This window comes from Blastococcus sp. CCUG 61487 (genome assembly GCF_005222955.1).
Classification (GTDB): domain Bacteria; phylum Actinomycetota; class Actinomycetes; order Mycobacteriales; family Geodermatophilaceae; genus Blastococcus.
Genome location: NZ_LWUA01000006.1, coordinates 1 through 54,469 on the forward strand (window position 1 = coordinate 1; position 54,469 = coordinate 54,469).

The 54,469-nt window shown below is 73.6% G+C and carries 61 protein-coding genes, 1 tRNA gene and 1 pseudogene (1 of these 63 cut by a window edge); 31 read left to right on the top strand and 32 right to left on the bottom strand.

Annotated features, from left to right (window positions below):
* The 5 genes and pseudogenes from A6V29_RS00420 to A6V29_RS21155 form a co-directional block, all read right to left on the bottom strand.
* A partial coding sequence (locus tag A6V29_RS00420; protein WP_170977627.1) for a cbb3-type cytochrome c oxidase subunit I occupies positions 1-471 on the bottom strand: 471 nt, incomplete at its 3' end.
* 115 nt (positions 472-586) lie between these two features.
* A pseudogene (locus A6V29_RS00425) lies at positions 587-1,411 on the bottom strand (putative RNA methyltransferase); the annotation flags it as partial.
* A 14-nt stretch (positions 1,412-1,425) separates the two neighbouring features.
* Entirely contained in the window at positions 1,426-1,935 is a 510-nt protein-coding gene (locus A6V29_RS00430) for a metallophosphoesterase family protein (RefSeq protein WP_212718882.1), read from the bottom strand.
* Between the two features lie 64 nt (positions 1,936-1,999).
* Positions 2,000-2,959: a cytochrome c oxidase assembly protein gene (locus A6V29_RS00435; RefSeq protein WP_137158449.1), complete on the bottom strand. Its 960-nt coding sequence runs from the start codon at positions 2,957-2,959 to the stop codon at positions 2,000-2,002.
* A 166-nt stretch (positions 2,960-3,125) separates the two neighbouring features.
* Positions 3,126-4,445 carry a M23 family metallopeptidase gene (locus A6V29_RS21155; protein ID WP_212718885.1) on the bottom strand — a complete coding sequence of 440 codons (1,320 nt, stop codon included), beginning with the start codon at positions 4,443-4,445 and terminating at the stop codon, positions 3,126-3,128.
* Between the two features lie 174 nt (positions 4,446-4,619).
* Between A6V29_RS21155 and A6V29_RS00445 the strand changes: the two genes are divergently transcribed.
* On the top strand, positions 4,620-5,801 hold the full coding sequence (locus tag A6V29_RS00445; RefSeq protein ID WP_137158450.1) for a zinc-dependent alcohol dehydrogenase: 1,182 nt from the start codon (positions 4,620-4,622) through the stop codon (positions 5,799-5,801).
* A 45-nt stretch (positions 5,802-5,846) separates the two neighbouring features.
* On the opposite strand, the gene A6V29_RS00450 is transcribed toward A6V29_RS00445, so the two are convergent.
* The 4 genes from A6V29_RS00450 to A6V29_RS21850 form a co-directional block, all read right to left on the bottom strand.
* Positions 5,847-7,214: a D-arabinono-1,4-lactone oxidase gene (locus tag A6V29_RS00450; RefSeq protein WP_249932894.1), complete on the bottom strand. Its 1,368-nt coding sequence runs from the start codon at positions 7,212-7,214 to the stop codon at positions 5,847-5,849.
* A gap of 14 nt (positions 7,215-7,228) precedes the next feature.
* Entirely contained in the window at positions 7,229-8,860 is a 1,632-nt protein-coding gene (locus tag A6V29_RS00455; RefSeq protein ID WP_137158451.1) for an ABC-F family ATP-binding cassette domain-containing protein, read from the bottom strand.
* A gap of 173 nt (positions 8,861-9,033) precedes the next feature.
* On the bottom strand, positions 9,034-9,291 hold the full coding sequence (locus tag A6V29_RS00460; RefSeq protein ID WP_137158452.1) for a three-helix bundle dimerization domain-containing protein: 258 nt from the start codon (positions 9,289-9,291) through the stop codon (positions 9,034-9,036).
* A gap of 186 nt (positions 9,292-9,477) precedes the next feature.
* The gene (locus A6V29_RS21850) at positions 9,478-9,600 is read right to left on the bottom strand and encodes a hypothetical protein (RefSeq protein ID WP_283956330.1); all 123 of its coding nucleotides are present in this window, start codon (positions 9,598-9,600) and stop codon (positions 9,478-9,480) included.
* Positions 9,601-9,682: 82 nt separating this feature from the next.
* On the opposite strand from A6V29_RS21850, the gene A6V29_RS00465 reads away from it, so the two are divergent.
* Together A6V29_RS00465 and A6V29_RS00470 are read left to right on the top strand one after the other, a co-directional pair.
* On the top strand, positions 9,683-10,747 hold the full coding sequence (locus A6V29_RS00465; RefSeq protein ID WP_137158453.1) for a winged helix DNA-binding domain-containing protein: 1,065 nt from the start codon (positions 9,683-9,685) through the stop codon (positions 10,745-10,747).
* Positions 10,748-10,810: 63 nt separating this feature from the next.
* Positions 10,811-12,352 carry an FUSC family protein gene (locus A6V29_RS00470; RefSeq protein WP_170977628.1) on the top strand — a complete coding sequence of 514 codons (1,542 nt, stop codon included), beginning with the start codon at positions 10,811-10,813 and terminating at the stop codon, positions 12,350-12,352.
* Between the two features lie 6 nt (positions 12,353-12,358).
* On the opposite strand, the gene A6V29_RS00475 is transcribed toward A6V29_RS00470, so the two are convergent.
* From A6V29_RS00475 to A6V29_RS20525, 3 genes are read right to left on the bottom strand one after another with little or no spacing between them, the layout of a single operon-like run.
* Positions 12,359-12,808, bottom strand: a complete 450-nt coding sequence (locus tag A6V29_RS00475; RefSeq protein ID WP_137158455.1) for a nitroreductase family deazaflavin-dependent oxidoreductase — start codon at positions 12,806-12,808, stop codon at positions 12,359-12,361.
* 9 nt (positions 12,809-12,817) lie between these two features.
* On the bottom strand, positions 12,818-14,071 hold the full coding sequence (locus A6V29_RS00480) for a glutathionylspermidine synthase family protein (protein WP_170977629.1): 1,254 nt from the start codon (positions 14,069-14,071) through the stop codon (positions 12,818-12,820).
* A gap of 10 nt (positions 14,072-14,081) precedes the next feature.
* Complete coding sequence (locus A6V29_RS20525; protein ID WP_170977630.1) at positions 14,082-14,477, bottom strand: hypothetical protein; 396 nt, start codon at positions 14,475-14,477, stop codon at positions 14,082-14,084.
* Between the two features lie 150 nt (positions 14,478-14,627).
* On the opposite strand from A6V29_RS20525, the gene A6V29_RS00490 reads away from it, so the two are divergent.
* The 10 genes from A6V29_RS00490 to A6V29_RS00530 all read left to right on the top strand — a co-directional run bounded on the left by A6V29_RS00490 (position 14,628) and on the right by A6V29_RS00530 (position 22,490).
* A complete protein-coding gene (locus A6V29_RS00490; RefSeq protein ID WP_249932895.1) occupies positions 14,628-15,410 on the top strand; it encodes an enoyl-CoA hydratase/isomerase family protein in 783 nt (260 codons plus the stop codon).
* 252 nt (positions 15,411-15,662) lie between these two features.
* Entirely contained in the window at positions 15,663-16,460 is a 798-nt protein-coding gene (locus A6V29_RS00495; protein WP_137158457.1) for a hypothetical protein, read from the top strand.
* A 3-nt stretch (positions 16,461-16,463) separates the two neighbouring features.
* Positions 16,464-16,991, top strand: a complete 528-nt coding sequence (locus A6V29_RS00500; protein ID WP_137158458.1) for a phage holin family protein — start codon at positions 16,464-16,466, stop codon at positions 16,989-16,991.
* Positions 16,992-17,030: 39 nt separating this feature from the next.
* Positions 17,031-17,696, top strand: coding sequence for a DUF3618 domain-containing protein (locus A6V29_RS00505; protein ID WP_137158459.1), 666 nt, complete (start codon positions 17,031-17,033; stop codon positions 17,694-17,696).
* A gap of 194 nt (positions 17,697-17,890) precedes the next feature.
* Positions 17,891-18,325, top strand: a complete 435-nt coding sequence (locus tag A6V29_RS00510; RefSeq protein WP_212718888.1) for a response regulator — start codon at positions 17,891-17,893, stop codon at positions 18,323-18,325.
* Positions 18,322-19,926, top strand: coding sequence for a sensor histidine kinase (locus A6V29_RS00515; protein ID WP_137158460.1), 1,605 nt, complete (start codon positions 18,322-18,324; stop codon positions 19,924-19,926). The genes A6V29_RS00510 and A6V29_RS00515 overlap by 4 nt, the downstream gene beginning before the upstream one ends.
* A 204-nt stretch (positions 19,927-20,130) precedes the next feature.
* Entirely contained in the window at positions 20,131-20,745 is a 615-nt protein-coding gene (locus tag A6V29_RS00520) for a TasA family protein (RefSeq protein ID WP_137158461.1), read from the top strand.
* 28 nt (positions 20,746-20,773) lie between these two features.
* Complete coding sequence (locus tag A6V29_RS00525; RefSeq protein WP_212718891.1) at positions 20,774-21,403, top strand: signal peptidase I; 630 nt, start codon at positions 20,774-20,776, stop codon at positions 21,401-21,403.
* On the top strand, positions 21,400-21,825 hold the full coding sequence (locus A6V29_RS20530) for a hypothetical protein (protein WP_170977631.1): 426 nt from the start codon (positions 21,400-21,402) through the stop codon (positions 21,823-21,825). The genes A6V29_RS00525 and A6V29_RS20530 overlap by 4 nt, the downstream gene beginning before the upstream one ends.
* Complete coding sequence (locus A6V29_RS00530) at positions 21,807-22,490, top strand: response regulator (RefSeq protein ID WP_170977632.1); 684 nt, start codon at positions 21,807-21,809, stop codon at positions 22,488-22,490. The genes A6V29_RS20530 and A6V29_RS00530 overlap by 19 nt, the downstream gene beginning before the upstream one ends.
* An 88-nt stretch (positions 22,491-22,578) precedes the next feature.
* Here A6V29_RS00530 and A6V29_RS00535 read toward each other — a convergent pair whose 3' ends face one another.
* Positions 22,579-23,283 (bottom strand): response regulator, encoded by a 705-nt coding sequence (locus A6V29_RS00535; RefSeq protein WP_137158463.1) that lies wholly within the window; start codon positions 23,281-23,283, stop codon positions 22,579-22,581.
* A gap of 146 nt (positions 23,284-23,429) precedes the next feature.
* The gene (locus tag A6V29_RS00540) at positions 23,430-24,212 is read right to left on the bottom strand and encodes an isocitrate lyase/PEP mutase family protein (protein ID WP_137158464.1); all 783 of its coding nucleotides are present in this window, start codon (positions 24,210-24,212) and stop codon (positions 23,430-23,432) included.
* 115 nt (positions 24,213-24,327) lie between these two features.
* On the opposite strand from A6V29_RS00540, the gene A6V29_RS00545 reads away from it, so the two are divergent.
* Together A6V29_RS00545 and bfr are read left to right on the top strand one after the other, a co-directional pair.
* Positions 24,328-24,534, top strand: a complete 207-nt coding sequence (locus A6V29_RS00545; RefSeq protein ID WP_040337129.1) for a (2Fe-2S)-binding protein — start codon at positions 24,328-24,330, stop codon at positions 24,532-24,534.
* Positions 24,521-25,003 carry a bacterioferritin gene (gene bfr, locus A6V29_RS00550; RefSeq protein ID WP_137158465.1) on the top strand — a complete coding sequence of 161 codons (483 nt, stop codon included), beginning with the start codon at positions 24,521-24,523 and terminating at the stop codon, positions 25,001-25,003. Before A6V29_RS00545 ends, bfr begins: the two co-directional genes overlap by 14 nt.
* Before the next feature lie 61 nt (positions 25,004-25,064).
* Here bfr and A6V29_RS00555 read toward each other — a convergent pair whose 3' ends face one another.
* On the bottom strand, positions 25,065-26,021 hold the full coding sequence (locus A6V29_RS00555) for an ABC transporter substrate-binding protein (protein ID WP_137158466.1): 957 nt from the start codon (positions 26,019-26,021) through the stop codon (positions 25,065-25,067).
* Positions 26,022-26,157: 136 nt separating this feature from the next.
* On the opposite strand from A6V29_RS00555, the gene A6V29_RS00560 reads away from it, so the two are divergent.
* Both A6V29_RS00560 and A6V29_RS00565 read left to right on the top strand, forming a co-directional pair.
* Entirely contained in the window at positions 26,158-27,090 is a 933-nt protein-coding gene (locus tag A6V29_RS00560; RefSeq protein ID WP_137158467.1) for a siderophore-interacting protein, read from the top strand.
* A gap of 44 nt (positions 27,091-27,134) precedes the next feature.
* Positions 27,135-27,353: a hypothetical protein gene (locus A6V29_RS00565; protein WP_137158468.1), complete on the top strand. Its 219-nt coding sequence runs from the start codon at positions 27,135-27,137 to the stop codon at positions 27,351-27,353.
* Here A6V29_RS00565 and A6V29_RS00570 read toward each other — a convergent pair.
* A complete protein-coding gene (locus A6V29_RS00570; protein WP_137158469.1) occupies positions 27,331-28,098 on the bottom strand; it encodes a MerR family transcriptional regulator in 768 nt (255 codons plus the stop codon). The genes A6V29_RS00565 and A6V29_RS00570 overlap by 23 nt on opposite strands.
* 90 nt (positions 28,099-28,188) lie before the next feature.
* Between A6V29_RS00570 and A6V29_RS00575 the strand changes: the two genes are divergently transcribed.
* The 4 genes from A6V29_RS00575 (at position 28,189) to A6V29_RS00590 (ending at position 32,321) form a co-directional block, all read left to right on the top strand.
* Complete coding sequence (locus A6V29_RS00575; protein ID WP_212718893.1) at positions 28,189-30,102, top strand: hypothetical protein; 1,914 nt, start codon at positions 28,189-28,191, stop codon at positions 30,100-30,102.
* Positions 30,099-30,551 carry a cupredoxin domain-containing protein gene (locus A6V29_RS00580; RefSeq protein WP_137158470.1) on the top strand — a complete coding sequence of 151 codons (453 nt, stop codon included), beginning with the start codon at positions 30,099-30,101 and terminating at the stop codon, positions 30,549-30,551. Before A6V29_RS00575 ends, A6V29_RS00580 begins: the two co-directional genes overlap by 4 nt.
* Positions 30,548-31,852 carry a hypothetical protein gene (locus tag A6V29_RS00585; RefSeq protein ID WP_137158471.1) on the top strand — a complete coding sequence of 435 codons (1,305 nt, stop codon included), beginning with the start codon at positions 30,548-30,550 and terminating at the stop codon, positions 31,850-31,852. The genes A6V29_RS00580 and A6V29_RS00585 overlap by 4 nt, the downstream gene beginning before the upstream one ends.
* Before the next feature lie 115 nt (positions 31,853-31,967).
* A complete protein-coding gene (locus A6V29_RS00590) occupies positions 31,968-32,321 on the top strand; it encodes a flagellar FlbD family protein (RefSeq protein ID WP_137158472.1) in 354 nt (117 codons plus the stop codon).
* 6 nt (positions 32,322-32,327) lie between these two features.
* On the opposite strand, the gene A6V29_RS00595 is transcribed toward A6V29_RS00590, so the two are convergent.
* Genes A6V29_RS00595 through A6V29_RS00605 form a run of 3 tightly spaced genes read right to left on the bottom strand, consistent with a single transcriptional unit; the run spans position 32,328 to position 34,735 of the window.
* A complete protein-coding gene (locus tag A6V29_RS00595; RefSeq protein WP_137158473.1) occupies positions 32,328-32,858 on the bottom strand; it encodes a gluconokinase in 531 nt (176 codons plus the stop codon).
* A gap of 46 nt (positions 32,859-32,904) precedes the next feature.
* The gene (locus A6V29_RS00600) at positions 32,905-33,654 is read right to left on the bottom strand and encodes an alpha/beta hydrolase (protein ID WP_137158474.1); all 750 of its coding nucleotides are present in this window, start codon (positions 33,652-33,654) and stop codon (positions 32,905-32,907) included.
* 4 nt (positions 33,655-33,658) lie between these two features.
* On the bottom strand, positions 33,659-34,735 hold the full coding sequence (locus A6V29_RS00605; protein WP_137158475.1) for a zinc-dependent alcohol dehydrogenase: 1,077 nt from the start codon (positions 34,733-34,735) through the stop codon (positions 33,659-33,661).
* A gap of 92 nt (positions 34,736-34,827) precedes the next feature.
* On the opposite strand from A6V29_RS00605, the gene A6V29_RS00610 reads away from it, so the two are divergent.
* Together A6V29_RS00610 and A6V29_RS00615 are read left to right on the top strand one after the other, a co-directional pair.
* Positions 34,828-35,385, top strand: coding sequence for a carboxymuconolactone decarboxylase family protein (locus A6V29_RS00610; RefSeq protein ID WP_137158476.1), 558 nt, complete (start codon positions 34,828-34,830; stop codon positions 35,383-35,385).
* Between the two features lie 6 nt (positions 35,386-35,391).
* Positions 35,392-36,066 (top strand): TetR/AcrR family transcriptional regulator, encoded by a 675-nt coding sequence (locus A6V29_RS00615; RefSeq protein ID WP_137158477.1) that lies wholly within the window; start codon positions 35,392-35,394, stop codon positions 36,064-36,066.
* Between the two features lie 19 nt (positions 36,067-36,085).
* On the opposite strand, the gene A6V29_RS00620 is transcribed toward A6V29_RS00615, so the two are convergent.
* The 7 genes from A6V29_RS00620 to A6V29_RS00650 all read right to left on the bottom strand — a co-directional run bounded on the left by A6V29_RS00620 (position 36,086) and on the right by A6V29_RS00650 (position 40,170).
* Complete coding sequence (locus A6V29_RS00620) at positions 36,086-36,745, bottom strand: enoyl-CoA hydratase-related protein (RefSeq protein WP_137158478.1); 660 nt, start codon at positions 36,743-36,745, stop codon at positions 36,086-36,088.
* Between the two features lie 45 nt (positions 36,746-36,790).
* Positions 36,791-37,537 (bottom strand): class I SAM-dependent DNA methyltransferase, encoded by a 747-nt coding sequence (locus A6V29_RS00625; protein ID WP_137158479.1) that lies wholly within the window; start codon positions 37,535-37,537, stop codon positions 36,791-36,793.
* A gap of 59 nt (positions 37,538-37,596) precedes the next feature.
* Entirely contained in the window at positions 37,597-38,211 is a 615-nt protein-coding gene (locus A6V29_RS00630; protein WP_137158480.1) for a hypothetical protein, read from the bottom strand.
* 123 nt (positions 38,212-38,334) lie between these two features.
* Positions 38,335-38,407 (bottom strand) — tRNA-Ala (locus A6V29_RS00635).
* A gap of 92 nt (positions 38,408-38,499) precedes the next feature.
* Positions 38,500-38,910: a VOC family protein gene (locus A6V29_RS00640; protein ID WP_137158481.1), complete on the bottom strand. Its 411-nt coding sequence runs from the start codon at positions 38,908-38,910 to the stop codon at positions 38,500-38,502.
* A gap of 20 nt (positions 38,911-38,930) precedes the next feature.
* A complete protein-coding gene (locus A6V29_RS00645; protein ID WP_137158482.1) occupies positions 38,931-39,344 on the bottom strand; it encodes a helix-turn-helix domain-containing protein in 414 nt (137 codons plus the stop codon).
* 52 nt (positions 39,345-39,396) lie between these two features.
* Positions 39,397-40,170 carry a M23 family metallopeptidase gene (locus A6V29_RS00650; RefSeq protein ID WP_249932896.1) on the bottom strand — a complete coding sequence of 258 codons (774 nt, stop codon included), beginning with the start codon at positions 40,168-40,170 and terminating at the stop codon, positions 39,397-39,399.
* Positions 40,171-40,623: 453 nt separating this feature from the next.
* Here A6V29_RS00650 and A6V29_RS00655 point away from each other — a divergent pair, with 453 nt between their 5' ends.
* The 4 genes from A6V29_RS00655 to A6V29_RS00670 all read left to right on the top strand — a co-directional run bounded on the left by A6V29_RS00655 (position 40,624) and on the right by A6V29_RS00670 (position 44,886).
* Positions 40,624-42,159 (top strand): mannitol dehydrogenase family protein, encoded by a 1,536-nt coding sequence (locus A6V29_RS00655; protein WP_137158484.1) that lies wholly within the window; start codon positions 40,624-40,626, stop codon positions 42,157-42,159.
* A 33-nt stretch (positions 42,160-42,192) separates the two neighbouring features.
* Entirely contained in the window at positions 42,193-42,957 is a 765-nt protein-coding gene (locus tag A6V29_RS00660; RefSeq protein WP_137158485.1) for an HAD family hydrolase, read from the top strand.
* Positions 42,954-44,081: a CDP-glycerol glycerophosphotransferase family protein gene (locus tag A6V29_RS00665; RefSeq protein ID WP_137158486.1), complete on the top strand. Its 1,128-nt coding sequence runs from the start codon at positions 42,954-42,956 to the stop codon at positions 44,079-44,081. The genes A6V29_RS00660 and A6V29_RS00665 overlap by 4 nt, the downstream gene beginning before the upstream one ends.
* 88 nt (positions 44,082-44,169) lie before the next feature.
* A complete protein-coding gene (locus A6V29_RS00670) occupies positions 44,170-44,886 on the top strand; it encodes a phosphocholine cytidylyltransferase family protein (protein ID WP_249932897.1) in 717 nt (238 codons plus the stop codon).
* A 57-nt stretch (positions 44,887-44,943) separates the two neighbouring features.
* On the opposite strand, the gene A6V29_RS00675 is transcribed toward A6V29_RS00670, so the two are convergent.
* From A6V29_RS00675 to A6V29_RS00690, 4 genes are read right to left on the bottom strand one after another with little or no spacing between them, the layout of a single operon-like run.
* Positions 44,944-45,651 carry an SCO family protein gene (locus tag A6V29_RS00675; RefSeq protein WP_137158504.1) on the bottom strand — a complete coding sequence of 236 codons (708 nt, stop codon included), beginning with the start codon at positions 45,649-45,651 and terminating at the stop codon, positions 44,944-44,946.
* 5 nt (positions 45,652-45,656) lie between these two features.
* Positions 45,657-46,379, bottom strand: a complete 723-nt coding sequence (locus A6V29_RS00680; RefSeq protein WP_137158487.1) for a YcnI family protein — start codon at positions 46,377-46,379, stop codon at positions 45,657-45,659.
* Positions 46,380-46,411: 32 nt separating this feature from the next.
* On the bottom strand, positions 46,412-48,208 hold the full coding sequence (locus tag A6V29_RS00685; protein WP_249932898.1) for a copper resistance CopC family protein: 1,797 nt from the start codon (positions 48,206-48,208) through the stop codon (positions 46,412-46,414).
* On the bottom strand, positions 48,205-48,846 hold the full coding sequence (locus tag A6V29_RS00690; protein WP_137158488.1) for a zf-HC2 domain-containing protein: 642 nt from the start codon (positions 48,844-48,846) through the stop codon (positions 48,205-48,207). The genes A6V29_RS00685 and A6V29_RS00690 overlap by 4 nt, the downstream gene beginning before the upstream one ends.
* 113 nt (positions 48,847-48,959) lie before the next feature.
* Between A6V29_RS00690 and A6V29_RS00695 the strand changes: the two genes are divergently transcribed.
* The 4 genes from A6V29_RS00695 (at position 48,960) to A6V29_RS00710 (ending at position 52,409) form a co-directional block, all read left to right on the top strand.
* Positions 48,960-49,520 (top strand): sigma-70 family RNA polymerase sigma factor, encoded by a 561-nt coding sequence (locus tag A6V29_RS00695; RefSeq protein ID WP_137158489.1) that lies wholly within the window; start codon positions 48,960-48,962, stop codon positions 49,518-49,520.
* Between the two features lie 93 nt (positions 49,521-49,613).
* Positions 49,614-50,231, top strand: a complete 618-nt coding sequence (locus A6V29_RS00700; RefSeq protein WP_137158490.1) for a DUF47 domain-containing protein — start codon at positions 49,614-49,616, stop codon at positions 50,229-50,231.
* A 5-nt stretch (positions 50,232-50,236) separates the two neighbouring features.
* Complete coding sequence (locus A6V29_RS00705) at positions 50,237-51,238, top strand: inorganic phosphate transporter (protein ID WP_137158491.1); 1,002 nt, start codon at positions 50,237-50,239, stop codon at positions 51,236-51,238.
* Positions 51,239-51,488: 250 nt separating this feature from the next.
* On the top strand, positions 51,489-52,409 hold the full coding sequence (locus tag A6V29_RS00710; protein WP_137158492.1) for a sulfite exporter TauE/SafE family protein: 921 nt from the start codon (positions 51,489-51,491) through the stop codon (positions 52,407-52,409).
* A 90-nt stretch (positions 52,410-52,499) separates the two neighbouring features.
* Here the strand turns inward: A6V29_RS00710 and A6V29_RS00715 are convergent, their stop codons facing one another.
* The gene (locus tag A6V29_RS00715; protein ID WP_137158493.1) at positions 52,500-52,997 is read right to left on the bottom strand and encodes a DUF5994 family protein; all 498 of its coding nucleotides are present in this window, start codon (positions 52,995-52,997) and stop codon (positions 52,500-52,502) included.
* 224 nt (positions 52,998-53,221) lie between these two features.
* A protein-coding gene (gene typA, locus A6V29_RS00720) for a translational GTPase TypA (RefSeq protein WP_137158494.1) crosses the window boundary here: on the bottom strand, positions 53,222-54,469 show its 3' portion. Its footprint extends 642 nt past the window's final position; 1,248 of the gene's 1,890 nt are visible here — the last part of the coding sequence; the start codon falls outside the window, past its right edge; the stop codon is at positions 53,222-53,224.

Consider the following 54,469-nt stretch of genomic DNA (forward strand, 5'->3'; position numbering starts at 1 on the left):
CTCGATGTTCGACAACGGCGCATACGCCGTCCAGCCGAAGTCCGGCGCCCCACCCGGGGTCAGCAGGCTGGACACCACGATCAGCGACCCGAACAGGAACAACCAGAACGACAACGCGTTCAGCCGCGGGAACGCCACATCCGGCGCCCCGATCTGGATCGGCATGATCAGGTTGCCGAACGCGAAGAACAACGGCGTCGCGAACATCAGCAGCATCAACGTGCCGTGCATCGTGAACAGCTGGTTGTACTGCTCCGGCGACAAGAACTGCAGCCCCGGCCGCCCCAGCTCCGCCCGGATCAGCATGGCCATCAGGCCACCCAGGATGAAGAAGCCGAACGAGGCCGTCATGTACATCAGGCCGATGGTCTTGTGGTCCGTGGTCCGCAGCAGGTTCGACAGCCGCGAACCCTTCTCGACCACGTGCGCCGGGCTCGGCCGACTCACGATGGGCGCGGGTGCAATCGTCACGCCCCGCAGCTTAGACAAGCCCTCCGCCGTCCCGGCCGCGGGCGTGGCCGGGCGCGCCGCGCACCGGTTCCCGAGCCGCTCGGACGTCATCGGGACCTCGGCCGGGACGGCCGTAGACGGCGACCTCGACAGCGACGGTGACCTCGACCGGGTCGGGCAGCACGGCCAGCCGGCCGGCCAGCTGCTCGCCGGACAGGTGCCGTGCGTGCGGTCCCATGCCCACCAGCGTGCCGACCGCCGCCCGGTCCAGCCGTAGCCGCTCGCGGTGGGCCGTGGTCGAGAGCCTCCGCAGGTGCGGCTCGAGGGAGGCGGCCAGCCGGGCCGACTTGTCGGGGTCCACGCGGAGCAGGCCGAGCGGGCCGACGAGCTCGCCGAGGTGGTCGGGCGCCGGGGTCACCACGACCAGCCGCCCGTCCGGCCGGAGCACCCGCGCGATCTCGGCCCCGTTGCGGGGCGCGAACACGACCAGCACCCGGTCGACGGCCTCGTCCCGCACCGGCAGCCGGGCCCAGGTGTCGGCGACGACCGCCATCGCGCGGGGATGCGCCCGTGCCGCCCGCCGGGCCGCGTACGTCGAGGAGTCGAGGACCACCCCGGCGGCGGCGGGCACGCGCGCGAGCACCGCCGCGAGGTGGTGCCCCGTGCCGCCTCCGAGATCGAGCAGCACCTCCGGCTGCCGCCCCTCCCCCGCGGTCACCGCGTCGCCGAGCGCCGCGGTGACCCCGGCGTAGTGGCCCGCGGCCAGGAAGGAGGCGCGGTCGGCCACCATCTCCGCCGAGTCCCCGGACGGCGGCCGGTGGCCCGGCGGCAGCAAGGTCACGTGCCCCTGTCGGGCACGGTCGTACGCGTGCCCGGCGGGGCAGCGGAGCACGTCGCCGTCGACGGCGAGCGCCGCCGTGCACACGGGACAGGCCAGCGCGGCGACGGCGGCGCCGGGCAGGGGTGGACGGCTCCTCACGAGCGGGGCGGCACCGGGTGGAAGGCGACGTCGCGGAGCCGTCCCGCGTCGGCCACCGCCGTGACGAACGTGCCGTGCGGCTGCCGCCGGCGGTCGGTCGGCGAACCGGGGTTGAGCAGCCGCAGCCCGGTGTCGGCGGTGGTGTCCCAGGGGATGTGGCTGTGCCCGAAGACCAGCACGTCGGCGTCGGGGAACCGTTGCGCGCAGCGCGCCTCCCGGCCCTTGGCGTCACCCGTCTCGTGGACGACGGCGACGCGGATCCCCTCGAGCTCGACGCGCGCCACCTCGGGCAGCCGCTCGCGGAGGACGCCGTGGTCGTTGTTGCCGTGCACGCCCACCAGCCGCCGGCAGCGCCGCTCGAACTGGTCCAGCAGGGCCACGTCCACCCAGTCCCCCGCGTGCAGCACGACGTCCACGGCCTCGATCTCGCGCCACACCCCGGGCGGGAGGTCGCGCGCACGCTTGGGGACGTGCGTGTCGGAGACGAGCACGAGCGAGAGCGGCACGGGTCCCATGGTCGCACCGGCCGTCGTGCCCCGGCGCCGAGCAGGGACGACGGGTGCGGCCGGCTCAGCGGTGCTGCTCGGCCAGGGCGCGCAGGCGGGCGTTGTAGGCGTTGAGCTCGGCGTCGCCGTCCCGCTCGGCTGCCCGGTCGAGGGCACGCGCGCGGCGCTCGTCGGAGCCCATCCAGGCGATCAGGACGACGAGCAGCACGATCACCGTGGGGAGCTCGCCGAAGGACCACGCGATGCCGCCGGCCACCGTCTGGTCACCCACCGGGTCGATCCTCCACTCGGCGGGCGGGTTGGCGAAGCTGTCCACGAGCAGCGTGCTGGCGATCATCACCGCCACGCCGAAGAAGGCGTGGAACGGCACCGGTATGACCAGCTCGAGGATGCGCATCGGATGGCTGTGGGTGTGCGGCCACGGGTCCTGGGCGATGATCGGCCCGAAGAAGAGCACCCCGGTGACGACGAAGTGCGCCAGCATGAACTGGTGCCCCGGCGCGGTGCTCATCAACGCGTCGAAGATCGGCGTGAAGTAGATGCCGTAGAGGCTGGCGATGAACAGCGGCACGGTGAACGCCGGTGCGGCGAGAAACCTGCCGACGCGGCTGTGCAGGAGGTTCAGCAGCAGCGCACGGGGTGCTCCTGCCGCACCCTGACCGCGCGGCAGGGTGCGCAACGCGAGCGTGACCGGCGCCGCCAGCAGCAGGAAGATCGGCGTGATCATCGCCAGGACCATGTGCTGGACCATGTGCAGGCTGAACAGGACCATGCTGTAGCCGTTCAGCCAGGTGCCGGTCACGGCGAAGATCGACAGCGTCCCGACGATCCAGGAGGCGGTCCGCCACCACGGCCAGCGGACGCCGGTCCGGCGGAGCCGGACGACCGCGAGCAGGTAGACGACCAGCCCGATCAGGCTGAGGACGGCGAGCACCGACCAGGCATCCAGGTGCACCTGGAACATCCGGCCCCACGTGGGCGGCTCGTCGGGTACCCACATGCCCGAGTGCTGCCCGTGGTCCACCGCTGCCTCCTGATCCGCGCCGTCGTGCCGGCTCCACTGTCCCACCCGGCGCGGCCACGGCAGCCACGGGCGGCGGCGGTGTGACGCAGGACGCGCGACGCCCCCGTACCGGGCGAGCGGTACAGGGGCGTCGGACGAGTCGGGTCCCAGCGGCCGGCGGCCGGCGTCAGATGTTGACGCCGCGCTCCCGGAGCCAGGGCAGGGGATCGACCTTCGTGCCGTGCATGCCGCCCTTGTGCACCTCGAAGTGCAGGTGCGGGCCGGTCGACTGACCCCGGTTGCCCAGCAGCGCGATGGTGTCGCCCGCACGGACGACCTGGCCGGCCCGGACGAGGATCTCGTCCATGTGCCCGTAGACGGTGACGTCGCCGTTGTCGTGCTGGATGTACACCGCGAGGCCGTAGCCGCTGGCCGGACCGGCCTCGAGGACGACGCCGTCCATGACCGCGTACTCGGGCGTGCGCATGGGGGCGGCGAGGTCGATGCCGGAGTGCATCGTGCCCCAGCGCGGGCCGAAGCCGCTGGTGAGCCGGGCGCCGTTCACCGGAGCGACCGCCTTGGGCCGGGCCGCCTCGATCGCCGCGACGAGCGCCACGTGGTCGGCGGTCGCCTGCGTGTGGGCGGCGGCCACCTGCTCGGCGTCACGCTGGTACCGGCTGGCCACCAGCTCCGGCAGGACCCGGGTCGACTCCGACAGCGCCTCCGCCGGCTGGGCCTCGATGCCGAGCTGCTCGGCGACGCTGATCGAACGGCTCGCCGACGACGCCTCCGCGACATCCGTCGGGGCGGTGTCGACGAGGACACCCATGCTCATGGCACCGATCAGCCCCGCGGCCAGGTAGAACGCGGGCCGCCGGCGTTCGGAGGGGAGCCGCCGGAGCAGGCGGGAGCGGTACCCGGCAGCCGACACCGGAGCGACCTCGGCCGACAGCTCGTCGGAGGCGGTCTCGGTCTCCGCGACGACGTCGTCGGCGGGGGCCTCGCCCGCGATCTCCTCGGCGGGAGCAGCCGGACGCGGGTGCGGCGTGGGGCGCGGTCGAGCGGGCGCCGTGGCCGCGACCTCCGCGACGACGGCGGCGGCCTCGACGACGACCGCCTCGGCCGCGACTGCCGCGGGCTCGGCGGTGCTCTTCGCCGCCGGCTTGGCGGTGCTCTTCGCCGCCGGCTTGGCGGTGCTCTTCGCCGCCGGCCTGGCGGTGGCGGCCTTGGCGGCCGAGGTGGCCCGCGCCGCGGCGGTGCGCGCCTTGCCGGCGGCCTTGCCGGCCGCGGTCGTGGCCTTGGCGGCCAGCGCGCCGGCCGTGGAGGCGGTCCCGGTGCGCGACGCCGTCCCCTGGCGCTGCGACGGAACCGTGGAGGCGTTCGTCCCGGCGACCGCGCCCGTGCGGCGACGCGAGGTTCCGCGAGCCGGGGCCGGGGTAGGAGTGGCCGCCGAGACGGCGTCTCCCTGACCCGCGTCGACGAGCCGAGCGTGGTGGAGCGAGCTCATGCACCTGGACTTCCGTAGGGGACATTGCCGTGCCCCCGGGGAAGAGGAGCGGGGCCCATGTAAACACGCCGTGATGTGTTCGTGATCTGCGTCGCGGGGTATCCACCTGCAGTTTTGTGGCGTCCGGCGCCCGTCTCACGACCGATTTCCAGTCCTATCGAGGGAGAGAACCGCATGCGCGCAGTGACCTGGCACGGTCGAGGCGAGGTCCGGGTGGAGACGGTCCCGGACCCGGTCATCCAGGAGCCCACCGATGTCATCGTCGAGATCACCTCGAGCGGCATCTGCGGCTCCGACCTCCACCTGATCGAGATCATGGCGCCGTTCATGACGGTCGGGGACGTCATGGGCCACGAACCGATGGGCATCGTCCGCGAGGTGGGGTCCGAGGTCACCGCCGTCAAGGCGGGCGACCGGGTCGTCGTCCCGTTCAACATCTCCTGCAACACCTGCTGGATGTGCACCCAGGGACTGAACTCCCAGTGCGAGACCACGCAGAACCGCGAGCAGGGCTTCGGCGCCTCGCTCTTCGGCTACACCAAGCTCTACGGCCAGGTGCCGGGCGGGCAGGCCGAGTACCTCCGCGTCCCGTTCGGGAACACCCTGCCGATCAAGGTGCCCGATGCCCCGCTCGACGACCGCTTCGTCTACCTGTCCGACGTCCTGCCCACCGCGTGGCAGGCGGTGCAGTACGCCGGCATCCCGCAGGGCGGCAGCGTCCTGGTCCTGGGCCTCGGCCCGATCGGCGACATGGCCACCCGGATCGCCAAGCACCTCGGCGCCGGCCAGGTGATCGCATCCGACGTCGTCCCCGAGCGGCTGGCCCGGGCGCGACGCAACGGCATCACGGTCATCGACAGCACCAAGCAGGCCGACGTCGTCGCCCAGGTCCGGGACCTGACCGACGGTCGCGGGCCGGACGCCGTCATCGACGCCGTCGGCATGGAGGCCCACGGGTCGCCGGTGGCCACCGCCCTGCAGAAGGCGACCGCGGTCATCCCGGACGCGGTCATGGAGAAGGTCATGCAGGTGGCCGGCATCGACCGGTTGGCCGCGCTGAACACCGCCATCGAGGCGGTCCGTCGCGGCGGCACGATCTCGCTGTCCGGCGTCTACGGCGGAGCGACCGACCCGCTGCCCCTCATGCGCATGTTCGACAAGCAGATCCAGCTCCGCATGGGCCAGGCCAACGTGTGGCGCTGGGTGCCCGACATCCTCCCGCTGCTGCTCGAGGGCGATCCGCTGGGCGTGGACGAGTTCGCCACCCACCGCGTGCCGCTGGAGCAGGCGCCCGAGGCGTACGCGAACTTCCGCGAGAAGAAGGACGGCGCCGTCAAGGTGCTCCTCCAGCCGTGAGCTCGCTCCGGGGGTGGGTACGACGCCCGCCCCCGGGGTCCGGGCTCACCCGGCGGGCACCGGGCCGAGCACCGTGTCGAGGTGGGCGTTGCCGAACACACCGGTGGGGTCCAGCCGGGCCCGCAGGGCGGTGAACTCGTCGAACCGCGGATAGCGGGTCCTGAGCGCCGCGGCGTCCAGACCGTGCAGCTTGCCCCAGTGCGGGCGCCCACCGACGCTGCCGGCCATCGACTCCAGGGCGGCGAACCAGGCCCCGGGGTCGGTGCGCGCCGGCACGTGCGCGGCGATGTAGGCGGTGTCGCGGCCCGATGCCGTGGACAGCGTGATGTCGTCGGCGGCGGCGACCCGCACCTCGACGGGGAAGGCAGCGCGGAACTCGCCCGCCTTCGCGATGCGATGCAGCTCGGTGAGGATGGCGGGGGCCTCGGCCCGCGGGACGGCGTACTCCATCTCCAGGAAGCGCACCCGTCGCCGGCTCACGAAGACGCGGTGCGAGGTGTCGGTCCACGTGCGCGCGCCCAGCCCGCCCGAGGCGACGGCGGCGAGGCGCGGGATCGCCGTCGGCCGGCGTCGTCCGGCAGCGACGATCCCGGCGAAGACGGCGTTGGACAGCACCTCGTCGTCCCAGACGGCGCGCCAGCGCGGCAGCGGCGCCAGCCCTGCCTCCAGCGGCACACGGGTGTTGCGCTTGGTCAGGCACCGGCTGGTGTGCGGGAACCAGTAGAACTCGACGTGGTCGGTGGACTCCATGAACTCGTCGAAGCCCTCGAGCAGCTCGGGCAGCCGCGCCGGGCCCTCCTCCGCGCGCAGCCCGAAGGCGGGCACCGCCTGCAGGGTGACGGTGTCGAGCACACCGAGGGCGCCCAGCCCGATGCGGGCCGCGGCGAAGACCTCCGGGTTCTCGGTGGCCGAGCAGTGCAGCAGCGACCCGTCGGCCAGCACCAGCCGGAGCGCCCGCAGCTGGGTGGCCAGCCCGCCGAACCGGGCGCCCGTCCCGTGCGTGCCGGTGGACAGCGCACCGGAGACCGTCTGCCGGTCGATGTCCCCGAGGTTGGTCAGCGCCCACCCGCGCCGGGCGAGCTCGGCGTTGAGCCGGTGCAGCGGCATCCCCGCCTGCACCGTCACCAGCCCGGCGTCGTCGACACCGAGGAGTCCGGCATGCCGGTCGAGACGGAGCTGCACCCCCTCGGGCCGGCCGATGGCGGTGAAGGAGTGCCCGCTACCGATCGGGCGCACGCGGCGTCCCTGCCCGGCGGCCGCCGTGATCACCGAGGCGATCTCGTCGCTGCCCCCCGGCCGCGCCACCTCCACTCCGGTGGCCCGCTGGTTGCCCGCCCAGTTGCGCCAGCTGCCCGTGCCCGAATCCGTCATCGTCGTCCCGTCCTCCCGCTCGGCCCCGCCCGAGTTGATCATCGACGAGAAGAGGCTCAGCGGGTGCGCTGGACGCGCGCCTCGTCGAACACCGGCTCGGCGGACTCGTAGACCCGGCCGTCGGCACCGAAGACGACGAACCTGTCGAAGGACCGCGCGAACCAGCGGTCGTGCGTCACCGCGAGGACGGTGCCCTCGAACGCGGCCAACGCCTCCTCCAACGCCTCCGCGGAGAGGACGTCGAGGTTGTCGGTCGGCTCGTCGAGCAGCAGCAGCGTCGCTCCGGACAGCTCCAGCAGCAGGATCTGGAACCGCGCCTGCTGCCCCCCGGACATCGTGCGGAACGGCTGGTCGGCCGCACCGGTGAGCCCGTAACGCCGCAGCGCCGCCATCGCCCGGCCCCTGTCCACGCCGGCCCGGCCTGGCTCGCCGTGCCACAGCAGGTCCACCGGGGTCCGGTCCTGCCACTCCGGGTGGGCGTGGGTCTGGGCGAAGAAGCCGGGGACGACGCGAGCGCCCAGCCGCCACCCACCCGCGTGCGCGACCGGTTGCCCCGCGAGCAGCCGCAGGAAGTGCGACTTCCCCGCACCGTTCGCGCCCAGGACGGCGACCCGGTCGCCGTAGAAGACCTCCAGGTCGAAGGGGTGCATGAGGCCGGTCAGCTCCAGCTGCTCGGCCGTGATCGCCCGGACACCGGTGCGCCCGCCCCGCAGGCGCATCGCGACCTTCTGCTCCGGCGGCCGGTCCGGGGGCGGGCCGGCCGCCTCGAACCTGGCCAGCCGCGTCTGCATGGCGTGGTACCTGCTGGCCATGTCCGGTGAGTTCGCCGCCTGCTGCTGCAGCGTGCGCACCAGGTCGACGAGCCGCTGGTGCTCCTCGTCCCAGCGCCGCCGCACCTCGGCCAGCCGTTCGTGCCGGGCGGCCCGCGCATCGTGGTAAGCGGCGAAGCCGCCGCCGTGCACCCATGCCGTCCCGCCCTCGACGGTGACGACGCGGTCGGCCACCCGCGCCAGCAGCTCGCGGTCGTGGCTGACGAACAGCACGGTCTTCCGCGTCTCCAGCAGCCGGTCCTCGAGCCACCGCTTGCCCGGGACGTCGAGGAAGTTGTCCGGCTCGTCGAGCAGCAGCACCTGGTCGGGCCCGCGCAGGAGCGCCTCGAGGGCCAGCCGCTTCTGCTCCCCGCCGGACAGCGTGGACAGCTCCCGGTACTTGCAGCGCTCGTACGGGACGCCGAGGGCGGCGACGGTGACGGTGTCCCAGGTGACCTCGGCGTCGTACCCGCCGGCGTCGCCCCACTGGGCCAGGGCGTCGGCGTAGGCCATCTGCGCCCGCTCGTCGTCGGTCTCCATGAGCGTCAGCTCGGCGCTCTCCAGCCCGTCCCACGCGGCGCGGACCGCCGGCGGCGCGAGGTCGACCAGGAAGCGCTGGACCGTGGTGTCGTCGCGGACCGAGCCGATGAACTGCCGCATGACGCCGAGCCCGCCGGTCCGCGAGATGGTCCCGGCCTCCGGCACGAGGTCACCGGCGATCAGTCGCAGCAGCGTCGTCTTCCCGGCGCCGTTCTCGCCGACGAGCGCTGCGCGCGCGCCCTCGCCGACCCGGAACGAGACGTCGTCGAGCAGCACGCGCCCGTCGGAGAGCGTGTGCCGCAGCGCGCTGACGTCGACAGCACCCGGACCCGTAGCCACGCGGCCATCTTCCTGCAGCCGGCAACCCGGTTACCCGCTGCTCCACGTCGACCGACCGGAGTTGATCATCGTCTGCGTGCGCGGGACACGACGCGACATGCCGTGGGACCTGGCACGCGGACGATGATCAACTGGGAGCCGGGCAACCGGCAACCGGGAGTCGGGAGCGGGCGTCAGCTGACGTGCACGCCCAGCCGGTAGCGGGCCAGCCGCTCGACGAGCTCGGGCAGCGCACCGACCGGCGAGCCGCCGAGGTCGCGCCGAGCCGCCCGGACCACCGTGCGCACGCACTGGGTGTCGATCCGGCCGGCGTACTCACCGTGCAGCCGCGCGACGGCCTGCTCGATCGCGGGATCGGCGAGCTGATCGCCCGCCCCGGCAGCGCGCTCGGGAGAGGGATCGGGGCTGCTCGGCGACACGATCAGGGTCATGGACTGTCCTTCGCTGCGGACTGCGACGGCTCGGCCGCGTGGGAGCGGCGCGATCACCGTGCCGGTTCGCCGGTCCGACCCACCAGGGACGAAGGTCATGCCCCGCCGTCCGCCAGGCGGACACGTCGGCAGCAGATGACGGCAGGTGACCGTGTCGTCACCTGGCCCGGGGTGTCGGACCCTGGGTCAGCCGAGCCCGATGGCCAGCAGGGTGGCGGCGACCGACAGCACCATCGCCAGCACGATCACGGAGGCCACGAGCCGACGACGTCGCTCCGACTCCGGCCCACCGGCTCCACCCATGCCCATCACAGGCGGGACCGTACCGCTCGGGTGATCGGCCGGGCTGTCGGCACCTCGATCCGTCGTACCTGTCTGCCACCGTGCATCCATGACGACGCCACCATCGGAGGTGGGGCTGCTGCGGCTGGTGGCCCAGGGGCTCGCCGGGCCGAAGGCCACGACGGCGGTGGACGCCGTCCGCCGGCTCACCGCCGCGCAGGGCCAGGACTACCCGGGTGCGCTCACCTCGATCGCGCTGCGTACCGAGAGCAGATCCCGCGACGAGGTCGTCGCCGCGCTCGACCGCGGCGAGGTGGTCCGTTCGTGGCCGATGCGCGGCACGCTGCACCTCACGGCCGCCGAGGACCTGCCGTGGATGCTCGACCTGCTCGGTGAGCGGGCCCTCGCGGGCGCAGCCCCGCGGCGGGCAGCTCTCGGCCTCACCGACGACGACGTCGCCCGAGCGAACGCCACCGTCGTCGACGCGCTGGCCGGAGGACGACGACTCACCCGCGCCGAGCTGCTCGCGGCGATCGAGGCGGCCGGGGTGGCCATCACGGGTCAGCGCGGCTACCACCTGCTCTGGTACGCGGCGCAGACCGGGCACACCTGCCTGGGCCCGACGGCCGACGGCGAGCAGCTGTTCGTGCTCCTCGCCGAGTGGGTTCCCACGCCGCGGCGGCCGGCGCGGGAGGAGGCGCTGGCCGAGCTCGCCGTCCGCTTCTTCACCGGCCACGGTCCGGCGACGGTGCACGACCTCGCCCGCTGGGCGGGGCTCACCGTGCGCGACGCCCGCGCCGGCCTGGCTGCGGCCCGCCCGCAGCTCGACTCGCTGACGATCGAGGCCACCGAGCACTTCCTCGACCCCGCCGTCCCAGAACGGCTGGCCGCCTGCCGGGCCGAGGCGCGCGGCACCTTCCTGCTGCCGGGCTTCGACGAGTTCGTGCTCGGCTACGGCGACCGCCGCCACGTGCTCGACCCCGCGTTCGCCGAGCGGATCGTCCCGGGGCGCAACGGCATGTTCCTGGCGTCCGTGGTGGTCGACGGCCGGATCGTCGGCACCTGGCGCCGGGAGGGCAGCGGCCGCCGTCGCACCGCCGTCGGCACCGCGTTCCGGCCGGAGGACGACGCGCTGGTGGCGGGCGTCGCCGAGCTCGCCGCCGCCCTGCCGTGAGCGGGACGGCGGCACCGGCCGCAGGACAGGCCGAGCGCCTCCGGGGCGACCACGATGGACCCCGTGCGCGACCTCCTCCGTCCCCTCCGCCAGGCGGGCCGGTCCGCGTTCGGACCCTCGTTGCCCACGCTGTGGCAGAGCGGTGGCCGCCGGGGACTGACGGCGGCGGTCTGCGCCGTCGTGCCGCTGTCGGTCGGTGTCGCGTTCGACGAGCCGGGCCTGGGGGCCGCCGGTGCGCTCACCGCCTTCTCCGCGATCTACGGCCACGCGCTCCCCTACCCTCGCCGCGCCGTCGTCGTCGCCGGTGTGGCATCCGGTCTCGCGATCGCGGGCTGGCTCGGGGCGCTGACCGGCCAGCACCCGGTGGCGCTGTCCCTCCTCGTCGGGGTGCTCGCCGCCGTCGGCACGGTCGCGACTGCGGTATGGCGCATCGGTCCCCCGGGCGCGGTCGGCTTCGTCATCGTGGCGGGCGGTTCAAGCGCTCTGGGCACCTCGCCCACGGAGCACCTGCTCGTGGGGGTCGCTGCCGCCGCGCTGGCCTGGATCGGCTGCATGCTGCCCTGGCTCTGGGACCCGACGGGGCCCGAACGCAGGGCGGTCGAGAACGCCGAGCGCACCGTCGCCGCCATGGCGGGGTCCGGTGAGGGCCGCCCCTCCCCCGCCGGGGTCTGGGACGTCGTCCGGGCGGCGGACACCGCGCTCGCGCAGTCCGACCGAGCGGGCAGGGACGACCTGCGCGTCCGGCAGCGCAGCACGGAAGCCTGCTTCCTCCGCGCGCTGCCACGAACTGGACGCCCGGCCCCGGTGCACGCCGCGGCTGCGACGCCGGCCGGTCCGGCAACCCGGCCGCCGTGGGTCGAGACCGCGCTGCGCACCGGCCTCGCGGTGGCCCTCGCCGGGCTCGCCGCCGCGCTGCTCGACCTGGCCAACACCTATTGGGCGGCGACCACCGCGGCGGCGGTCCTGGCGAGCACCGATCCGCGCCACACCCGCATCCGCGCACTGGAACGAGGCCTGGGCACCCTGCTGGGCGTGCTGATCGCGGGCGCGATCATCACCGCCGACCTGCCGGTCGCCGTCCAGATCGCGCTCGTCGGCGTCCTGCAGCTGACCATCGAGCTGTTCGTCGCGCACCGGTACTGGCTGGCGGTCTCGTTCATCACCCCGCTCGTGCTCACCCTCGTGCACATGGCGGTGCCCGAGCGCTCGAGCGACGAACTGGTGCTGGAACGGCTGACCGAGACCGCACTGGGCATCGTCGTCGCCCTGGTGATCGGGCTGAGCGTGTTCCGGCGCAGCGCGAGCCGGCGGCTGCCCGGCGCCGTCGCCGCCGCCCGCCAGGCCACGGTCCGGGCCGCCCGTCAGCCGTCGGGGCACGCCTCCGACGTGCGCCTGCACGACGCGCTCGTGGCGCTGGACCAGATCGCCGCGGCGGCCCGTGCCGAGCCGCTCCCGCGGGCCGAGGTGGCCGCGGACCTGGAGCGGGCCGAGCACGTCGCCGACCTCGGCTGGGCCCTGCTCGGAGCGCAGGGCCGCGAGGAGGAGGAGATCGAGGCCGCCCTCCGCCGGCGGATCACCGACGAGCTGGTGCCCGGCGGGCGGTGAGGCCCGTCAGGCCGGCCGGCGCTCCACCAGGAAGATCGGGATCCGGCGCTCGGTCTTGCGCTGGTAGTCGGCGTAGTCGGGGAAGGCGGCAACGGCGCGGTCCCACCACTCCTCGCGTTCGGCGCCCTCGAGCTCCCGCGCGACGCCGTCCCACGGCTCCGGGCCGTCCTGGACGGTGACCTGGTCGGGGGCTGCCCGCAGGTTGGCCACCCAGGCGGGGTCGGTGGGCGCGCCGCCCTGGGAGCCGACCATGAGGTAGGCGCCGTCGTGCTCGACGCGCATGAGCGGCTGCTTGCGCACCTTGCCGGTCTTCGCCCCGCGGGTGCTGAAGATGACCACCGGCAGCTCCCGACCGGGCAGGGTGTTGCCCTCGCGGCCTCCGGTGCGCTCGTACAGCTCCACCTGGTCGCGGACCCACTTCTGCGGACTCGGCTCGTACTCACCTTCCAGCGGCATGGACCGAACCTACGACCGGCGCCCACTCCCGTCCTGGCGAACAGCGAAGTCGATGGTGTGCGGCACGAAGAAGCTGAGGTTGTCGGTGATCAACCCGTCGCTCTCCCGGATGCCGAGCCCTGCCGGCTCGCCGTCGACCACCCACGCGCCGAGCACCGGGTGGTGCGACCCGTCCACCCCGGGGAAGTCGGGCAGCGGCGCGAACTCCTGGACGACGAAGCCCTCGGTGCCGTACCTCCCGGGCAGCTGGGTGACGACGTCGCCGTCGCGCACGATCGCCACGTTGGCGCCCTCCCTGCCCCACAGCGGTTTGCGGACGTAGTCGCGCCAGCTGGCCGGCATGTCGTCGGCGAAGTAGGCCGGCAGCAGGTACTGGCCGAGCACCGGGTCGGCGCCGAACAGCTGCCACAGCACCGGGAGGAGCGCCTTGGTGCTCCACAGCATCTTGTAGACGGGCTCGATCCAGGTGGTCCCGCCCGGCCGCATGCTGTCGGCGAGCACGGCGGCCCCGAACTCGTCCTCGACCAGCCACTCCCAGGGATAGAGCTTGAACACGACGTCGAGGTGGCGGCCCTGCTGGTCGTAGAACCGGCCGTCCCCGGAGTCCAGCACGATGTCCTCGACGACCAGCTCGACCGCCTCGTAGCCGGCCTGCACCACCGTGTCCATCAGGTAGGCGACGGTCATCCGGTCCTCGCCGGAGGTCTCCTCGCTGGTCCAGGCCAGGTGCACGCGCGGGCGGACGCCGGTGCGCCGCTCCCACCGCGTGAGGTTGCGCCGCCAGGCGGCGACGAGCGTGTCGTGCAGCGCGTTCCACTGGTCACGGCCCTGCCCGGTGAACAGGTGCCAGTTCCACTGGGTGACGGCGGACTCGACCAGGCCGGTCGGGGTGTCCGCGTTGAACTCGAGCAGCTTGGGCGGCCCCTGGCCGTCGTACCGCAGGTCGAAGCGGCCGTAGATGCTCGGCGGCTCCTCCGCCCACGTCCGGCGGATCGGCTCCCGAGCCGCCGGCGGGATGCGCAACCGGTCGAACAGGTCGTTGTCGACGACGTGGTCACCGGCGGCCACGCACATCTGGAACAGCTGGGCGACGGCGCCCTCGAGCTCGGTGATCTCCGCCATGGAGAAGTCGTAGAAAGGGCCCTCGCGCCAGTAGCTGCGCACCTCTCCACCGGGCAGGTGGGTGCGGTTGTAGACCAGCCCCTGGGACTCGATCTCGGCCTCCCAGCCGGGCCGGACCACCCCGCTCTCGATCCTGCGCACGGGCTCCGGCTCAGCTCCCCGCGCCGCCGCGGTTGCCGATCCCCTTGCCGATGCCGCCGCTGACCCGCTGCCCGGCGCTGACCTTGCCGGTGGGCGGCAGGCCCGCGCGCTGCCTCGCGACGCTGTCACCCGGGTCGACGCGGGTGCCGCCGGGCGGCAGGACGGTGCCGACGGGGAGGCCCGGCCGGAAGGCGCCCAGGTACAGGAAGAACAGGCCGGGACCGACGCCGCCGCTGCGCCCGTCGTCGCAGAGGTCGTCGTCGACGATCTCGCCGTTCTCGTCGGTGCAGTACGCGACCTGCTCGTCGTCCTCGCCGCCCACGGTGCAGCCGGCCAGGAAACCGGTGGCGGCAGTGGCCAGCACCGTCGTCGTCAGGGCGGCGCGGACGCGGTTGGAGACCGCCATGACCACGTTCCTCCTCGGGATGCTCCGTCGAACAGTAGGTGCTCCGACGGAGGTCGCGCTCGGTCCGCACCCCCGGTCGCGGCTCCCCCGCCCCGGATGGCACGGTTCCTCTTCGCGACCGACCGACACGGGCTGACGCAGAGGATCTCCGTGCCCACCACCGATCTGACCCTGACCCGCACCGGGCACACGGCCGTGTTGACCATCGACCGCCCGGAGAAGCGGAACGCGATGACCGCCGCAATGTGGGCGGCGCTCCCGGACCTGCTCGCGGAGCCGGCCGCCGACCCCGACGTCCGCGTGCTCGTGGTCACCGGCGCCGGACCGAGCTTCTGCGCCGGCGCCGACATCTCCGACCTGCTGGGCGGCGCCGATCCGGCCGACCCGATGGCCGACGTCCGGCGGCACAACCTGGCCGCCCAGTCCGCCCTCCGCGCGTTCCCCAAGCCGACCGTCGCCCTGATCCGCGGGCACTGCATCGGCGGCGGCGTCGAGATCGCCGCCTCCTGCGACCTGCGGTTCGCCGACACCACGGCCGTCTTCGGGGTCACCCCCGCGAAGGTCGGCATCGTCTACCCGCCGGTGTCGACCGGGGCGCTGGTCGACCTGGTCGGCCCCGCCACCACCAAGTACCTGCTGTTCAGCGGCGAACTGATCGACGCCGACACCGCGCTGCGCACCGGCCTGGTCGACCGGCTGGTCGATCCCGACGCCCTCGAGGAGGAGGTGCGGCGCTTCGCCGACGTCCTGGCCGCACGGTCGGGACTGACGCAGCGGGCGACCAAGGAGGTCGTCGCCGCCCTCACCGGCGGGGACGACGCCGAGGCCGTCGTCGCCCCCTGGTACCGCCGGACCATCGCCGAGGGCGAGCTGCCCGAAGGCGTCGCGGCGTTCGCCGAGCGCCGCCCGCCGCGATTCCGCTGGTCAGGCTGACCGCACGGTTCCGTTTCGCACCCCGCACGTCCGGGGTACCACCGCACCCAGCGTTTCCCAGGGGGGAAGGGAACGCGGTGCGGCGCCCCGCCGCGCCCCTCACACCTCCCTCCTGCCTGCTCCTGACGCACGGATGCGCCGGGCGCGAGTTGCCCGTTCTGCCCGCCCACCTGGGCAGGTGTGGCCGGTCAGCTCGTGGGTAGCGCCGACGCCGACCACGAGAACTGCCCAAGAATCAGCCGAGGAGGACCGATGACTCACTCCATCGACGCCCCGCTCCCCCCGCCCACTGCCACGGCGGGGAGCACGGGACAGAGCTCGTCGAGCACCCACGATTCGCCGACCACCAAGGACATCGCCACGGACGAGGCCAAGGCCGTCGGCCAGACCGCCGCGGACGCCGGGAGCCAGGTCGCCTCGACCGCGGCCGACCAGGCCAAGCAGGTCGCCCACGAGACCCAGCGCCAGGCGCAGGATCTGCTCCAGCAGGGCCAGGCCCAGCTGAAGGACCAGGCGCTCGCCCAGCAACACAAGGCGGCCCAGGGGCTCAGCTCGCTCGCCGGTGAGCTGCGCAGCCTCGCCGACGGCACCAGCGACGGCGCCCCCGGCCCGGCCCGCGACCTGCTCCAGCAGGCCTCCGGGTTCATCGACGGCTTCGCCGACAAGCTGCAGAACCGCGAGCCCGCGCAGCTGCTCGACGAGGTCCGCAGCTTCGCCCGCCGCAAGCCCGGGATGTTCCTGCTCGGCGCCGCCGCGGCCGGCATCGTCGCGGGCCGGCTCACCAGCGGCGTCCGCGCGGCACACAGCGACTCCGGCTCCGGGACCTCCGGCTCGGGCGGCTACCCGTCGACGAACTACGTCGACCCGGCGCCCACCTACTCGGACACCGGCACCACCTACACCGGTACCGGCGCCGCCTACTCGACCGCCGGATCGGCTCCGCTGCCGCCGCCCCCGTACGGCACCGTGCCGCCCGAGGGCACCGCGGTGCCGCCGACCGCACCGGCGGGCTGGGACGACCCGGCACGCCGTCCGGGTGGGGTGAGCTGACCGATGAGCACCCCGTACTCCGGTGGCCAGCAGGGCGCAGGGCCCGGCTACGCGCCGCCCATGGTCGAGCCGGCCACCCAGAACTACGCGGCTGATTACGCCCAGCAGCACAGCGGCGCGATGGGCACGCCGATGACCGACGAGGGGCGCCCCGACGTCGAGGGCAACTCGGTCGGTGCACTGATCGGCGAGGTCACGAAGGATCTCTCGACCCTCATGCGCCAGGAGCTCGAGCTGGCCAAGGTCGAGCTGAAGACCGAGGCCAAGAAGGCCGGGCAGGGCGCGGGCATGTTCGGCGCCGCCGGCTTCGCCGGCTACATGGTGGCGCTGTTCCTCTCCCTGGCCCTGATGTGGGCGCTGGCCAGCGCCATCCCGACCGGCTGGTCGGCGCTGATCGTCGCCGTCCTCTGGGGTGTCGTCGGCGCCGTCGCGTTCGTGCTGGGCCGCAAGAAGTTCCAGCAGGTGAACCCCAAGCCCGAGCGGACCGTCGACACGCTGTCCCAGGTGCCCGGCGCCCTCAAGCCCCACTGACCACGCCGACCTCCCTTTACTCCCGAAGGAGTGCCAGACATGACCAGCAGTGACCCGGACGTCATCCGGCGGCAGATCGAGGACACGCGGCGAGAGCTCAGCTACGACGTCGACGCCCTCAACGAGAAGGTCAACCCGGCCCGCGTCGTGGACCGGCGGGTCACCGCCGCCAAGGGACGCATGACCAGCCTCAAAGACAAGGTGATGGGCACCGCCGAGGACACCAGGCAGTCCGCGCACGGGGCGGCGTCCTCTGCCGCCGGTTCCGTGCAGGACGCGGCGAGCAACGCGGCCGGAACCGTCCAGGACGCCGCGTCCAGCGCGGCCGACGCTGTCCAGCAGGCCCCGCAGATGGTCCGGCAGCAGACGCAGGGCAACCCTCTCGCGGCCGGCCTGATCGCGTTCGGCGTCGGCTGGCTGGTGTCCAGCCTGATGCCGGCCACGCAGAAGGAGCAGCAGCTCGCCCGGCAGGCCGAGACGGCGGTCCGCGAGAACAAGGACGCGCTGATGGCGCCGGCCAAGCAGGCGGCCCAGGAGATGGGCGAGCAACTGAAGCCGGCCGCCCAGGACGCCATGGAGTCGGTGAAGTCCACCGCCGAGGACGCCGCGGAGACGGTGAAGAGCGAGGGCCAGTCCGCAGCCCAGGACGTGCAGAGCCAGGCTCAGCAGTCCAAGGAGTCGGTGCAGAGCCAGTCCGGCTCCTGACCCGGGCGGGTCGCTGACCCGGGCCCGAGCCCTGTGCCCCGCCGGGATTCCCGGCGGGGCACGGTGCTGTCCGGGGTCGCCCGAAGGGGTGAGGAACGGGCCCTGGGGGCTGCTGCCCGGTGCGGCGGAGGACGAAGTCCGGAGGGACGACGCCGTCGCTCCGCCCCGCGGAGCCCGACCGACAGGAGCGCCCCGTGGGCGACGCCCCGCGCACCCTCGTGCCCGCTCCCCGGCAGCCGGTCGACGAACCCGGCCCCCGCGTGCTGGTCGCCGACGACGAGGACGACATCCGCGCGCTGGTCTGCCTCGCGGTGGCCAAGGCGGGCGGCACCGTCGTCGGCTCGGTCGGCGACGGCGCGTCCGCGCTGACCGTCGCGCGCGCGGAGCTCCCCGACGTCGCGATCCTCGACGTCTCCATGCCGGGGCTCGACGGGCTGGACGCCTGCTCGGCCCTGCGCGGCGACCCGCTGACCTCCGGTGTGCGCGTGCTCCTGCTGTCGGCCGGCGCCTCGTTCGACGACGTGGCTCGCGGGCTGTCCGCCGGCGCCGACGCCTACCTGTCCAAGCCGTTCTCGATCGCCGGGCTGGTCCACCAGCTCCGTTCGGTCACCGGGCGGCAGCCGGCATGACCACCGCCGTCCTCGACCGCGGCGACGCCGCCGTCGTCGGCCGGCCGCACCCCCGCTCCCGGGTCGGCGTCCCGGTCGGCTCGCTGACCGGTGCCGGCCTCACCGCCGCCGTCGTCGCCCTGCTGGCGCTCGGCGTGCTGCCCGTCGTCGACGGCCTGCTCGTGGCCGGCGGTGTCGCCGCCGGCCTCGTGGCGGCCATCGCCGCCTCGTTCGTGGAGAGTCGTCCCGGACCCGCGCCGGTCCTCGCCGCGACGGCGATGCAGCTCGCCGCGGTGGTCCTGCTGTCCGCCGGCACCGCGTCCGCCGTCCCGCTCGTGCTCCTGGTCGGTCCGGCCGGGGTCCTGCTGAGCCGCCGGCTGGCGGACCAGGCCGCCGTCGTCGAGCAGCTGACCGCCGACCGGGCCGCGCTGCTCGAGCAGGCGCAGCACCGGGCCGAGGAGCTGGACGAGGCCTCGCGCATGCTGGCCGCCCGCGCCCGGACGATGACCAGCGTGATCGACGCCGTCACCGAGCAGTCGATCATCGGCACGGACCCCGACGGCACAATCCGCGTGTGGAACCCCGGGGCGGAGAAGCTGCTCGGGTTGCCCCGCGCCGACGTCGTGCGCCGCCGGTCGATCGTGGAGTTCCACCTCCCCGAGGAGCTGGCGGACGCGGCCGCCGACCACGGTCTGGACGCCGGGCTCCGCGTCCTCGTGCACGCCGCCCAGGAGCACGGCAGCGACGTGCGGGACTGGACCTACGTCGCCGCCGACGGACGGCAGCGGATCGTGTCGGTGGCGGTCACCCCGCGCACGGACGACCGCGGGGCCCACGCCGGATGGAACTTCGTCGGCACCGACATGACCGAGGCGCGCGCCACCGAGCGCACGAAGGACCAGTTCGTCAGCCTGATCTCGCACGAGCTGCGCACCCCGCTCACCTCGATCCTCGGCTACCTCGAACTCGTCCTGGACGACCCCGAGCAGCCGCTCACCGACGAGCAGCGGCAGTACCTGACCACGGTCGAGCGCAACGCCGACCGGCTGCTGCGCCTGGTGGGCGACCTGCTGTTCACCGCACGCGTCGAGGCCGGCCAGTTCACCCTGCAGCCCGAGGACGTCGACCTGGTGTCGATCGCGCGCGCCGCGGAGGAGAACGCCCGGGTCGCCGCCGCGGCGGCCCAGGTGGAGCTGCACGTCGAGGCGCCGGACCAGCCGATCGTGGTGTCGGGTGATGCCGGCCGCCTCGGACAGGCCTGCGACAACCTCGTCTCGAACGCCGTGAAGTTCACGCCGGCGGGAGGGCAGGTCACCCTCGACGTCTCGGCCGGCTGGCGTTCGCCCGACGGCACCGTGACGGCGCACGAGCGCCCGGGCGCCCAGCCTGTCGCGCGGCTGTCGGTGCGGGACACCGGCATCGGCATCCCCGACGACGAGCAGGGCAAGTTGTTCACCCGCTTCTTCCGGGCCTCGACCGCGCAGCGCAGCGCCGTCCCGGGCGTGGGCCTGGGCCTGTCGATCACCAAGGCGATCACCACGGCGCACGGCGGCACGCTCGACCTGGTCAGCGTCGAGGGCGAGGGAACCACCTTCACCCTGACCCTCCCCCGCCCCGCGTAGGCAACGCGACAGAAGGCCGTCAGCGCGCCCAGCGGGCGGCCCCCTCGCAGGGGCCCGCCACGAGCCTGCGAGTGGTGGGGGGCGAGGGGGTCCTTCTTCTTGCGGATTCCTTGCGGTTTCCCGGCGGGTGGCCTGCGGAACGCCCGTCAGTGTTCTCCCTGTCGCCGGAAGCCCCGGTGGCTCGGACACAGGGAGAACACAGTCATGAGCGCCAAGGTCACCAGCTCCACCGCCCGCAAGGTCATCGGTTCGCTCGGCGTCGTCGGCGCCGCGGCTGCGGTCGCCGGCATGGGCACGTTCGGTACGTTCACCGACAGCAGCACCCCGGTCGCCACGACCATCTCGTCGGGCACCGTCTCGATCGACCTCACCCAGGCTCGCGCCATCCCGTTCACCGCCACCGGCCTGGTGCCCGGCGACACCGTCACCCGCGCCATGAACCTGCGCAACGACGGCACCACCCCGCTGAGCACGGTCCGCCTGAAGTCCACCGTGACCGGCACGCCCAGCATCCTGACCACCGACGTGGTCAACGGCCTCCAGCTGACGGTCAAGGCCTGCCCCACCCCGTACGTCCAGGGCGGCCCCGACGCTGCGCCGACCTTCACCTGCACCGCCGGCGAGCGAGTTGTCCTCGCCAAGGGGCCGGCTGTCAACAACGCGCCCCTCACGGCCCCCACGTCGCTGACGCCTGGTGCGACCGACCACCTCGCGGTGTCCTTCACGCTGCCCTCGGACGCCGACAACACGTTCCAGGGCAAGTCCTCGACGCTGAGCCTGGAGTTCGTGGCCACCCAGCGCACCGCCGGCGACCGCTGACCCGGCTGATCCGACCGGAGATCACACGATGACTGCCGTCCTCCCCGTCCACCGCCCGGGGGCAGCGAAGCAGCTGCCCCCGGCCGGGGACGTCCGATCCGCGCACGACCGGTTCGCCGGTCCGGCCCGCCGCTTCCTGGGCCTCGTCGCCCCGTGGCTGGTCCGCGGACTGGTGGGGCTGGCCGTCGCGATCTTCCTGCTCCTCGCCGTGGGACCCCACGTCCTCGGCTACCGCACCATGACGATGCTCACCGGCAGCATGGCTCCCGAGATCGAGCCCGGTGACGTCACCGTCGTCACGCCCATCGCCCTCGAGGACGTGACCGAGGGCATGGTCATCACGTACCACCAGCCGATCGGCGACCGCTCCGTCGTGACCCACCGGGTCATCTCGGTGGAGCAGGGGCCCGACGGCGCGATCAGCGTCCAGACCAAGGGCGACGCCAACGCGGCAGCCGACCCCTGGACCGCCACCCTGGAGGGCGACACCGCCTACCAGGTGCGGGCGGTGATCCCCGAGCTCGGCCACCTGATCCAGGCCCTGCGGGCTCCGGTCGTCGCCCAGGTGCTGCTCTACGGAGCGCCCGCCCTGCTGGCCGGCTGGCTCCTGCTAACCATCTGGCGTCCCACCGCGACCGACGAGGAGGACCGGGCATGAACGCCATCCGCCGCACGGCCACGCTGGTCGGCCTCACCCTGGCCGTCATCGTCGGCAGCAGCATCCCCGCCTCTGCCGACTTCCGCGATGCCGTCACCACGAACGCCGCCCTCGCCACGGGCACGGTGGCCGCCCCCACGAACCTGAACGTCACCGTCCAGTGCGTGGGCTCGGAACTGCACGCGACAGTCAGCTGGACGCGGAGCACCAGCCCGCGGATCAGCGGTTACGCGATCGACGCGACGATCAACACCGACCGCATGTCCTTCCGCGCCCCCGCCAACGCCAGCAGCTACACGTACAGGATCCCGCGGCTCTGGCAGTCGCACTCCATCCCGGTCGCCGTGACGGTCACCACGGACACGGAGTACCGCTGGACCGCGACGTCCCCGTCGCTGCACAGGTGGGTGACGACGTGCTGACCGCCCTGGTCGTCGACGCCGACGCCCTCGCCCGCCGCCGCGTGACCGGTCTGCTGCGCCTCGGTGGCTGGCAGGTCCGCGAGGCCGCCGACGTCGCCACCGCCCGCCACCTCGCCACCGCCGAGATCGACCTGGTCGTCACCGACGCGCTGATCGGCGCCGAGGACGGCCTGGAGCTCCTCCGGCAGCTGCGGCAGGACGGCTCGCAGGCCCGCTTCCTCGTCGTCACCCGGCAGGTCACCGACGAGCTGCGGGCGCAGGCCACCGCGGCCGGCGCGCTGGCCTGCCTGACCAAGCCGGTCGACGCCGGCGTCCTCCTCGACTTCCTGCGCAGCCGGACCACGGGGCCGGCTGCGCAGGGGAACACGCACGAGATCCACGACGTCGACGACCTGCACGACGCCGACGTCGAGGCAGAACTGATGGACCGACTCCAGGAGATGTACGTGAACGCACTGCCCGGCCGGGTGTCGGCCATCGAGACCCACACCCGTCAGGGCAACGGCCCGGGCGTGGCCTCGGCCGCCTACACGCTGGCCGGCACCAGCGGCCAGCTCGGGCACCCGGAGGTCGCCTCGCTGTGCCGGGCGATCGCCGCCGACGCCCGACGCGGCGTCATGGCCCACTCCCGTGTGCAGTACCTGCACGCACTGGCCGGCGTCTGAGCCCCGACCCCGCTCGGACGCCCGAACGCAGCAGCCCCCCGCATCCGTCGGATGCGGGGGACTGCTGCGTTCAGCTCCGGGACGCGGCTCAGGCGACGAGGCGGTAGCCGACTCCGCGCACGGTCCGGATCTCCGGGGAGCTGAGCCCGGCCGCCTGCAGCTTGCGGCGCAGGTTGGACATGTGGGCCTCCACCAGGCGGAGGTTGCCCTCCCAGTCGGTCTGCCAGACCTCGCGCAGCAGCGTCTCGCGCTGCAGCACCCGGCCGGGCCGGGAGGCCAGCGCGGCCAGCAGGTCGAACTCCGTGCGGGTCAGGTCGACGACGGCGCCGTCGACCCGCACCTCGCGGCTCTCCTCGTCCACCTCGAGCTCGGCCAGCCGGCGGACCTGGTCGGCGGCCTCGTCGGCCGCCTCCGGGGCCGGCGCCGTGCGCGGGAACCGCAGCATGGCCTGCACGCGTGCGACCAGTTCGCGGGGCGAGAACGGCTTGGCCATGTATCCGTCGGCGCCGACGGCCAGCCCGATGAGCAGGTCGACCTCCTCGGCGCGGGCGGTGAGCATGAGGACGTAGCAGGGCGTCTCGGCGCGGATCTGCCGGCACAGCTCGGTGCCGTCGGTGTCGGGCAGGCCCAGGTCGAGCACGATCAGGTCGGGCGCCTCGCGGCGCACCTCGTCCATGCACTCCGCTCCGGAGCCGACGGCCCGTACCTGCATCCCGGCGCGTTCCAGCACCGTGGTGATCAGCTCGCGGATCTCTGCGGTGTCCTCCACCACGAGCACGGATGATCCGGCCACGACCCTCCTCCCTCCGATGCGTCCGGGGCGCGCGTCCCGAGGGCGCGCGTCACCTGACCGAGTGATCGGCGGCGGGAGCAGGCAGCTTGAGCCGAGGCGGGGTGCCCGGGCAGCTGCCCCTCACCCCTCGGAGGGAGAGCGGCGGGCTAGGTGAGCATCCGGGTCGCCGGCGGGAGGCCGCCTCCGGCCACCAGCGCGGCCGTCGCGTCCTGCAGCGCCGTCAGCGCCACCCGCTGCGTGTTCGGCCCCGCGGAGACCCGGGCCACGCCCAGGTCGGCGAGCTCGCGGACCGACGGCGACCTGCCGGGCACGGTGAGCACGCTCAGCCGCCGTGGCCCCAGCGCCTCCGCCAGCACCGCGATCTCCGCGCGGTCGACGACGCCGGGCACGAAGACGACGGGCGCGCCCACGGCCAGGTAGGCCCGGCCACGTCGGACCGCCTCGGCGAGCACCTCCTCGCGGTCAGCGTCCGGCTCGGCCCGGAGCACGGCGTCGGTGCGGGCGTTCAGCACGAGCTCGAACCCGGCGTCCCGGCCCGCGGCCAGGACCGCCTCGACCGCCGCGACGGCGTCGTCCAGCGGTCGCATCTCGTCCTCGAGGTTGCCGCCCACCGCGCCGGCCGCGATCGCCCGGCGTGCGGTCTCCCCGGGGTCGCCGTAACCGGCCTCCATGTCCATGGAGACGGGCAGGTCCACGGCGGCGGCGATGCGGGCGACCATGTCCAGGTGCAGGTCCAGCGGGATCTGCTCGCCGTCCTCGTAGCCGAAGGTGGCCGCGATCGAGTGGCTGGCGGTGGCGAGCGCCTGCACACCGGCGGTGCCGGCCACCACCCGCGCGGAGGCGACGTCCCACACGTTGGCGAGGACGAGCACGTCCGGTGCGGTGTGCAGGTCGAGCAGGCGGCGGGCGTGGTCAGCGAGGTCGGGCACGCACCGAACCTAGCGGCACACCGCCCGTGAGCAGCAGTTCTGGCGCTTTCCGTTCAGGTAAGGCTAACCTGCATTCGCTCGTCCCCCCGCCGTCTCCCGGTTAGGCGATCGCCGCATGTACGTGTGCCACTGCAACGTGGTGACCGACCAGGACGTCATCGAGTCGATCGCCAACGGCGCCCGGTGCATCGCCGACGTCGCCCGGGACACCGGGGCCGGCCGCACGTGCGGCGGCTGCGTCGACACCATGCGCGAGCTCGTGTGCCAGCATTGCCCGGTCATGACCGAGCGACAGCTGGGAGTTGCAGGTGCAGCCCGTTAGTCCCCGGGTGGTCGAACTGCTCAACGATGCGTTGACCTTCGAGCTCACCGTCACCAACACGTACTTCCTCAACGCCCGCATGCTGGACGCCTGGGGACTCCCGAAGCTGGGCAAGGTCTTCTACGACCTGTCCATCGACGAGATGCGCGACGCCGACGACCTGATCCAGCGCGTGCTGCTGTTCGACGGCCACCCCAACCTGCAGCGCCTGGGCGCGATCCGGGTCGGCGAGACCGCCGAGGAGATGCTCGTCCTCGCGCTCGACAGCGAGAAGTCCGCGGTGGCGCAGTTCAACGCCTCGGCCAAGGAGTGCCACGACCTCGGTGACCACGGCACCGCCGCCGTCTTCGAGGAGATGGTGCGGGACGAGGAGAAGCACGCCGACTGGTTCGAGGCGCAGATCGCCGCGATCGAGCGGGTCGGGGCGCAGCAGTACCTCGCCGCGCAGATCAACACCGAGACGCCCTGAGCGGTTCGCCGACGACAGACCGAGGGCCCCTCACCCGATCCGGGTGAGGGGCCCTCGCCGGTCAATCGAGCAGGAGGTCGCGGAGCTGCTCCAGTTGGAGGGTCGCCGCGCGCAGCCCGATGCCGGTGAAGAACACGTCGTCCTCCACCGCGTAGGCCCGCCCTTCGGCCACCGCGGCGAGCCGCTCCCAGAGCGGCCCGGCCACCACGGCGGCCGCGCCGGAGTCGGACTCCGATCCGTAGGAGGAGTAGAGGACGACGTCGGCGTCGGCCTGCGTGACCTCCTCGGCGGACAGCTCCGCGAAGGTCGGCGTCCGGCTGGTCGGCAGCTGCAACTGGTCCAGCCCGATGTCGGCGAGCACGGTGCCGATGAAGGAGTCCGCGGTGTAGACGCGGATGGTCCCCTCCACGAAGCGCACGGCGCTCACCGTCACGCCGTCGGCCGCGCCGAGCTCCTCGCCGAGGGCGGCGGCGTCCGCGCGGTAGGCGTCGAGCGCCTCCTGCGCCTCGTCCTCGAGCCCGAGCGCCTCGGCGTCGAGCAGGAAGTTCTCCGCCCAGACCGCGCCGACGCGCTCGGTGAACACGGTGGGCGCGATCTGCGAGAGCTGTTCGTAGATGTCCTCGTGCCGCACCTTGTTGGACAGGATCAGGTCCGGCTCCAGCGCGGCGATCGCCTCGAGGTTGGGCTCGGCGATCGTGCCGACGACCTCGACGCCCTCGGCGTCCTCGGCCAGGTAGCTCAGGAAGTCCTCGGAGACCGCCGTCGTGACCGCCCCCACGGGCGTCACCCCGAGCGACAGGACGGTGTCGAGCTCCCCGGTGTCCAGGACGACGACCCGCTCGGGTCGCTCCGGGATCTCGGTGCTGCCCATCGCGTGCTCCACGATCCGCGGGAAGCCCTCGTCGGCAGCGGCAGCGCCGCCCGCGTCCGGGGACTCCTCACCACCGTCACCGCACGCGCTGAGCGCCAGGACCGCTGCTGCGGTCATCGCGACGGTGCGCAGGATCCGCCTGGCCATCCGCTCTCCTCGTCTCGGGCGTCCCTCGGGACGCACCTCTGGTCCTCGCCGCCGGCCGTGTGCAACACTGCCGAGAGCCAGGTGAGGCTAGCCTAAGTCGCGAGACCGTCTGCACCTGCCGAACCTGGGAGCCGCCATGACCGTCGAGACCGTGCAGGTCCCCGCCTACCGCACCTTCCCGGTCCAGGTGTCCCGGCTGCAGCGGCTGAGCCCGAGCTTCCTGCGGGTCACCTTCACCGGCCCGGAGCTGGACGATTTCGCGTCCAACGGCTGGGACCAGCGGATCAAGGTCATGCTGCCGCTGCCCGGACGCGGCCTCGACGACTGCCCGTCCGGCCCCGACTGGTACGGCGACTGGCGGGCACTCCCGGCCGAGCGGCAGATGCCGATCCGCACGTACACGGTCCGGGCCGCCCGCCCCGAGCAGCACGAGGTCGACGTCGACTTCGTCCTGCACGGCGCCACCGGCCCGGCCTCGGCGTGGGCGGAGTCGGCGGCGGTCGGCGACGAGGTCGTCCTCGTCGGGCCGAACGCTCGCTTCGCCGGCCCGACCGGCGGCTTCGAGTGGCATCCCCCGGTGGACGCCTCCTGCCTGCTGATCGCCGGCGACGAGACGGCGGTGCCGGCCATCTGCATGATCGTCGAGTCCCTGCCCGCCGGGCAGCGGGCCCGTGTCCTGCTCGAGGTGCCCGAGGCCGGGGACGTGCTGGACGTCGCCGCGCCCGCGGGCGTCGAGGTCACCTGGCTGCCCCGCAGCTCCGGCGACGGCGTCCCGGCCGCCCGCGGAGCCCGGCTCGCCGCCGCCGTCATCGAGGCCGCGGCCGAGCTCGCCGACGACCTGGCGCCGAGCCCGGCGGTCGAGCTCGAGGACGTCGACATCGACAGCGCCATCCTCTGGGAGGTCCCCACCGAGGCCGCCGCCCCGGCCCGGTCCTCGGGCGTCTACGCCTGGCTGGCCGGCGAGGCCGCGGTGGTCAAGGGGCTGCGCCGCCACCTGGTGCAGGAGCTCGGCGTCGACCGGCGTTCGGTGGCCTTCATGGGCTACTGGCGCGAGGGCCGCGCGAGCTGATCCTCGGTTTGACACCCTGACAGCAGCCGGTGTCACATGGAGGCATGCCTACTCCCGACGTCGTCGCCATGGACGGCCTCAGCATGATCGGGACCGTCGGCTTCTTCGTGCCGGCGGCACTGCTCGTCGCGATCGTCGTGGGAGCCGTCGTCCGCGACCGCCGGCTGAGCGCCCGCGAGGCCGCCGAGGAGGCGACCCGCGAGGCCATGGCCCGCGAGGCACTGCCCGAGCGGGACAGCCCTACTCGTCCCCGAGCTGACTGAGCGCGGCCTCGACCGCCGCGGCGACCTCTGCCGCCATCTCGGTCCGGAACGCCGCCAGCACCGCCTGCGCGGCCACCGGCTGGAGCCTGGTGACCGTCGCGAGGATCTCCGCGCGCCGCTCCGCAGGAGCGCCGGCGTCCACGAACTCCCGCCAGCGAGTGTCGACGAACATCTGCACGTAGGTGCGGGCGAGCGCCCGCACGTGCTCGTTGACCTGCGTCTGCGCGGCGATCAGCGCCGACGGCGGCACGCCCAGCGCGACCACCTGCAGCCCGGCCATCAGCAGCGCCGGGTCGAGCACGCGCAACCGGCCGTCGTCCTGCCGCTCCACCAGGCCCAGCTCCACGAGTTGGTCGACCACCTCGGGCTGCTCGGGCACGCCGGCGCGGGCGGCGAGCTCCTCGCCGGTGGTGAGCTCCGGCTCCGGCGGGAGCCAGGGGGCCAGCAGGGCGCGGTGCAGCGCCAGCGTCGCCGAGCTCGCCGTGGGCGGGGCGCTGGACAGGGTCCGCTCGATCATCGCCAGCGAGTAGCCCTCGGCGAGCATCTCGCGGACCAGCAGCAGCCGGGCGACGTGCTCGCGCCCGTAGTACCCGGTGCGGCCCACCATCCGTGGCGGCGGCAGCAGACCCCGGGCGGCGTAGGCGCGGACGTTGCGCACGGTCAGGCCAACGCGAGCGGCCAGCTCGTCGACGGTCAGGTCGCTCTCGTCCGACTCGCCGGCCGGATCGACCTGTGCTGTGCTCACCGCCACCTCCTTCCCGTCGTGACCCCACGGTAAGCCGCTCGTTCTATCTATCAGTTGTCGATGTCACCGTGATGGGTGTTCCATAGCCCCATGCCTCGAGGGGATGCCATGCCGCTAGACGTGCCGCTGGACGTGCCGCCCGATGTGCTGCCCCTGGCTGCCGAAACTCGTCCGGCGGGCGGCGCCGCCATCGGCGAGGTGCTGCTCGCTACCGCCATCGGCGTCGGTCTCACCGTGCTCCTGCTCGCCCTGGTCTACCTGCACCGCACCCGGCGCACCACCGTCCTGACCCGGATCGGCGACCGGCTCGGGTCGGCGACGGGCGTGCCCGCCTGGGTGGCGGTGCCCACCGTCCTGACGACGATCTCGCTGCTCACCGCGCTGCTCGGGATGCTCTGGGACATCAGCCTGCACATCGGCGTCGGCCGCGACGAGGGCCCGCTGGCCAACCCGGCGCACTTCCTCATCCTGTTCGGGCTGTTCGGCGTCTTCGCCGGCGGCGTGCTGGCCTGCGCCATGCCGCTGGACGAGAAGCCCGGCCCGGCCGCCGTCCACTTCCTGCGCGGCTGGGACGTCCCGGTGGGCGGCATCATCCTCACCGCGGCCGGCTTCTACGCCCTGCTCGGCTTCCCGCTCGACGACGTCTGGCACCGCATGTTCGGCCAGGACGTCACCCTGTGGGGCCCGACCCACCTGATGCTCATCGGCGGCGCCGGCCTGTCCATCATCGGCCTGCTGCTCCTGGAGCAGGAGGGCCACGGCGGCCTGTCCACCGACGACGGCGACCGCAAGGTCGGCCAGACCGCCCGCTTCATCCGGCAGGCCTCCGCCATGGGCGGGCTGCTGCTGGGCATGTCGGTGTTCCAGGGCGAGTACGACTTCGACGTCCCGCAGTTCCGGCTGGTGCTCGAGCCGCTCATGATCGCCGGCGCCGCCGGCATCGCGCTGGTGGCCGCCCGGCTGTTCATGGGCCGCGGCGGCGCGCTGGCCGCGGCCGCGTTCTTCCTGGTGATCCGCGGGGTGATCTCGCTGATCGTCGGGCCCGGGTTCGACGAGATCATGCCGAGCTTCCCGCTGTACCTCGGCTCGGCGATCGTCGTGGAGCTGCTCGCCCTGTCTGTTCCGCTCGTCCGGAAGCCGCTGGCCTTCGGCGCCGTCGCCGGTGTGCTCGTCGGCACGGTCGGGCACGCCACCGAGTGGGGCTGGACGCAGTTCACCCAGACGCTCTCCTGGAACAGCGACATCCTCGTAGAGGGCACGCTCATGGCCGTCGCCGGCGGCGTCACCGGCGGCCTGCTCGGCGCGCTGCTCGCCACGGGCCTGCGCCGTCGGCTGCCCCGTCCGGCCGTCGCGCGCAGCGTCCTCGTCGGCTCGCTCGTCGTGCTGGCCGCCGCCGTCGCCAACGGGCTGATCGCGACGGTTCCCGACGACGTGCAGGCGACCTTCGACATCGAGGACGTCGAGACCGACCCGCGCACCGCGAACATCACCGTGCAACTCGACCCCGCCGACGCCGTGGACGACCCCGCGTGGGTGCAGATCACCGCCTGGCAGGGGGACGGCCTGGTCGTCACCGAGCTCGAGCGGACCGGGGAGGGCGAGTACCGGACGACCGAGCCGGTTCCGCTGCACGGCACCTGGAAGACCCTGCTGCGCCTCCACGACGGCCGCGTCCTCACCGCCGTCCCCATCTACCTGCCCGCCGACGAGGCGATCGGCGAGGAGGAGCTCCCGGCCGAGGACGGCATGACCCGCGCGGCGATCCCCGAGGTCGAGATCCTGCAGCGCGAGCTGAAGGACGCCACCGGCAGCCTGTGGACGATCTCCAACCTGGTCGTGCTCGCCTGCACCCTGGCGCTCATCGCGACCATCTCGTGGGGCGTCGGCCGGTACTCCCGGCGGGCCGGCGTGCGGGACCCGTACGCCGACACGTCCGCCGAGGGCCTCCCGGAGGGCGCGCCCGCACCTGTCGACGACCCGGCGCACGGGGCGGTGCGCCGATGACCGCCCGGCGCACCCTCGCCGCCTTGTTGCTGCCCCTCCCCCTCGTCCTGGCCGGCTGCGCCGGCACGGAGGCCTCCGAGTCGGGGGCGACCAGCACCCCGGAGCGCTCGTCGGACAGCACCTCACCCGACAGCACCTCGACCGACCGCGGCTCCGCGGAGACCAGCGCTCCCGCGCCGAGCTCCGCGGCGACGGCGTTCGAGGTGCAGGTGACGGGTGGGCAGCCGACCGGGGACACCGGCCGCGTGCTCGTCCCGCTGGGGAACCGGGTGACGGTCACCATCACCAGCGACGCCCCCGACGAGGCGCACCTGCACGGGTACGACGTCCTGGTGGACCTCGAGCCGGGCACCCCCGCGGAGCTGGCCTTCGACGCGACGGTGCCCGGGGTGTTCGAGCTGGAGCTGCACGACGCGGGGACGGTGCTGCAGACGCTGCAGGTCGGATGACGGTCCTGGCGCACGGGGTCGGGTCGCGCACGGACCTCCCGATCCCGCTCGGTCTGGCCCTGTACGGAGCCGGCGCGGCGATCCTGATCAGCTTCGCGGTGCTGCTGCTGTTCTGGCGGACGCCGAAGCTGGGCGGCCCGGAGTCCGGCCGGCCGCTGCCGCCCGCGCTGCAACGCGTCCTGGACGGCGCTCCCCTGCGTCGCGGGCTGCAGGCGGTCGCGCTCGGCTGCCTGCTCCTGGTGGTCGCCGCCGCGCTGGCCGGCCCGCCGGAGACGGCGCGCAACCTCGGCCCCTGGGCGCTGTACGTGACGTTCTGGGTCGGCCTGGTCCCGGTCAGCCTGCTGTTCGGACCGGTCTGGCGGGTGGCCAACCCCCTGCGGCTGGTGCACCGCCTGCTCCGCGGCGTGGTGCCGGCGGCCCCGGGTGCTCGGCAGCTGCCGGCCCTGGGCCTGTGGCCGGCGGCGGTGTCGCTGGTGGTCTTCCTGTGGTTCGAGCTGGTCCACCCCGATCGGGCGGAGCCGGGGACCGTGGCCGGCTTCCTGATCGGCTACGCGGTCGTGCAGACGGCGCTGGCGCTCTGGTTCGGCGAGGGCTGGTTCGCCCGCGGTGATGGCTTCGAGGTCTACTCCGTCCTCATCGCGCGACTGTCGCCCTGGGACCGCCGCAGCGACGGGCGGCTGGTGGTGCGCAACCCGCTGGTCAACGCACTGAACACCCCGGAGGTCCCGGGGCTGGCCGCCGTCGTCGTCGTGCTGCTCGGCTCCACGGGGTTCGACGGGATCACCCGCACCGTGTGGTGGCAGACCGGCCCCGGCGCCGCGAACGACGCGTTCTCCGGCACCGTCGGGCTGCTGGCGTCGATCGCGCTGGTCGCCGGGCTGTACCTCCTCGGCACCCGGCTCTCCGGCCGGCTGGCCGGCCAGCCACCGGGGGTGCAGCCGGCGCGGTACGCCGCGACGGTCATCCCGATCGCCCTGGGTTACACGGTCGCCCACTACTTCAGCCTGCTGATGCTGGACGGGCAGACGACCTGGATCCTGCTCAGCAACCCGTTCGGGATGTCGGGCGTGGACCTGTTCGGCACCTACGACAACGTCGTCGACCTCACGGCGGTCAGCCCCGACACCATCGCCTACGTGCAGGTGGGTGCGGTGATCGCCGGGCACGTGGCCGGGGTGACGCTGGCCCACGAACGGGCGCTGCTCTCGGCCCGCCACGCTCGCGCGTCGGACCAGCTGCCGCTGGTCGTGGTCATGGTGCTGTTCACCGTGGGCGGCCTGGGTCTGCTCTTCGGTTTCTGACCCCCGTCCCTCCGGGTGAGGTCGGCTTCAGTCCGCCGGCGGATCGGCCGATGGGAGGGAAGCCCCTCCGGGCGCCCTCGGGGTCCACCGCCCCGACCAGCGGAAGGACCGTTCCGTGATCGCAGTGACCTGCCGCAACGGCGAGCTCTACTCGATCGACCCGAACACCATCGAGCGGATCGAGACCGTGCCCGACACGGTGATCCACACGGTCCACGGCCGCACCTACGCCGTCGCGGCCCCCGTCGACGAGGTCGTCCGCATCATCCGCGACCACCACGCCGCCCTGCTGGTGGTCCAGAAGCGGCTGGCCGGAGGCACCGCCCAGATCGCCGACCACGCCTCGGACGTGCGTACGTCCACGCTGCGGGTGGAGCGGCGGGCCCGAAGCCGGGACGGCGACCACCCGGGCTCCCCGGCCGACCGCCGGCCGGCGTCCACCGACGCGGGCGACCCAGCCCGGGACTGACCGCTCCTACCGGATCGCCCGTTCCTGCCGCAGCGCAGCCAGCAGCGCGTCGGCGACCGCACCGGGTGAGCCGGTGCCGGGAACCGCAGCGCCCGGCTCGTCCGGGCCCAACGGCTCGAGCAGGGCCAGCTGGCTGTCCAGCAGCGACGACGGCATGTAGTGGCCGGTGCGTTGCTCGATCCGCTCGCGGAGGACCGCGGCGTCCGCGGTCACGTGGGCGAACCAGACCGACGGGCGCCCGTCCCGCAGCACGTCCCGGAAGCTGCGCTTGAGCGCCGAGCAGGTGACGACGGCCGACCGTCCGGCCGCCTCGTGCTCCCCGATCCACGCCGAGAGCGACCGCAGCCACGGCCACCTGTCCTCGTCGTCCAGCGGCCGGCCGGCGGCCATCTTCTCGACATTGGCCCGCGGGTGGAAGTCGTCGCCCTCGGCGAACGGCCACCCGAGCCGGGCGACCAGCTCGGCGGCGACGGTGGACTTGCCCGAGCCGGACACCCCCATGACGACGATGGTGGTGCTCCCCGGCTCGACCTGCATGGACCGACCGTAGGGCGTCGAGCACCGCGGTACCGGCCGGGGACCCTCAGCCGGCCGAGAGGGCGGCGAGCACCTCGGGCCACGCGGTGCTGCGCGGGTCGATGACGGCGAAGTGCCCGCCCTCGACGGTGACCAGCTTCACCGCGGGGTGGGTGGCGGCGTAGGACTGCGCGAGGGCGAGCGGGACGAGCTCGTCGTCGGCACCGTGCACGACCGTCACGGGGACCCCGGGCGCCGGCCGCCGCACCGGGTCGAGGTCCGGACGGTCCGCGGCCGGCCGACCCAGGAAGGCGGCGACGGCGTCCCCGTCGAGGGCCAGCGCCTCGGCGAGACCGAGGTCGGCCACCGGCGCCAGCGCGACCACCCCGGCCATCGCCGGAGCACGGGGATCGGCGGCGGCGTGGAGCACCAGGTGGCCGCCGGCGGAGTGCCCGGCCAGGAGGAGGCGCCCGTCGCAGCGCCCGGCGAGCGCACCGGCGCCGGCCAGCATCCCGAGCGCCGCGACGACGTCGTCGATCGTGTCGTCGGGCCGTCCGGGGGTGCGGCGGTACTCGATGGCCGCCGTCGTGAGACCTGCCGCGGCCAGCGCGTCGGTCAGCGGACGCAGGTGCACCCGGTCGTAGGCCGGACGCCAGAACCCGCCGTGGACCACGACCACGAGGGGGCGCTCCGCTGCCTCGCCACGACCGAACCGGACGTCGACGACGGCGTCCGGGTGCGTGCCGTACCGGAGGACGAGGTCGGGGCCGGGGGCGGGCAGGTCCAGCACCGAGCGGTCCTCGCCGGAGGGGGTCACGCGGTCAGGGTCGCACCGACACGTGGATGGCGCCCTCGCCCTCGGCGAGCACCTGCAGCGCCTCGTCGGCGGCGTCGATCGAGAACGCGTGGGTGTGCATCCGCTCCAGCGGGAACCGACGCGACTCGAGCACGGAGATCGCGCGGCGGAAGTTGCGGGCGTGCACGCCGAGCACGCCCTTCAGCGTGATCGAGCGGCCGAGGACGGCGTCGGTCGAGAACTCCGGCACCGGCCTGCCCTTGATCCCGGCGAGGACGACGGTGCCCCCGCGGCGGACGGCGTTCACGGCGTCGACCGCGGTCTGCGTCGCGTGGCCGGCGGTGTCGACGACGACGTCGGCCAGGCGGCCGGCGGTGAGCTCCCGCACCGTCTCCACCACGTCCTGCTCGTCGGCGGCGATCGCGTGGTCGGCGCCGAACTCCAACGCCAGGTCCAGCTTGTGCCGGGCGGCGGCGAGGTCGGTGACGATCACCGTCCCGGCGCCGGCCGTGCGTGCGGCGACCACGGAGGCGAGGCCCCGCTGGCCGGAGCCCAGGATGACCACGGTGTCGCCGATGCCGACGCCACCGGCGTCGACGACCCAGTCGAAGCCCGCGCCCATGGCGTTCCAGAGCGAGGCGAGCTCCAGGGGCAGCTCGGGGTCGATCTCGTGCACGAGGGCCCGCGGGCCGAGGTGCAGGTACTCGGCGTAGCCGCCCCACAGGCCCGAGCCGCGCTGGATGTCGCGGGCGCCGTGCATGCCGCGGACCGTCTGGCAGCTGAGGTACTCCCCGTCGAGGCACTGGGCGCACGTGCCGCACGGCGTCGAGGGCTCGACCGCGACCCGCGATCCGACGCCGACCCGCCACCGCTTCGCCGCCGCCGGGCCGATCTGCTCGATGACGCCGACCGCCTCGTGGCCGGGGATGTACTCGTACGGGATGCCCCAGCTGCCGTTCCAGGCGTCCAGGTCGCTGCCGCACAGCCCGCAGGCCTCGACCCGCAGGAGCGCCTCGTCGTCGGCGATGGCCGGCAGCGGGAGTTCGCGGACCTCGAAGGTACCGGGCGAGGTCAGGACGGCGGCGCGTGCGGTGCGGCTCACGGGGGCTCCTCGGGCGGTCGGCTCGGGACTTTTCCGGCACGCTATCTGATAGCTTCCGCTCTCAGATAGCCCTTCGGAGAGACGGAGTCGCCGTGCCCAGCGAGCCCAGGATCCCGCCGGTCAGTCCGCAGGACTGCGACCCCGATGTGCAGCGCCTGCTCGAGCGGGTGCCGAAGACCGCCGACGGCGAGCCGATGCGGGTGTTCTCCACGCTGGCGCACCACGGACCGCTGTTCGGCGCCTGGCTGCCCTTCGGCGGCCAGCTGCTCTCCTCGGGCCGGCTCTCGCACCGCGACCGCGAGCTGCTGATCCTGCGCAGCGCCTGGCTGTGCCGGGCGGAGTACGAGTGGGGCCACCACGTCCCGCTCGCGCAGCGGGCCGGGCTGACCGAGGAGCAGGTCGCCGCGGTGGCGGCCGGTCCCACGGATCCGTCCTGGGACGCCGACGACGCCCTGCTGCTCACCGCCGTCGACGAGCTGCACGCCGACTCCCGCGTCAGCCAGGCCACCTACGAGGCGCTGAGCCGGCGCTTCGACACCGCCGAGGTCATCGAGCTGCTCATGGTCGTCGGGCAGTACCACATGCTCGGCTTCGTCCTGAACAGCGCGGGGACCCAGCTCGAGCCCGGGTTCTCCGGCTTCCCGGAGTAGCCGCCGGTGCGCGCCGACGCCGCGCGGAACCGGCAGACCCTGCTGGTCGCCGCCCGGCAGCTGTTCGTCGAGCAGGGCGTGGACGTGCCGCTGGACGTCGTCGCCCGGGCGGCCGGCGTCGGGACGGCGACCCTGTACCGGCGCTTCCCCGACCGTGCGTCGCTGCTGTCGGCGGTCGCCCAGCTCAGCCTGGCCGAGTGCCGGGCCGTGGCGGAGGCGGGACTGCGCTCGCTCGAGGAGACGACCGCAGCCGCCGACGCCGAGCAGGCCTGGCAGGACCTGCTGCAGGCCGTCGTCCGCGACTGGGTCGGCCCGTACCTGCTGACGCTGGTGCGCAGTACCGCGCTGCTGGACGACCCGGCGCTCGACGAGGCGCGGCGCGGCACGCTCGGCGCCATCGACCGATTGGTCGACGCCCTGCGTGCCCGCGGCGTGCTGCGCGGCGACGTCACCTCCTTCGAGGTGTGGAGCCTGCTGCTCGCCGTCGCCCGCCCGCTGCCCGGCGTCCCGGGCTCGCACGCCGCGCCGCTGGTGCAGCGGCACCTGCAGGTCGTCGTGGCGGGCCTCCGGCCCACCGGCGCCGCCCTGAGCGGGGTGCCGGTCACCCAGCGGGACGCGGAGGCCGCCGCCACCCGGCTCGCGGCGGGTCCGGTCGAGGGGCAGGCCGCCGCGGCGCGCTGAGCCCCAGCGGTCGCTGCGCTCAGCCGTCGCTGCGCAGCACGTCCAGCGCGGGGCCGTACATGCGCGCCTTGATCGTGCCCAGCGTCTCCCCCGCCTTGCCGGCGAGGCCGGTGGCGATCTCCACCGCCGTGCTCCGGACCGCGTCCTCGGCCACCGCCTGGTCGACGATGCCGGCGGCCGCGGCCTCCTCGCCGCCGTAGCGGCGGCCGGTGGTCATGGCGACGTGCGCCGTCTGCGGAGCCAGCCGCCCCTGGATGAGCGCCGACATCCCAGGAGTGAAGGGGATCTGGATGTCGACCTCGGGCAGGCACCAGAAGCCGCGGTCGGCACGCATGACCCGGACGTCGTGCGCCAGGGTCAGCATGGCGCCGGCGGCGAAGGCGTGTCCCTGGATCGCGGCGACGGTCGGCACCGGCAGGGCCAGGACGCGGGCGAAGAGCCGGTGGACGCTCGCGACGTACGCGGCGTTCTCGTCCGCGTGGGCCGACAGCCAGTCGAGGTCCAGGCCGTTGGAGAAGAACTTGCCCGTGGCTGTGGTGACCAGTGCGCGCGACCCCTCGGCCCGCTCGACCTCCTCGAGGGCGGCGTCGACCGCGGCCAGCCAGTCCGGGTGGAAGCGGTTCTCCGAGTTCCCGAGGTCGAGGACGAAGACGTCGCCGGAGCGGTCGAGCGTGGGCATGCGGGGTTCCTTCCGGGGAGGGCGCGGCGGGCCGGTCCCCGCTGATCATGCCGTCCCGGCCTCCGGGGGTCTGCGCCAGACCGAGACGTGGCTCTCGCTGTCGCCCGTGAAGGGGCTGCCGTGCCAGTCGGCCAGCCGCTGCTCGAACTCCAGCCCGGCGAGCCGGGCCATCAGGTCGCACTCGGCCGGCCAGATGTAGCGGAAGCGACTGGCCTGGTAGGTGACCGTGCCGTCGGCCAGGCGCGAGTAGTGGTGCGAGGTGCCCTGCTGGCTCACCAGGTCCAGGGTGTCGAACCCGACGTGCCTCCTGCCGACGTGGAAGGGCACCGCGGACTGGCCGGGCGGGAAGCGGCGCAGCGCCGGGACACCGAGTTCGACGACGAAGCGCCCGCCCGGCGTGAGGTGCCGCGCGGCGTTGCGGAAGCAGGCCACCTGCTCGTCCTGCGTGCGGAGGTTCCCGATGCTGTTCCAGACGACGTAGACCAGCGCGTACTCCCCGGCTGCCGTGCTGGTCGCCATGTCGCCGACGACGACGGGCACGCCGGCCCGCTTCCGGTGCAGCACCTCGACCATCGCCGGGGAGAGCTCGATCCCGGTGACCGGCACGCCGCGGTCGATCAGCGGCAGCGCGACCCGGCCGGTGCCGATCGCGAACTCGAGCGCCGGACCGCCGTCGGCCAGCCCGGCCAGGAGGTCGACCGCCGGGTCGAGCACCTCCGGCGCGTACATGTGCGCCGCGGCGTCGTCGTAGGCCGCCGCCGTCGCCTCGTCCCAGAGGTCGCTGCTGCTCATCCGGGCATGGTGGCCGCAGCCGGCGAACCGGGCGTACCATTTCCGGCAACCTCAGACGGTCAGAACTGCCACTCCCAGCCGCCGGTCGCGCCGGGCGGGCTGTAGACCACGGTCCCCGAGCCGACGGGAACGTCGAGCACCAGCCAGCCCCGGTACTCCACCCCCGCCGGGAACCGCATGTTGGGGACGAACACCTCCGGATCCAGGCAGTCCGACGCGTTGCTGTCCTCGGTCGTGATCGAGGTCCCGTCCGGGGCGAGGACGGAGAACCGCTCCTCGGTGAAGGACATCGGCACCCGCGGATCGAGGTCGGGCGTCGTCAGCACCGACATCTCGAGGGCGACGAAACGGCCGTTCACCGGAACTTCCTCGGACTCGCACTCCGGGTCGACGACGATCTGCTCGACGCGGATCGCCGCCTGCGGCGCGGCCCCCGGGGCGCCCCCGGGGCGGACGCCGGCGAGCTCGCCCAGTTGCCTGGGCACGTTGCCGCGTTCGTTGCGCTGCGCCTCGAGGTCGGACAGCAGCGGCGCCGCCTCGCCGGTCGACGCCGCCGGGGTGCCCTCCGCGGGCGGGGTGGGCGTCGGAGCAGCGGCGTCGGCGTCCTCCCCGGAGCCGCAGGCGGCCACCGTCACGGCGATCGCCGCCAGCGCGGGGAGGAGCGATCGGCGCATGGCCGATGACGGTACCCGCAGGAGGACCGGGGACCGGGATGGCGGAGCCGTGCGCGCCGGGAGCACGGACAGCGGAACGAGTCAGGCCGCCCTCCCCGGAGGGAGGACGGCCTGATCGACGGGTGGAGCTGAGGGGACTCGAACCCCTGACCCCCACACTGCCAGTGTGGTGCGCTACCAGCTGCGCCACAGCCCCGTACCCGGCCCGGTCTGGTGTGCCCGAGCCGCAGGCAACTGTACAGCCCCGATCGAGCCGGACGTCGCAGGGGTGGGCGGCGCGGCTGTGGGTCAGCCCTCCTTCAGCTGGGCGATACGGACGTTGTTGCCGAACGGGTCGCGCAGGCCGAAGTCGATGCCGTAGTCCCAGTCCTCGGGCTCCTCGGAGAGCTCGACCCCCTTGGCCTTGAGCTCGGCGTACGTCCTGTAGGCGTCCTCGCAGGCGAAGAACAGGGTTCCGCCAGCGGCGCCCTTGGTCAGCATCGCGCGGACCTCGGCGGCGGTCTCCTCGCTCATGGCCGGCGGCCCCGGCCGCTCGAGCAGGATCTTCTGGTCGGTGCCGGGGACGCGGACCGTGAGCCACCGCATGAAGCCCAGGTCGGCGTCGGTGTCGACCTCGAGTCCGAGCTTGCCCACGTAGAAGTCGAGCGCCTGGTCCTGGTCGAGGACGTAGATGCCGGAGATGTTCAGACGAGTGATCATGACCGGAACGCTAGGAGCGCTCACCCCCTCGATGCTTCTCCGAAACTGCTCGGTCGCAGCCAGGCCATCGCGAAGCAGGACGGCACCGGCGGCAGCGGCCCCCGGCTCCGGTAGACGCTCGGCGGCTCCCCGACGATCTCCCGGAACACCCGGCTGAACGTGCCCAGGCCGGAGAAGCCGACGTCCATGCAGATGTCGGTCACGCTGCGGTCGCCCGACCGCAGCAGGACCATCGCGCGCTCGACCCGCCGTCGCTGCAGGTACCGATTCGGCGTCTCCCCGAACGTGGCCCGGAAGGTGCGGATGAAGTGCGCCTCCGACACGAGCGCGACGCGCGCCAGGGTCGCGATGTCGAGCGGTTCGGCGTAGCGCCGGTCCATCTCGTCCCGGGCACGCAGCAGCCGACGGTTGGACTCCTCGACCGCCCGGCTCACGGAGGCGACCCTAGGGAACGACGGGCTCCCAGGGGCCAGAGCCGGTCCTGCTTCAGATGGAGACGCCGCGCTCGCGCAGCCAGGTCACCGGGTTGACCCGCTTGCCGTCCAGCCCGCCCTTGTGCACCTCGAAGTGCAGGTGCGGCCCGGTCGACTGGCCGCGGTTGCCCAGCAGCGCGATCGTCTCGCCGGCGTCCACGTACTGCCCCGGCTTGACCAGGATCTTGTCCATGTGGCCGTAGACGGTGACGTCGCCGTTGGCGTGCAGGATGTAGACGGCCAGCCCGAAGCCCGACGCCGAGCCGGCCCGGAGCACCACCCCGTCGACGGCCGCGTACTCGGGCGTGTGCATGGGCGCGGCCAGGTCGATGCCGTAGTGGAAGCTGCCCCACCGGCTCCCGTAACCGCTGGTCAGCCGCGCACCGGCGACCGGCAGCACCGCCTTCGGCCGCGCGGCCTCCGCGGCGGCTGCCTCCGCCTCCGCGGCCGCCTCGGCCCGAGCCGCCCGCGAGGCCGCGACCTCGTGCAGCCGGGCCTCCGCCTCGGCCACCGTCACCGACGCCTGGGGCAGCACCTCCAACTGCTCCTCGGCGCCCAACATCTGCTGCTGCGCCACCAGCACCGACGTGCCCGCCGTCGCCCCCGCTGCGCCCGGGAGGCTCAGCGTGGCCGCCGCCAGGCCGCCGGCCAGCAGGGCACCGAGGAGCACGCCCGGGCTGCGCCGCACCCGCGGGGTCGCCGCGCGCCGCGAGTGCCTGGCGGCGGCGCGCCGACCGGTGGCGGGGCCCACCGCGACCAGGAGGTCGGTCGGGGTCTCGGAGCCCATCCGTGGGTGCATGCAGGTGCCCGTTCGCAAGTGGGGGATGCCGGTTCACGCGGCCCCGCAATCGAAACATTGCGTGACGGATTCGTGACCAGACGCACGGCGCGTTGCCCGTGACACGCCGAGCGCGGCGCCTCACCCACCCCACTCGTCACACACGTTACCTACACGGCTGTCATTCAGCGCGGCCGCGCCGTCCGGCGCGCTGCCCCGGTGTGACCCTCGACCCACTGCAGCCGGCTCCGGTTTGGACGGGCCCCGGCCAGGCAATGAAGCGCTCTCAGGCGTGAAAACACCCGCGCCGGCCGAACGCCAGCGTCTCGGTTGCGACAGGGACACATCGGCGCCGGAAACGTTGCGCGGCTGGTGCCGCGCCCGTGTACTGCTCGACACCACCGGTCCGACTCGGGTCGGCCGCCGGAGTCGGCAGCACGGACGCGACGAGGGAGGGGTGTGATGACGCAGGTCGAGGTACTCCTGTCCTCCACCGGGGCCGCCCCGCCGGCCAACGTCGTGGCCCATCCCCTCACGCAGAGCTCGCTCGGCCGGTACGGCGACCAGCTCTCCGTGCCCACCTACGACCGCGCCGCCCTCACCCCGGCCGTCGTCCACTTCAGCGTGGGCGGCTTCCACCGCGCCCACCAGCTCCTGTACTTCGACGAGGTCGCCGAGCGGCGGATCAGCAGCGGCTGGGGCGTGGTCGGCGTCGGCCTGCACAGCCGCACGATGAAGGACGCGCTCGCCCCCCAGGACCACCTGTACACGGTGGTGGAGCGCAGCCCCGACGGCGAGCGGGCCCGCGTCGTCGGCGTGATGGTCGACTACCACTTCGCCCCCGACGACCCGGCCCGCGTCCTCGACCTGCTCACCGACGAGCGCACCCGCATGGTGTCGTTGACGATCACCGGCAGCGGCTACCGTCTCTCCCCGTCGACCCGAACGTTCGACGCCGACGACGTCGACATCCAGGCCGACCTGCGCTCCCCCGCGACCCCCCGGACGGTGTTCGGCTACCTCGTGGAGGCGCTCGACCGGCGCCGTCGCGCGGGGCTCGCCCCGTTCACCGTCGTCTCCTGCGACAACATGCACCGCAACGGCGACGCCGCCCGCGACGCGGTGGTCGGCTTCGCGCGGCTCCGCGACGAGGTGCTGGCGCGCTGGATCAGCGACCGGGTGGCCTTCCCGAGCAGCATGGTCGACCGGATCACCCCGCACACCCCGCCCGGCGAGCGGGAGGCGGTGGCCCGCCGCTACGGCGTCGACGACCGCTGGCCGGTCATCACCGAGCCGTTCTCGCAGTGGGTCATCGAGGACACGTTCTGCAACGGCCGCCCACCGCTGGACGAGGTCGGCGTGCGCTTCGTGCCCGATGTCGCGGCCTACGAGCTGATGAAGACCCGGCTGCTCAACGCCAGCCACTGCGCGCTCGGCTACCTGGGCTCGCTCGCCGGCCTGCGCTCCCTCGACGAGGTCATGGCCGAGCCGGTCTTCGCCCGGTACGTCGAGCGGATGATGGACGACGAGGTCACCCCGCTGCTGCCCGAGCCGCCCGGCATCGACCTCGCCGACTACAAGCGGACGCTCCTGCAACGCTTCGCCAACCCGGCGATCTCCGACGGGCTGCCCCGGCTGTGCCGGCGCGGCTCGACGAAGATGCCGCACCACCTGCTGCCCTCGCTGCACGAGGCGCTGGCCTCCGGCCGCCCGCACCGGCTGCTCACCCTCGGCCTGGCCGGCTGGCTGCGCTATCTCCGGGGCACCGACGAGCGGGGCGGTCCGCTGGTGATCGACGACCCGCACGCGGAGCTGCTGCGGGCCCGCGCCCGCGCCGGCGGCGACGATCCGCGGCCGCTGCTCGACCTGCGGTCGATCTTCGGCGGCCTGGGCGACGACGCGGCGTTCGTCGCCGCCCTGCGCGAGGCGCTCGTCCGCCTCGACCGCGACGGCGTCCGCGCCACCCTCGCCGCCGCGACCGCCGCCCCGTTGCACTGACCCCGCCCACCCGACCCCCGAACGGAGACCTCTGTGCCGACCCTTCCGCCGACGGCCGTCGAGCGGGTGACCCACCTGCTCTGCGACGCCGACGGGAACCTCTTCCCGTCCGAGGAGCCGGCCTTCGACGCGTCCGTCGAGGTGACCAACGCCTTCCTCGCCTCGCTCGGGATCGACCGGCGCTTCACCGCGACCGAGTTGAGGGCGGCCGCCACGGGGATGAACTTCCGGACGACGGCGCGCACCCTGGCCGAGCAGGCGGGGATGCCGGACGTCGACGTCGAGCCGTGGGTCGCCGAGGAGCGCCGGGTGGTCACCGAGCACCTGGGCCACGTGCTGCGCCCGCACCCGCCGACGCAGGACGCCCTGCGCCGCCTGGCCGGCTCCCTGGAGCTCGCCGTCGTCAGCTCCAGCGCGCTCGCCCGGCTGGCCGCCTGCTTCACCGCGACCGGGTTGGTCGAGCTGCTGCCGCCGGCGCGCCGGTTCAGCGCCGAGGACTCGCTGCCCACCCCGACGAGCAAGCCCGACCCGGCCGTCTACCTGCACGCCTGCGCGCAGTTGGGGATCGATCCGGCGCAGGGCCTGGCCGTGGAGGACGCCGTCGCCGGGGTGACCTCGGCGGTCGCGGCCGGCTGCCCCGTCGTCGGCAACGTGCTCTTCGTGCTCCCCGAGGAGCGGGAGCAGCGGGCCGAGGCGCTGCTGGCGGCCGGCGCGCTGACCGTCGTCGGCGACTGGCAGCAGCTCGCCGACCTGCTGCTCCCCCTGCTCGAGCGCCGGGCCGCGGAGGTGGCCCGGTGAACATCGTCTACGTCGCCTTCCGCGGCCACTTCTCCGACAGCCCGCGCGCGCTCTACGAGGAGCTCCTGACCCGCGGCGTCGACGCCACCCACACCTGGCTGTCGGCGCCGCACACGCAGGCCACCTTCCCCGACGACGTCGCGACGGTGACCTTCGGCAGCCCGGAGTCGATCGCCGCGCTGGAGGCCGCCGACCTCGTCGTCTCCAACGACCACATCCCGCTGGACTGGGAGAAGCGCCCCGGCACCACCTACCTGCAGACCTGGCACGGCACGATGCTCAAGCGCATCCACAACGACGTGCTGTGGGCGCCCGAGGGCCGGCTGGCCTACCTGGACCAGGACATCGCCCGCTGGGACCTGCTGCTCTCCCCCAACGCCGTGACCACCGACCGGCTGCGCCGGGCCTTCGGCTTCACCGGGCCCGTCCACGAGACGGGGCTGCCGCGCAACGACCTGCTCACCAGCCCCCGGCGGGACGAGATCCGGGCGCAGGTGCGCGCCGACCTCGGCATCGACGCCGACCAGAAGGTCGTCCTCTACACGCCCACCTGGCGCGACGACCTGGTCTTCGAGGGCGGCGACGGCCGGGACTTCGAGTTCCCGATCGACCTCGACGCGTTCACCGACCGCCTCGGCGAGGACCACGTGCTCCTGCTCCGGCTGCACAACATGGTCATGAGCCGGCTGGAGGTCGTCGAGGGCTCCGTGGTCCGGGACGTGTGCAGCCACCCTGACATCCGGGACCTGTACCTGGCCGCCGACCTCATGGTCACCGACTACTCCTCGACCATGTTCGACTTCGCCATCACCGGCCGGCCGATGGTCTTCTTCACCTACGACCTCGACCGCTACCGCGACCAGCTGCGCGGCTTCTACTTCGACCTCGCCGAGGTGGCGCCGGGACCGCTGGTCGGCACCAGCGAGGAGCTCGTCGCGGCGATCGCCGACATCGACCGGATCAGCGAGCAGTACGCCGGGCGGTACGCCCAATTCCAGGAGACCTTCACCCACCTCGAGGACGGCGCCGCGACCCGGCGGGTCCTCGATCTCGTCCTCCCGACCGCAACCGCGTCCGGGCAGTCCAGCAGCACCGAGGGAGATGATGTCCGTGCGCACCGGTGACCGCGTACTCAACCCCGTCCGGCGGGGAATGGCACCCCTCTCGACGCGCTCAACCGGCCGGCGGTCCGCCACGCCGTCGGTCCAGGTGGTGATCCTCGCCGCCGGCATGGGCACCCGCCTCGGCCGGCAGGACCCCAAGCCGCTGACCCAGCTCCGCGACGGCCGCAGCATCCTGCAGCGCCAGCTCGACGGCCTGCGCGGCGTCCTCGGCGAGGACGTCAGCATCACGGCCGTGGTCGGCTACCGGAGCAAGCGGATCATGAAGGCCGCGCCCGATCTGCTGTTCGCCTACAACCCCGACTTCGCCGTCACGAACACCTCGAAGAGCCTGCTGCGCGGGCTGCGCTCGACCCGCGAGGGCGGCGTCCTGTGGCTCAACGGTGACGTGGTGTTCGATCCGGCGGTGCTCGAGCACGCGCTGCCGACGATCGCCGCCGACCAGAGCTTCGTGTGCGTCGACACCAGCGCCGTCGCCGAGGAGGAGGTCAAGTACACCCTCGACGGCGACGGGTTCGTGGCGGAGCTGTCCAAGACCGTCTCCGGCGGGCTGGGCGAGGCCGTGGGCATCAACTACGTCTCGTCGGCCGACAAGGCGGTGCTGATCGAGCACCTGCGCGCCTGCGGTGACCAGGACTACTTCGAGCGCGGCATCGAGACCGCGATCGCCAGCGAGGGGCTGCGGGTGCGCCCCGTGGACATCTCGGCCTTCCACGCCGTCGAGGTCGACTTCGAGACCGACCTGGCCCGCGCGAACTCGCTGTTCCCGCTGAACACCGTCGCGGACCTCTCCGCCGAGGTCGGCTGAGCCGGGGCCGGCCGGGACCGTCGTCCCGGCCGGCCGCCGACGGGGGTCAGCCGACGATCAGCTGCCGACGACCAGCTCGAGATCGGAGGCGATGTCCCGGAAGTCGTTGGCGGTGTCGAACGCGACGCGCGCCTCGTCGTCGGTCCCGTACAGCAGGAGCAGCGTCGAGTGCATCCGGCCGTCGTCCTCGGCCTGGGGCACGCCCGCCGCGAGCTGCGCCGTCACCACGTCCTCCTGGCTGCCGGTGAGCCCGATGAACCGGTTCGGCAGGTCGCCGTCGAACCGGCCCAGGTACTCCCCGAGCACCTCCGGGGTGTCGACGGCCGGGTCGGTGCTCACGAAGACGACCTGCACCTGCTCGGCGATCTCCGGATCCACGGTGCGCAGCGCCACCGCGACGTCGGCCATGGTGGTCGGGCAGACGTCCGGGCAGTTCGTGTAGCCGAAGAAGAGCAGCGTGGGCTTGCCCGCCGTCTGCGTCCGGAAGTCGAACGGCGCCCCGGTGGTGTCGGTGAGCGAGAAGGTCGGCCGGCGGTAGGGCTCGGCCAGGTCGAAGCCCGCGTAGGTGTCCTCCGGGCCCTGCACCACGGCCGGCGCCTGCGCCGCGTGGTCGTGCCCTCCCCCGGAAGAATGCGCGTCGTCCCCCTCGGTCGTCGACGACCCGCCGCAGGCGGACAGCACCAGCCCGGCCGACAGGAGGAGGGCGGGCAGCGCCGCCCGCCGCCGGGCGATGACCGGGCGGCGGGCGGCACGGCTCGGGAGCATTCGGATCACGAAGACACGGTACGTCGGCCGGCGCGCACCCCGAGGACGACGGCGGCGATCGCCCCCAGCAGCGCGACGATCGCGACGGCCAGCGCGATGCCCGCCGTCGAGTCGTCGTCGGCGTCGGCCTCGGCGGCATCGCTGCCCGCGCCCGCGTTCGAGACGGCGGCACCGTCGTCGCCGCTGTCCGCGGCGCCCAGGGTGAGCACCGGCGACGGCCGCTCGGGCTCCTCGCCGTTCACCGTCGGCTCGATCCAGGCCGACTCGCTGCCGTCGCTGTAGGTCTGCACGCTCGGGAAGGACAGCTCGGTGCTGTCGGGGAACGGGCCGCCCGACAGCGCGAACTCCTGGAACTCACCCGGGGCGATGCCCTCCCCCGTGGCGCGGAACTCCACGACGGAGACGTAGGACGTGATCTCGCGCCCGTGCGACTCGATGGGCTCGGCCAGGTCGGCGGTGGTCAGCGTCGCCTCCCAGCCCGGCGTCGGCTGGTAGCGCAGGGAGGGCATCGCCGCCTCCTCCGGGATCTGGATGCGCAGACCCACCGTGCTCGCGACGTCGCTCTCGTTGGGCACCCGGAAGACCAGCTTCCCGTAGCCGCCGGGAGACGCGTCGGCGGACGAGACGGTGACGTGCGCGGCTGCCGTCGATGCGACGGACACCGACGCGACGAGCGCGAGCAGCGCCGCCGCGAGGACGGCGGTCACCCGGGATCGGGACATGGACATGGATCTCCTGTTCATCGGTGGGAGCGGCACTGTCACCGCACCCGGAGGTCGGTGCTCGCCGTGGCGGCGGAGAACTCGTCGAGGCGGACGGACACGGTCACGGTCCAGGTCCCGGGGCTGGGCACCGGCATGGCCGGGGCGACGTAGTGCCCCGGCCCGGCCGGCTGGAGGGTGACGGCGATGGGGCCGAGGTCCTGGCTCGGCTCGACCAGCGAGACGTCGATGTCGGCGGGTTGGGTGAGCCGGCCCTGGGGGTCGAAGAGGTAGAGGCGCAGCTCGTTCGGGCCGACCGTGCCCGGGTCGACCGACAGCTGCACGCTGCCCGCCTCCCCGGACGTGCCCTGCAACGCGAGCACGACGTCCACCGGCTGGGCGACCGAGGAGCGGGCCGGCGGCGTGCCGACGAGGACGCCGGAGAGCACGAGGATGAGGGCCGCGGCCACCGCCTCGACCAGCATGGAGCGGCGCAGCGACGGCAGGTGGTCCACCGCGTGCTCCGCTTGGGCCCGCTCCCGCGCGCTCGCGGTCTCGTCGCCGTCCCCACCCCCGACCGTCTCGCCGGCCGGCGCGGCGAACGCCTGCGCGGTCACCCGCCGCACGCCGCCCGGCCGGGGCCGACGCACGCCCAGCCGCTGCTGCACCCAGACCCGGGAGACCCCGGCAGCGCCCAGCACCACGAGGACGACGACGATCTTGACCAGCAGCAGGCGGCCGTAGGTGCTGCCGAACAGCGCCGTGGGCGAGGCCACCTCGCGGACCGCCTGGACGACGCCGCTCACCACGAGCGCCACCACGGCGGCGAAGGCGACGCGGGAGAAGCGGGACATCGCCGCGGCCAGCGTGTGCGCGTCCGGGCCCGGGCGCAGCAGCCCGAGCAGCAGGCCGGTCAGGCCCCCGAGCCACACGGCCATCGCGGCCACGTGGACGGCGGCCACCGCGACGGCGAGCACCGGCCAGGAGCCGGCGACCGGGTGGCCGATCGCGGCGGTGGCCACCACGAGGCCGATCGCGAACGTCGCGGCGGCCGCGAGCCGCGGCCCATGCGGCGCCTCGCCGCGGCGCCAGGCCGGTGCCAGCGCAGCCGCCAGGGCCAGGGCGAGGACGGCGCGGACGAGGAGCGACCAGCCGCCGCCGGAGGTGACCGTCGCCGAGATCAGGTCCGGGTCGACCACGTCCGCCAGGCCGGTGCCGGCCGAGTACGGCCCCTGCAGCAGGAAGGTCAGCAGCGCGGCGACCGCGGCGGTCAGCGCGCCTCCGGTCGCGAGACGGCGCAGCGGGCCCGACCGCCAGCCGGCGGGCCAGCACAGCAGCGCCAGCACGGGTATGCCGACGGCGAGCGCGATCCCGCCGTACCCGATCGCCCGCACCACCGGCAGCAGCGCGGCCACGACCGGATCGGCGTCCGCCGTCTCCGCGCTCGCGCCCGCCGGCACCAGCTCCCCCTCCCCCACCACGAAGGAGTAGGCGCCGGAGATCGGATGGGAGTCGCTGGAGATGACCCGGTAGGCGACCAGGTAGCCGCCGTCCTCCATCCCGTCGGGTAGCGGGATGGTGACCACCCGGCCGTCGACCGACGCCTCACCGCCGTCCACCTCCTGGCCGTCGGCGGTGCTGACCCGCGCGTAACCGGCCCCGAGGGAGACGCCCTCGCTGAACTCCAGCGTCACCGCGTCGGGTGCGTCGTCCAGCCGCGCGCCCTCGGCGGGGTCGGTGGAGACGAGCGTGGCGTGCGCGGCCGCGGGGGCGGCCGCGACCACGCCCGCCCCGAGCCAGCCCACGAGCGCGACCAGGAAGACCAGGACCGTGCGCAGCGGCAGCAGCCTGGTCACGCGACGACCCGCCGGCCCACGGCGTGCGCCGACCGCTGCCGGCGGCTCCGCCAGGCCGTCGTCGCCACCAGGACCACCCCGCCGAGCAGCAGGAGGTGGGCGGCCGCCCGTTCCAGGTGCACGTGCCCCGCCGCGAGGTCGGCGGCGGTCACCCAGACCAGGACGACGCTCAGCGTGCCCAGGAAGGGCAGGGCGCCCGCCGCGAGCCGCGGCAACGCCGCCACGGCGAGGAACGAGGCGCCCACGGCGATGTTCCAGGCGCCCGTCTCGTGCGCCATGTGCATCGGCGCGCTCATCGCGCCGGCGCCGGTGACGAGCAGCGGCCAGGCCAACCCCGTCTGGGCCACCCCGATGGCCAGCAACGCGAAGCGCAGGCCCGTCTCCACCAGCCGGGCCCGGGCGGCCGCAGCCGCTCCCGGCAGCTCCCGCGGCAGCGCCCCCAGGACGACCGCGGTCAGGTCGGGCACGACAGGGGCGGTGGCGAGCCGTGCCCGCCGGGTCACCGCGGCGGCGTCGGCCGCCCAGGAGGCGCAGGCGGAACAGCCGGAGAGGTGCTCGTCGAGCGCGCGGCCGGGCAGCCCGAGGGGCTCGTCGTCGAGGCGGGCGGAGACCGCTTCGCGGAACGGCTGGCAGGACATGTCCTACTGGTCGTCGGCGGCCTCTCGGAAGTTCCCGCGATCCCGGTCACAATCTCGGGGTCGGGAGGGCGACCGACCGCCGCCTCCGCCCGCCGGACCGGGAGGATGGAGGAATGGACGACCTCGCCCGCATCACCGCCGACGCAGCCGCGGGCGACCCGCTGGCCGCAGCGGCGCTCGTGCGGGCGACGCAGTCCGACGTCTGGCGGCTGTGCGCCGCCCTCGGCGACCCCGGTTCGGCCGACGACCTGGCCCAGGAGACCTACCTGCGCGCCTTCCAGTCGCTGCACCGCTTCGAGGGCCGGTCCTCGGTGCGCACCTGGCTGCTGTCCATCGCCCGCCGGGTCTGCGCCGACGCCGTGCGGCGCCGGCGTCGCCGCCGGCTCGTGCTGGTCGGTGACGACGACGCGCTGGCCGCGGTGCCCGGCGCCGGAGGTGCCGACCCCACCGGTGAGGGCGCCGCGGTGGCCGATCTCCTGGGCCGGCTCGACCCGGAGCGGCGTGAGGCCTTCGCGCTCACCCAGCTGCTGGGGCTGTCCTACGCGGAGGCAGCCGAGGTCGCGGGCTGCGCCGTCGGCACGATCCGCTCGCGCGTGGCGCGCGGCCGGGCAGAACTCGTCGCGGCCCTCCGCGGGACGGCGGACGGGCACGACGGCGACGTCGCTCACAGCTGACGTCCGGTCGGCGATCGCAGCCTATGCTCCCCGACGGTCGTGTCACCGTCACGTGCGGCGGCCCCCGCGGATCGATCGAGACGGAGCCACCGCGTGCCCTTCAGCTTCAGCCCCAAGGACTCGAGCTTCTACCCGCTGTTCGCCGCCTCGGCGGACAACCTGGTGACCGCCACCGAGGTCCTCGGCGAGTTCATCCACGACCACGCGCGCCGCGCCGAGCTGGCCGTGAAGCTGCGCGACCTCGAGCACGTCGGCGACCAGGCGACGCACGCGATCTTCCGCGCGCTCAACACGAGCTTCGTGACGCCGTTCGACCGGGACGACATCTACAACCTGGCCAGCTACCTCGACGACGTCATGGACGCCATCGAGGCGGCCGCCGACCTGGTGATCCTCACCGGGCTGGGCACGCTGCCCGCGGAGATGGCCCAGCAGGCCTCCTTGCTGCAGCGCTGCGCGCAGACGACCGCCGAGGCGATGCCGCGGCTGAAGACGCTCAAGGACCTCTCCGACTATTGGATCGAGGTCAACCGGCTGGAGAACGAGGCCGACAAGCTCTACCGCCGGCTGCTCTCCCGGCTCTACAGCGGTGAGTTCGACGCGCTGGAGATCCTCAAGCTGAAGGAGGTCGCCGACCAGCTCGAGGAGGCGGCCGACCACTTCGAGCACGTGGCCAACGTGGTCGAGACGATCGCCGTCAAGGAGTCCTAGAGCCCGTGGACGCGGCGTTCATCGGCCTCGTCGTCATCATCGTGGTGGCGCTGGTCTTCGACTACACCAACGGCTTCCACGACGCGGCCAACGCCATCGCCGTCGCCGTCTCCACCAAGGCGCTCACCCCGCGGGTGGCCCTGGCGCTCGCGGCGGTCATGAACCTGATCGGCGCGCTGCTGTCCACCGAGGTCGCCAAGACCGTCGGCGCCGGCATCATCGACCCGCCCGAGGGCAGCGGCGGGCTCGAGATCGTCTTCGCCGCCCTGATCGGCGCCATCACCTGGAACATGATCACCTGGTGGTACGGGCTGCCGTCGTCCTCCTCGCACGCGCTCATCGGCGGGCTCGTGGGCGCAGCGCTCGCGGCGGCCCACTCCGTGCAGTGGATGGGCGTGTTCGAGAAGGTCCTCATCCCGATGGTGGTCTCGCCGCTGGTCGGGTTCGGCCTGGGCTACCTGTTCATGCTGGCGCTGCTGTGGACGTTCCGGAAGGCGACGGTCAGCAAGGCCAACCGCAACTTCCGCTACGCGCAGATCGTGAGCTCCGCGACGATGGCCCTGGGCCACGGCATGCAGGACGCGCAGAAGACGATGGGCATCATCACCCTGGCGCTGTTCACCGCCGGCGAGATCGACGACTTCGAGGTCCCGTTCTGGGTGGTGCTGGCCGCCGCCGCGGCGATCAGCGCGGGGACGTACGCGGGTGGCTTCCGGATCATGCGGACCATGGGCCGGCGGATCATCCAGCTCACCCCGGCCGGCGGGTTCGCCGCCCAGACGGTGGCCTCCAGCGTCATGGTGACCACCGCGACGGTCTTCGCCGTCCCGGTGTCGACGACGCACATCACGACCACCTCGATCATGGGCGTGGGCTCGACCCGGCGGCTGTCGGCGGTGCGCTGGGGCGTGGCCGGGAACATCGTCGTGGCCTGGGTGGTCACCCTGCCGGCGGCCGCCGCGGTGGCCGCCGTGGCGTTCTTCCTCACCGACCTCGCCGTCGGCTGAGACCGGCCGTCCCACTGGGTGGGCGGCCACATTGACCACTAAGTCCACCGATCTGGTAGATATATCGCCGTGACGCGGACGCCGACGACGCTGCTCCTGGTGAGCCGCCTGCACGTCGATCTCCTGCGCGTCTGCGCCGCCGCCTGTCCGGGCCGCTGACCCCGCGCCGTTCGCGGCGCCGCTCGTCTCGCCCCTTCCTCTCCCGCGGGCCCTCGCGCGCCCGCGCCCCTGAGACCGGAGTCAGTCCCCCGTGAAGACCTTCGTCCTGCTCGCCCTCGTCGGCCTGGGCGCCCAACTCGTCGACGGCAGCCTCGGCATGGCCTACGGCGTCACCTCGACGACGCTGCTGCTGGCCATCGGCACCAACCCGGCCCTCGCCTCGGCCACCATCCACCTCGCGGAGATCGGGACGACGCTCGCGTCGGGCCTCTCCCACTGGAAGTTCGGCAACGTCGACTGGAAGGTCGTCGCCAAGATCGGCCTGCCGGGCGCGATCGGCGCGTTCGCCGGCGCGACGTTCCTGTCGAACCTGCCGACCGAGGTCGCGGCGCCCGTCATGTCGCTGATCCTCGTGTCGCTGGGCGTCTACCTGCTCGTGCGGTTCTCGCTGCGCGGCCTCGACCGGCGCAACCTCGGCAAGCCGGTCCGCAAACGGTTCCTCGGCCCGCTCGGCCTGGTCGCAGGCTTCGTCGACGCCACCGGCGGCGGTGGCTGGGGGCCGGTGGGCACGCCCGCGCTGCTCGCCAGCGGCCGGATGGAGCCCCGCAAGGTCATCGGCTCCATCGACACCTCCGAGTTCCTCGTGGCGCTGGCCGCCTCGCTCGGCTTCCTGGTCGCGCTCGGGTCCCAGGGCATCAACTTCGCCTGGGTCGCCGTGCTGCTCGGCGGCGGTCTGGTGGCCGCCCCGATCGCGGCCTGGCTGGTGCGGCACATCCCGCCGCGGATGCTCGGGTCGATGGTGGGCGGCATCATCGTGCTCACCAACACCCGGACGCTGCTCAAGAGCGACTGGATCGGCGCGGAGGACGGCACGCGCTACGGCGTCTACGCGGTGATCTGCGTGGTCTGGGCGGCCGCCGTCGTCTGGTCCTTCCGCGAGTACCGCAAGGACCGCGCGCTGGAGTCGGCCGACGTCCTCACTCCCCAGCCCTCGCCCGTCGGGATCAGGTGACCTGACCATCGGGCGTCCTCCCTCACCGCAGACCACGAGGGAGGACGCCGCACGATCAGGTCACCTGATCATCGACGACGCGAACAGGGGTCAGACGGCGCGGCGGTGCAGCTGCGGGACCTGCGGCAGCGGCGTCGAGCGCGCCGCCGCGAGCACCATCTGCGGCGAGCTGGGCAACCCCCGCCGGGTGCACAGCCGCAATGCGCGGGCCCCGGTCAGCACGTCGGTCTCCGGGGGGACGACGAGCAGGTCGGCGCGCTGGTTGCCGCCCTGCCAGGTCAGGCAGACCACCATCGGATCCATGCTGCGGAAGCCACCGGTGCGGACCACGCGGCCGGAGACGACCAGCTTGCGCGCGGCCGGCTGCCAGGCGTCCAGCGAGTAGGTGAACCGCTCGATCCGCACGCCGCGCCGGTCGAGCTCGGCGACCAGCTCCGGCAGCTCCACCTGCAGGTCGCGGCTGCGCGGGAACCAAGCGCCGTCGAAGGCCGAGCTCCCGTCACCCGCGCCGTCCCGCAGGCTGACCCGCACGTCGATGCCGCCCCGGAAGCCGTTCTCCACCGGAGCCGTACGGGTGATCGTGGTCATGCGCTCGGCCGCCTCTCCTGCTCTCGCCCTGCGGAGCCCGGACCTACGGCTCCGAGACGAACGTAGGTGGCGCACCGCGCGCCCCCCGGCGCGCGCGTGACGGGCGTGGCGAGCCGCCACGGCCCGCCATCACCCGTCGTGATCCCCCGAGCACTCCCCTGCCCCGGAATCCTGCTTCTCCGCGGAAAAGCAGCCTGCTTCTCCGCGGAAAGGCAGGCGGGGGGTCAGGGCTTGGGCTTGCGGTTCTTGGCCTTGCCGCGCTCGGTCTGGTCGAGCACCACCTTGCGGATCCGCACGGTCGCCGGCGTCACCTCGACGCACTCGTCCTCGGCGCAGAACTCCAGCGCCTGCTCCAGGTTGAGGATCCGCGGCGGGATCAGCCGCTCGAGCTCCTCGGAGGTGGACTTGCGCATGTTGGTGAGCTTCTTCTCCTTGGTGATGTTCACGTCCATGTCGTCCGGACGGGAGTTCTCACCGACGATCATGCCCTCGTAGACCTCGGTGCCCGGCTCGACCATGAGCGAGCCGCGCTCCTGCAGCGAGAACATCGAGTACGTCGTCGCGACGCCCTGGCGGTCGGCCACCAGCGAGCCGGTGGGCCGGGCGCGCATGTCGCCCATCCACGGCTCGTAGCCCTCGAGGTTGTGGTTGAGGACGCCGGTGCCGCGGGTCTCGGTGAGGAACTCTGTGCGGAACCCGATCAGGCCGCGGGACGGGACGATGTACTCCATCCGCGCCCAGCCGGTGTCGTGGTGCACCAGGTTCTCGAGCCGGGCCCGGCGGACGGCGAGGGCCTGGGTCAGGGTGCCGACGTACTCGCCCGGGGTGTCGATCGTGACGCGCTCGACCGGCTCGTGCAGCTTGCCGTCGATCTCCTTGGTGACGACGGTCGGGCGGCCCACGGTGAGCTCGAACTCCTCGCGGCGCAGCTGCTCGACGAGGATGGCCAGCGCGAGCTCGCCGCGGCCCTGCATCTCCCAGGTGTCGGGACGGTCGGTGGGCAGCATCCGCACGCTGACGTTGCCGACCAGCTCCTGGTCGAGGCGGTTCTTGATCAGCCGGGCGGTCAGCTTCTTGCCCGACCTGCCGGCCAGCGGCGAGGTGTTGATCCCGATGGTGATGGAGATCGACGGCTCGTCGACGACCAGCGGCGGCAGCGGGCGCGGGTCGTTCGGGTCGGCGAGGGTGTCGCCGATCATGATGTCCTCGATGCCGGCGATGGCCACCAGCTCACCGGGGCCGGCGCTGGCGGCGGGCGTGCGGGTGAGGCCCTCGGTGACCAGCAGCTCGGTGATCTTGACGTTCTTGATGCTGCCGTCGACCTTGCACCACGCGACCTGCTGGCCGCTCTTCATCTCACCGGAGTGGATGCGCAGCAGCGCGAGCCGGCCGAGGTAGGGCGACGCGTCGAGGTTGGTGACCTGCGCGCGCAGCGGCTCCTCGGCGTCGTAGACCGGGGCGGGGATGGTGTC

Excerpts from the sequence above, each read along its gene's own strand:
- A6V29_RS00460 (WP_137158452.1), bottom strand. The coding sequence starts at position 9,291 with ATGACCCTGATCGTGTCGCCGAGCAGCCCCGATCCCTCTCCCGAGCGC.
- A6V29_RS21155 (WP_212718885.1), bottom strand. The coding sequence starts at position 4,445 with ATGAGCTCGCTCCACCACGCTCGGCTCGTCGACGCGGGTCAGGGAGAC.
- A6V29_RS00650 (WP_249932896.1), bottom strand. The coding sequence starts at position 40,170 with ATGGGCTCCGAGACCCCGACCGACCTCCTGGTCGCGGTGGGCCCCGCC.
- A6V29_RS00500 (WP_137158458.1), top strand. The coding sequence starts at position 16,464 with ATGAGCACCCCGTACTCCGGTGGCCAGCAGGGCGCAGGGCCCGGCTAC.
- A6V29_RS00580 (WP_137158470.1), top strand. The coding sequence starts at position 30,099 with ATGACCGCCCGGCGCACCCTCGCCGCCTTGTTGCTGCCCCTCCCCCTC.
- A6V29_RS00655 (WP_137158484.1), top strand. The coding sequence starts at position 40,624 with ATGACGCAGGTCGAGGTACTCCTGTCCTCCACCGGGGCCGCCCCGCCG.
- A6V29_RS00560 (WP_137158467.1), top strand. The coding sequence starts at position 26,158 with ATGACCGTCGAGACCGTGCAGGTCCCCGCCTACCGCACCTTCCCGGTC.
- A6V29_RS21850 (WP_283956330.1), bottom strand. The coding sequence starts at position 9,600 with ATGGGCATGGGTGGAGCCGGTGGGCCGGAGTCGGAGCGACGTCGTCGG.
- A6V29_RS00585 (WP_137158471.1), top strand. The coding sequence starts at position 30,548 with ATGACGGTCCTGGCGCACGGGGTCGGGTCGCGCACGGACCTCCCGATC.
- A6V29_RS00565 (WP_137158468.1), top strand. The coding sequence starts at position 27,135 with ATGCCTACTCCCGACGTCGTCGCCATGGACGGCCTCAGCATGATCGGG.
- A6V29_RS00695 (WP_137158489.1), top strand. The coding sequence starts at position 48,960 with ATGGACGACCTCGCCCGCATCACCGCCGACGCAGCCGCGGGCGACCCG.
- A6V29_RS00445 (WP_137158450.1), top strand. The coding sequence starts at position 4,620 with ATGCGCGCAGTGACCTGGCACGGTCGAGGCGAGGTCCGGGTGGAGACG.
- A6V29_RS00495 (WP_137158457.1), top strand. The coding sequence starts at position 15,663 with ATGACTCACTCCATCGACGCCCCGCTCCCCCCGCCCACTGCCACGGCG.
- A6V29_RS00630 (WP_137158480.1), bottom strand. The coding sequence starts at position 38,211 with ATGCGCCGATCGCTCCTCCCCGCGCTGGCGGCGATCGCCGTGACGGTG.
- A6V29_RS00675 (WP_137158504.1), bottom strand. The coding sequence starts at position 45,651 with ATGCTCCCGAGCCGTGCCGCCCGCCGCCCGGTCATCGCCCGGCGGCGG.
- A6V29_RS20530 (WP_170977631.1), top strand. The coding sequence starts at position 21,400 with ATGAACGCCATCCGCCGCACGGCCACGCTGGTCGGCCTCACCCTGGCC.
- A6V29_RS00505 (WP_137158459.1), top strand. The coding sequence starts at position 17,031 with ATGACCAGCAGTGACCCGGACGTCATCCGGCGGCAGATCGAGGACACG.
- A6V29_RS00620 (WP_137158478.1), bottom strand. The coding sequence starts at position 36,745 with ATGCCCACGCTCGACCGCTCCGGCGACGTCTTCGTCCTCGACCTCGGG.
- A6V29_RS00545 (WP_040337129.1), top strand. The coding sequence starts at position 24,328 with ATGTACGTGTGCCACTGCAACGTGGTGACCGACCAGGACGTCATCGAG.
- A6V29_RS00575 (WP_212718893.1), top strand. The coding sequence starts at position 28,189 with ATGCCTCGAGGGGATGCCATGCCGCTAGACGTGCCGCTGGACGTGCCG.
- A6V29_RS00475 (WP_137158455.1), bottom strand. The coding sequence starts at position 12,808 with ATGCCGCTGGAAGGTGAGTACGAGCCGAGTCCGCAGAAGTGGGTCCGC.
- A6V29_RS00520 (WP_137158461.1), top strand. The coding sequence starts at position 20,131 with ATGAGCGCCAAGGTCACCAGCTCCACCGCCCGCAAGGTCATCGGTTCG.
- A6V29_RS00450 (WP_249932894.1), bottom strand. The coding sequence starts at position 7,214 with ATGATCAACTCGGGCGGGGCCGAGCGGGAGGACGGGACGACGATGACG.
- A6V29_RS00595 (WP_137158473.1), bottom strand. The coding sequence starts at position 32,858 with ATGCAGGTCGAGCCGGGGAGCACCACCATCGTCGTCATGGGGGTGTCC.
- A6V29_RS00555 (WP_137158466.1), bottom strand. The coding sequence starts at position 26,021 with ATGGCCAGGCGGATCCTGCGCACCGTCGCGATGACCGCAGCAGCGGTC.
- A6V29_RS00465 (WP_137158453.1), top strand. The coding sequence starts at position 9,683 with ATGACGACGCCACCATCGGAGGTGGGGCTGCTGCGGCTGGTGGCCCAG.
- A6V29_RS20525 (WP_170977630.1), bottom strand. The coding sequence starts at position 14,477 with ATGGCGGTCTCCAACCGCGTCCGCGCCGCCCTGACGACGACGGTGCTG.
- A6V29_RS00515 (WP_137158460.1), top strand. The coding sequence starts at position 18,322 with ATGACCACCGCCGTCCTCGACCGCGGCGACGCCGCCGTCGTCGGCCGG.
- A6V29_RS00640 (WP_137158481.1), bottom strand. The coding sequence starts at position 38,910 with ATGATCACTCGTCTGAACATCTCCGGCATCTACGTCCTCGACCAGGAC.
- A6V29_RS00715 (WP_137158493.1), bottom strand. The coding sequence starts at position 52,997 with ATGACCACGATCACCCGTACGGCTCCGGTGGAGAACGGCTTCCGGGGC.
- A6V29_RS00625 (WP_137158479.1), bottom strand. The coding sequence starts at position 37,537 with ATGAGCAGCAGCGACCTCTGGGACGAGGCGACGGCGGCGGCCTACGAC.
- A6V29_RS00525 (WP_212718891.1), top strand. The coding sequence starts at position 20,774 with ATGACTGCCGTCCTCCCCGTCCACCGCCCGGGGGCAGCGAAGCAGCTG.
- A6V29_RS00680 (WP_137158487.1), bottom strand. The coding sequence starts at position 46,379 with ATGTCCATGTCCCGATCCCGGGTGACCGCCGTCCTCGCGGCGGCGCTG.
- A6V29_RS00690 (WP_137158488.1), bottom strand. The coding sequence starts at position 48,846 with ATGTCCTGCCAGCCGTTCCGCGAAGCGGTCTCCGCCCGCCTCGACGAC.